Raw genomic sequence first — 57059 nt, forward strand, 5'->3', positions numbered from 1 at the left:
GTACCAGCCAGTAGCTAAAGTGGGTGAGCGCCGCCAGCAACAGCAGTGGTGCGGCCATCGCCAGCTGCGCCAGCCAGTACACCTGACGCATACCGATGCAGCGTGCCAGCGGACCGGTCAGCGCGCCGAGAATGCCGGCCGCGCCGCTAACCAGCCACAGCATACTGGCGTGGCCCTCGTTCAGGTGGCTGTGCTGGCGTAACACATCCGGTCCAAAACACCACCACGCCGCGCTGGCGACACCGCTAAGGAAAGCGATGATGATCACCCGCTGCAGCGCGCAGTTGTGCAACCGATCGCGCCAGCCAACCGGCGATCCCGATGGATCGGCGCGCCCGGCGGGCAGGCAATAGCGTGCCAGCAGCAGGCTGATTAACGCCAGCGCGGCAAAACAGCAGCAGGCCGCGCGCCAGCCGCCGGGCATCAGCATAAAAATGGGCACTGACACAATAATGCCCGCGCCGGTGCCGGCGTTAATGAACGTGTTAGCGGCGGTTTGCCGCGACGCGTCAATTTGCCGGCTCACGGCACTGGCGAGCGCCGGGGAAGCCAGTCCGGCACCGAGACCGGCGATAAACAGCCCACCGGCAATCAGCCATGCGCTACCGGCAGCGGCCAGCAGCAGTAAGCCGAGCATGGCCGTCAGTGCTGCCAGCATGGCGGTGCTGCGCACGCCCCAGCGCGCCAGCAGCAGTGTGGCGCCGGGCGTGGCCAGGCAGTAAGCCAGATAGCTGCAGGCGGCCAGCATGCCCGATGCGCGCGGGCTGAAGCTGATCTGTTGCGCCACCTGCGGCATCATCATTCCCCAGGCAAAACGCGCCAGTCCGTAGGTCACGGCGATCAGCATAAAGCCGCTTAGCGTCAGGCGGAGTGAGGCTTTCATGATGCATTCGCCATCAGTTGCTCAGCCGCCAGACGCGCAGTGACCGCGGCCTGCGGACCGTCAATCAATCCGGCCATAATCGCCCCTTCAAACAGTATCCAGATAGCATCGGCCAGCGCTGACGGCGAATTCCTGTGCGAGTGCGCCAGGCAGGCACGGATATAGCCGCGCTGCCAGTAACGATAATCCAGCGCCTGCGCCGCCAGCTCTGCATCCTGCTCCGCATACTCGCCGTACGCTTTGGCAAAAAAGCAGCCGAGCGAACCTTCCGCCCGCATCCACTGTTCCAGCACCGAAAACAGCTGGCTGATGGCTGCCGGATCGTCTGGCTGTGACAACAAATCAGCAAAGCGCTGCCGGCGCGCGGTCATCACCGCGGCAGTTAACCGCTCGCGCGACGGAAAGTGCTGATAGAGCGTACGCGTGGAGACCTTCGCCTCACGGCAAATGTAATCGGTGCTGGTGGCATGAAAACCGTTGTTGTAGAACAGCCGCTCGGCAGCGTTCAGGATATGTTGTTTTTTACGCATACCTTAAAAAGTAAACCGATCGTTTTACTTTTGCAAAGTGGCGGCGCGAAAATCGGGTGCGAGGCGGTTAATCACCGCCAGTTTCGAGGATGCAGCTTTGAAGGAATTATCAATCAGGAAACGCGCTTAGCCGAGTCGGGCGATGCGTGCTCGGGCCTCATCCAGATGCTGTTGTAACGCGGCGAGGCAGGGCGCAAAACGATCGGAGAAGCCATCGCAACTATTCGTCAGCGACAAAAATTCCTCCGCCAAAGCCAGCGCTTCCCGCCATATATCGCTGCTGACCACTTCCGGCAGGGACGCAGGCCGCAGCGTATTCACGATGGCGCCGCCCGCTCTGGGCGCAAAGCCCATCGGCAGAATGTCGTAAGCTGGCGCGAGGTGATAAGGACGGCCATGGCGACTGATGAATGACAGGTTACCGGCGTGCATGTCGGTATTGCCGATCAGCATGCCGAATGCCCAAAGCCGTGCCGTGCTGCTGGCGGCCTCAGAATGGACACACTTTTTCGCCACAAGCTGGTTGACGAGGACCGGCCAGCTTGCACTGGCATTGCAGACGAACTCCGCATCAAGCGCGCGCAGCGAGAACACGCCGATACGGCCCATTTTGCCCACCCGATCAAAGCGGGAGATTTCGAGGAAGCGCTGCCCTGCAATATCAAACACGTCGGTCTCAACACCCAGCACTTTCAGGGCCAGATGCTCAGCCATCAGCAGATCGCGCCAGCGTTCGCTGACTGGGTTGTCATCTGCCGCCGTGAATTTCACCAGCACATGACCGCGTTCGGTATAGGTGCAGAATTTTGGCTGCTCGCCACCCGCAGATGAGCCTGGCACCTCACCAGCGCCCGCAGCCCGCGCCAGTTCGGGATACGCTGTCGCGCGCTCCACGGGTGTCGGTTCGGGCATTTCCAGGAAAAGGCTGCGCGCCTGCTCGCCGATCAGCAGGTTGCCGATCGCATCATGACCTTGCGCCAGCAGCGCTCTGACGACATCTGCGTCCGCCCATTGTTCGGGATTCGCCGGCAGACCGAGCCCGCTGGCATAAGTTGAGGCATACGCTCTGCCGAGATAGCCCTGTGGTCGCATGTCAAACAGCCACCACGGCAGCCCGTCACTGTGAAAGCTTTTGTGGTCCGCCTGCACCATCACAAATCCCTCTGGACGAACCGGAATCAGCTCGCCGAGAGGTTTGATTTGCCCTTCATCGGTAACACGATAAATCGGGGCCGAGCGGAATCCGCGAAACGTATCCCGCAGGGCATATTAAATAGATGGACCCGCCCCGATTTTGACGATGTCATCACCCAGTTCTCTAATCGCACGGGAAAGCGTAGGCTGGCTTATACCCATTTTTTTAATGAGTTGCCTTCCTGCCATCGGCCCGCTATAGAGAAGCTGATGTATTTTTTTTGAATGTAATGACATGTGTTTGAGTAGCTTTTGAATAGGTTTGTGAATAGATATATGAATAGTTTTTGAGTAGTTACCTTAGCAAGTAAATAGCTGGCAGTCACTGGGATGTGTTGTGCCTGTTGTGCAAATGTGTGGTTCTGTAGGAAGTTGAGGCTGCATGCAGGCTTAACGAGGTAGATTCTCGCGTCGTTGTTTGTAAGAGGCGGTTGTTAACACAATGACAGCGTGAGGCAGTAAGAGCCGGAAAGGCTGGCAAGGCAGGTGATTTCAGGTTGAAAGTGGGAAGGGTGCTGCGCATTGGAGTTTCAACTGTATCAGCTTAAAGCGTCGCCCTTTTATCTCCATCATTGAAATCTGAATAACAAAGCCACCTGTTTAAGGGTGACTTAAGTCAATCAGATGAACAAGTGATTGGCGGCTTTCGCTAAGTTCGAACCACCGAACAAGCGATTATGAGTCCCAATTCGAAGTGAGTCAAATCAGTAACATGCTGATTTTTATATTTTATTTAGGCTGAATAGTGATGAAAAGTGGCACATAGCGTTGAGCTCTGCTGCCACTTTGCTGCCAATTAATTGAAGCCCAGATAAACCTTAAAACCGACTCAACTAAGCGTTCAGAAATGCATTAAGGAGAAATGTGCTTATCTAAATTCTTGTTTATATTGGTTTTATCAGGCTGCGATTCAAGATGATTTAAATTATTGTTAATCTGTTTTACGGGCTAGAGTCTCTAAAATGTGCAACGTATTTTCACAAAATTATCTTCTTACAGAAGTTGCTTTGAATCAAAATTAAGTTTATAAAATTTTTTGTAAAGATAATTTTATCTTTAAGGCATTTTTTCAAAGTATTTTAATTGGAATTAATGTCGGGACAAGGGATTATCCACGATTAATAGCGTGTGTCACCCTTAACTATCTTATTATATATGGGGGTAGGAAAATTGAGTTTTCCATTGGAATTAATAGCGCATATAAATAGTCAAAATGGTAGTTTTCAGCGGGATATTACTTTAAACCGAGGTCTTACTGTAATACTTGGCCCCAATGGTTCAGGAAAAACTCATCTTCTGAGGGGACTAAAACAAAGCCTTTCACAGCACACTAGTGGAAAACATGTACGCTTTCTTTCAGCAGGAAGAATGGGGTTACTGGAGGAGTTTAGATCAGACTATGATGGGCATCGTGGTAGCTCATTACGCTACGATCAAGCGAGATTTGGTAGCAAAAGTGACGCAGTTCGCAGACATCTGATGGAAACTATAAATGGAGATTTTCATACTCTTGCTGAGCGAGCTGATATCCTTATTAAGATCCAAGAGCGATTGAGAAAGTTATTTAAACGTGACATTCTCATTGATTGGGATGGAGGAAGTTTAAAAATATCATTTTCACGAATGGATATTGATTCTCAATCTTATTCTTCTGGTCGTGAAGCATCGGGGTTGATGCATTTAGTTGGCATTCTTGCAGCACTTTATGATGATGACGTTGGAGCTCTTCTCCTAGATGAGCCTGAGGTATCATTGCACCCACAGCTTCAAGCTTTTCTATTAAATGAAATACTAAGTGTTGCTGGATATCCAACATCAAATGGAAATAAGAAGATTGTAGTTATTGCTACACATTCGACAGAAATGCTTCAAATTCAAAAGGCTGAGGATTTATTATCCCTAGTTTTTTGTTACGACCTAATGAGTTCTCCTGTTCAAATTTCTGCTGACGCTGATGAATTAAAAAATAAAAAAATTCAAAGTTTAATCGCTAGATTAGGACAAGAACATAAGCTATCTCTATTTTCAAAAAGTCCTTTATTAGTGGAAGGCCCTTCTGATGTATTAATCTGCAGTGCGCTTGCTAACAAGCTCGATATGCATCTTGAAGCTGCTGGCTCACAATTATTGCCTGTCATTGGTAAGGGGCAGATGCCAACTGTTGCGAAATTGCTCCGACTTCTAGGAAAAAAACCTGTAGTATTAGCGGATGCTGATGGGCTTGCAGATGGCCTTGAACTTATTAATTTTTTCCTTAATGGAAACTCAATGGCTGACGAGCTAGCGAGTGCAATGGGATCTTCTTCGGCAAAACAGTTGGCATCTTTAATCTTTACTGATTTCTGCAAATTAGTGGATGCAAGATGGGGCGAAATTTCGGCTGATGCCGAATTACACCCGTACTGGGTTAATAAAAATCCTGGTGAAGAGACTCAAGCAAAGCGCCGTTCTGCTTTTTGCTCACTTTTTATAATTGATGAAAAAAAATTAGCAAGCTTGGCGGTAGATAATATTTGGATAACTACAAAAAATAGACTAATAGCACTGCTTGAATTACTTGAGAAGTGCGGTCTTTTTATTTTGCGCAAAGGTTCAATAGAGTCTTACTATCAAAGCTCAGATCAATTTACCTCTATTGGAAAACCAAGTGCTGCTGTTAGTGAAATAGACCATATAGGTCAACTCGAAAACGTAGATATTGAAAAAAAATATTCTGACTTAATCCGTTGTGTTAAGTATGCATCAAGCGCTGAATTAATATGTGAGGCTGATGCACTAAGAGATTTACTTTTGTCTGTAGTTGCACCTGCTCATGCGAGAGTGAAAAGTGGTGATACAACTACAAATTTCAATATGCTAGCAAAAACATTGCTTGAAGAAAGATCAAATATTTTTAACCTTGTGATTGATGATGGGAAACTTGTAGTTTCAATTATAAGTAATATTCTCGATATTAAAGGATTTCCAATTAGTCTCGAAAAAGATGATGACTATCTTAAATGCATAAATGATGCGCTCAGAAATAATTAATAATCTTATAACTTGGCTTAAGTATGCGAGGTTGTGAATTGTTATTATAATGGATTTCAAGTAAAGTTTCCTGCATGCAACAGCCCGATTTTTAAATCGGGCTACTCCTGTTTAACCAATTTTGGAGATTACTCTCATTTAATTCATCGATTTAGGTTATCGATTTTATAATAAATTAAATTTATTATTGAATTTCATTCAATGGGTTGAGTAAAAGGGGCTTCTGATAGATGATCAGGGGCAAAGTGGGCATAACGCATCGTCACCTTAATATCCGTGTGTCCCAATATCCTCTGAAGCACCAGAATATTCCCCCGTTCATCATGAAATGAGATGCGAAAGTGTAGCGTAAAACATGCGTTAGCTGCCCAGCAGATGTCTCGATGCCAGCGCGTTGGATGGCCTTTCTAAAGGCTGAATAGCATGGTTTAAAGAGCAACTGCGCTTTTCTGCTTGATGGCAGATCAGCCGGTAATTTTTCAGTTATCGGCACCGCTCGGTTTTTCTTGCCTTTCGTTTTTACGTAGATGATCTGACCGGCGCGGATTTGGTTCCCCTTCAAGCCTTCGGCCTCACTCCATCGTGCGCCAGTTGCCTGGCAAATTTTCACAATGGTCGTCAGATCTTTTTGATCGGCTGTTCTCACATTCGACGAGAAGGGTTCTAATTTCCTAAATGGTGAGATATGCCATCTCCGATTCACTGATTTTATATTCTCGCACGTTCTCTAACGGTAACGGGTTGGGTGTAGTCCATTCATCTAACCGGCGTAGCTCGTTGAAGATCGCCCTGAAATACATCAATTCTAAATTCACCGTGCGAGGCGTAACTGTTTTCACTCGAGTAGAGCGTGTGAACCGCAACGCCTACACCGGCCTTATTGCAAGCTGGGTGCACATCCGAAAGCCAGCGAAAAAGCCGGAAACCACGGTGAAGCGAAAGCGCCGCAAAACTGCCGCTAAGAAGAAGGAGCCGGAAGCAAATCAGGGCGACTATCTGATCGGCACGGATGAAAATGTGCTTGTGTTGAGTCGAACCTATGCCAACCGGGCCAACGCCGAGCGCGCTGCCTAAATGCAGTGGGAGCGGCTACAGCGCGGCGTGGCAACGTTTTCTTTCCAGCTTGCACGCGGGCGTGCAGATCTCTATACGGAAATGCCCGTGAAGGTGAGCGGATTTAAGCAGCAGATTGATGCGGGGGAGTGGATCATCACGACGCTGACGCACAGCCTGAGCTCGGAAAACGGCTATACGACCAGCATTGAACTTGAAGTGAAAATAAATTCACTTGAAATGGAATAGTTCTATCTCAAATGCTTTTATTGAGTAATATTTACCTCAATTGGGTTTTGGAGACAACGTTATGATGAATTGCCCTTTGTGCGGGAATGCCGCACATACACGCAGCAGCTTTCAAGTATCAGCAACAACTAAGGAGCGCTATAACCAGTGTCAGAATATTAATTGCAGCTGTACGTTTAAGTCTCATGAAACGGTTTCTGAGATCATTATGAAGCCGGGTAGCGTAAAGCCGGTGCCGCCTCATCCGGGGCGGAGTCAGCAACAAGCACTGTGGTTATGGCTGTTGGTCTATTTTAATTGTCCATCAATAATGGGCTTTAATTATTTACTATATGAACCTTAAAAGGTTTGCCTACATTTTTTAATGTTGATAATGTTAATGAAGGGTATCAATTGACAGTGATTTAATGTCTGAAGAAAATAAAAAAGTGTATTAAAAACCTATGATTTTTATAATCTAATTATTCACGTCAAATATAAATATTTCAGCATAACATTAACAGTGCCAAGATTATGTTATGCTGAAATAACATTTAATTTTCAATTTTTGGGTGCGTAGTAAATAGAAGAATATTGCAAGTAGGTCTCAATGCTATCACCATGGTTAGTTTTGAGTAATGCATTTATAGTTGTTGAAATAGATGACTGTTTAGAGTTTAAGTCAAAAATGGCGTATTTGGGTAAGTAATTAGGTCTTATTGACATAGAGGCCATTGACAAACAATTGAAGCTGTATATTACTCCGGAGTTTTTATCAATTGCAGTAATCTTATTGTCTGGCAAGCATATTAATTTTAAATCTATGTCGCCATGAAAGATTGGAACCTCATCTTTAAATTCATCAAATGCAACAACATCACGAATGAAGAATGGGGTTGCTCGGAGAAGTATTCCATTAGCATGTGCTACAGCCATGCCAGCTTTAGCACTTCCTCCTGATAATGCTATCCCACTTCCAAGCCAAGAGTAACTAACTCCACTTCCTAGTGTAACAACTGTATTTACACCAAGCTTCCTAAGTCTAGCTCTGTCATTATCTTCAATAATTGGTGAAATATCAGTGACTCTTGTTGTTTTTTTATTTTCGATTAAATGCGGCCAGTTTTTCTCGATTATTTCTAAAGTTTTACTATTTGACCATAGCTGAGATCCGTGTTCATATACGCCTAAACAATAAACTGTGTCGTTTGTTATGTGCGCTATTAAAATCGGGCCGCTTCTCGCAGAGAATAAATTTCCTTTTTTATCTTTTTCAACTCCAACTCCCAAATGTAAATGGTATAGTCCAAACTCCAAATGCATTCCATCATTAAACTTTGGATTGTATATCTGCTTGCTAAGATGTAGGTTTAAATTATATCCATTAGATATTTTGAACTTTAATTGATCGTATCCATTTTTTACATTGACAGGACAGAGAAAATCGCTTGATTCAATAACCATCCTTTTTTTTTGAGGGATGAGGATATGATAGATGTTCATTAAAGTATCTATTGGGCTTACATGCAACTCGGAAACATCAATGCCGTATTCATTACGTAATATTTTTATGCAGATGTCATTTCTATCTTTAAATGGATTAAATTTAATATTATATAATATATGAGAGGTGTTTTTTTTCATAATAATTTACCTGTTTAAATTGGCTGGCTAGCAAGCCATTAATTTGACGGTTTCCATCTTGTTTATTAATTATTTCACACGACACTATTATTTCAACCGAATCATTTAAAAATTGGGATCTTATTCATCTTTGTTTAACCACAGCTGTAAGTGGGTTGAGATTTTGTAACGCGACCTTCCTCTTAGATGTTAACAACTGAAGTTGAATATAGAGATTAACGAGGTTTGTTTACATTCTTGAGTACTCAAAATGGCTGAGGCCTATGTCAGAGAAAAAATCTGCTGCCATTTTGCTGCCAATGGCGGATTCTTAAAACAAAAAAGCCACCATGAAAGGCGGCTTAACTGCATGATTTACATCACTAAATTTGGTGGCCCCTGCTGGGTTTGAACCAGCGACCAAGCGATTATGAGTCGCCTGCTCTAACCACTGAGCTAAGGGGCCAGCGGAGCGGGGATTATAAAGTATCTCGGTGGGGCGATCCAGCGTTGCGCAATCGGTTGGTGAAAATTCCCGCAATCACTGAGTCCTTGATCTGACAGCAAAAAATCCCGCAACCCTGACAGAAGCGGGCAATAAGCGCCCACTGCTGTCGCGTTTTTGAGACAAGGCTTGCTGCTGCCTTGTCTCATGCTGGTCTGACTCAGCGATAACGCGTGGCGGGCTTATTCAGCGAGATAAATGGCAGGATGGCGCCACGCGCCTGCTCAAAGCTGTGCCACAGGCCCATATCTTCCACCGAAGGAATGGTGATCGCTTCGCCGTCATCCAGACCGCGCAGCGCGGCGGCGACTAAGTCGTCGACCTCCATCACCATCTCTGCCGGCAGGTCATCCACCGAACGCCCGGTGCGCTGAAAGATCTCGGTGCGCGTCAGGCCCGGCAGCAGCGCCTGTACGCGTACGTTGTGGCCCGCCAGCTCGCGCTGCATGTTACGCGTCAGCGAGAGCACAAAGGCTTTCGTCGCATTGTAGGCCCCGTTTGCCTGCTCATGGACCAGCGCCAGTACCGACGCCACATTCACGATGGTGCCCGCGTTGCGGCTGCGGAAAACCTGCGCGGCCGTATGAGAAAGCTGCGTCAGCGCCACCACGTTCAGTGCCAGCATGGTTTGCGTCTGGTCGATGCTGGCATCGATAAACTCGCCTTCCACCGTCATGCCCGCATTGTTGATCAGCGTGGTAATACGCGTATTGTCCCGCAGCTCGCTATCAATACGCGCCAGATCCTCATGGCGCGTCAGGTCCGCGGCCAGCACGTTGACTTCCACGCCGTGCGCTTCGTGCAGCGATTGCGCCAGTGCGCTCAGACGTGCAGCATCGCGCGCCACCAGAATCAGGTCGTTGCCGCGTGCGGCCAGCTGTTTAGCGTAAGTTGCGCCGATACCGCTGGAAGCGCCGGTGATTAAAGCCAGTTGGTGTGACATGGGAGAGCCCTCTGTATGATGGTCGTCATATTGGTGTGCTGATAATATGACGACCATCATATCTATCGTCAAGCTGGAATATGACGATCGTAATAATTAAACTGATTGCCATTAACGATGAGCAGGGTAACAACCGATGGAAAAGCTAAGCCATAAGGCGCGCACGCGGCAGCGCATTCTGGAAGAAGCGGCGGTGGTGATGCGCGAATGCGGCACCGAAGGCATTGGCGTGGCAGCGCTGATGAAGCGCGTTGGCCTGACGCACGGTGGGTTTTATGCGCACTTTGCCTCGCGTGAAGCGCTGGTCGAAGCGGTGATTAGCGAGATGTTTGCCGACTCGGCGCAGCGTTTTGCCGCCGTGCTGGCGATTGAGGATCCGGCTGAACGGCTGAATCAGTGGATCGACCGCTATCTGTCGGACCAGCACTGTGGCGCGCCGGGCGAGGGCTGCCCGATACCGGCGCTGGTCAGCGAAGTGGCGCATTTACCGCCGGATGCGCGGGCGCTGTTTTCAGCGAAGCGCGAAGCGGTGCGGCGTCAGCTGGTACAGGCGCTGCAGCAGCTGGGACATGCGCAGGCGGAGAGCATCGCCAGCAGCATGCAGGCCGAAATGGTCGGTGCGCTGGCGCTGGCGCGCGCCTGTACTGACGAGGCGGAAGCGCGCCAGATGCTGGAGGTGACGCGTCAGGCAGTCAAACTGCGCGCCGGGCTGGTGACAGCATGAGCGATCACGACATCCGCGACATCATCGCGCCCGATTTGCAGGTGCTGTTTTGCGGCATCAATCCGGGCAAATCCTCGGCGCATACCGGCTTTCACTTTGCGCATCCCGGCAACCGCTTCTGGAAGGTGATTCATCAGGCCGGATTTACCCGCGAGCAGTTGCTGCCGGAGCAGGAACAGCGGCTGCTGGAGACCGGCTGCGGCATCACCATGCTGGTTGAGCGCCCCACCATTCAGGCCAGCGAGCTGGCGGGCGCGGAGCTGCGTGACGGCGGCGCGCGTCTGCAGGAAAAGGTGCTGCGCTTTCAGCCGCGCGCGCTGGCGGTGCTGGGTAAGGATGCGTTTCAGAAGGCGTTTCGTCAGCGCAACGTGGCATGGGGCGAGCAGCCGCAGTTGCTGGGCGAAACCCGTTTATGGGTGCTGCCCAATCCTAGCGGGTTAAACCGCGCTTCGCTGGAAGAGATGGTCGCCGCTTATCGCCAGCTTCATGATTGGTTACAGAATAAGGCGTGAGCTGGCTCTGTTTCATCAGGTAATAACGTTGTTCATCGTTTTGTTTCTGGCTACACCGGATGCTCCACGCAAAAAAAGGAGCAGGGAGATGAAGCAACGCACCATGGTTCTGGCGGCACTGCTACTGGCGGCGCAACCGGGCGTCCAGGCCGCAACGCTGAAGGTATTCAGTTCCGGCGGTATGTACCCGGTGATTGAAAGCCTGAAGCAGGATTATCAGCAGCAGAGCGGTGACAGCATTGAGCTGGAAGCGGCGCCGTCGATGGGTGATACGCCGCAGGCGATTCCTAATCGCCTTAAACGCCATGAAAGCGCCGATGTGCTGGTAATGGTGGATTACGCCATCAAGCCGCTGGAGCAGGCGAAATGGGTGGATAGCGCCAGCCATCAGGTGCTGGCGCACTCGTACATTGCCATGGCGGTGAAGCAGGGCACCACGCCGCCGGATATCAGTACCGTCGCGAAGTTCAAACAGGTGCTGACCTCCGCCTCAAGTATCGCTGTGTCTGACAGCGCCAGCGGCAAATATATTCAGAGCAAGATGCTGGATAAGCTGCAGCTGGGCCCGAAAACGGCGGCGAAGATCACCGTGATTCCGGCCACGCCGGTGGGTGAGGCGGTCGCGCAGGGCAAAGCCGAGCTGGGCTTCCAGCAGAACAGCGAGCTGAAGGCGGTGAAAGGCATTACTATCGTGGGACTGATTCCGCCGGCGGCACAGCAGGATACGCTGTACGGTGCGGTGATCACGCGCAGCAGCCAGCAGCAGCAGGCCGCGGCGAAGTTCGTGAAATACCTGCAGAGCGACAAGGCGCGCAGCGTGATGCAGGAGAAAGGGCTGACGCCATACTGAAGACAATAAAAAACCCCGGCAAGCCGGGGTTTTTACTGACAGGACGATTAATCATCGAGGAAGCTACGCAGCACTTCCGAGCGGCTCGGATGGCGCAGTTTACGCAGCGCTTTGGCTTCAATCTGACGGATACGCTCACGCGTTACGTCAAACTGTTTACCCACCTCTTCCAGCGTGTGGTCGGTGTTCATATCGATACCGAAACGCATACGCAGGACTTTGGCTTCACGCGCGGTCAGGCCAGCCAGCACGTCGTGTGTGGCAGAACGCAGGCTTTCCGAGGTTGCGGAATCCAGCGGCAGCTCCAGCGTGGTGTCTTCGATAAAGTCGCCCAGATGCGAATCTTCATCATCACCAATCGGCGTCTCCATGGAGATCGGCTCTTTAGCGATTTTCAGCACCTTACGGATTTTATCTTCCGGCATCAGCATGCGCTCGGCCAGCTCTTCCGGCGTTGGCTCGCGGCCCATCTCCTGCAGCATCTGGCGCGAAATACGGTTGAGTTTGTTAATGGTCTCAATCATATGCACCGGAATACGGATGGTACGCGCCTGGTCGGCGATGGAACGGGTGATAGCCTGACGGATCCACCAGGTGGCGTAAGTTGAGAACTTATAGCCACGGCGATATTCAAACTTATCAACCGCTTTCATCAGACCGATGTTGCCTTCCTGAATCAGGTCGAGGAACTGCAGGCCACGGTTGGTGTACTTCTTGGCGATGGAGATCACCAGACGCAGGTTAGCCTCAACCATCTCTTTCTTCGCACGACGCGCTTTGGCTTCGCCGATCGACATACGACGGTTGATGTCTTTCACCTGCTCAATGGTCAGGCCGGTCTCTTCTTCGATCTGCAGCAGTTTCTGCAGCGAACGCATGACATCTTCTTCCACTTCCTGCAGTTTTTCCGACCACGGTTTGTTCATGGCCAGTGCCGCTTTGAACCAGCTCTCACTGGTTTCATTACCGGTAAACAGGGTGATGAAGTTTTTCTTCGGCATTTTGCACAGTTCAACACACAGCTTCATGATCAGGCGCTCTTGCGTGCGCACGCGCTCCATCATTTCACGCATGTTGTTCACCAGGTAATCGAACTGCTTCGGTACCAGGCGGAACTGTTTGAACACTTCAGAGAGATTGTTGATCTCGGCCACGGCGTCCGCATGGCTGCGGCCTTTGGCTTTGATCACGGTGCGCGTAGTTTCGTACTGCGTACGCAGGTCGTTAAACTTCTCGCGCGCCAGTTCCGGATCGATAGAGTTATCGTCGTCGGAGCTGTCGTCGTCGCTCTCTTCGTCTTCCTCTTCGTCGTCGTCGCGGTCTTCTTCCGACAGCTCAGAACCGACGTGGGTCGCGGTTGGCGCCAGATCTTCCTCGGCGTTCGGATCGACGAAACCGGTGATCAGGTCAGACAGGCGTGACTCGCCCGCTTCAACGCGATCGTACTGATCGAGCAGGTAGGTGATTGCTTCCGGGTATTCGGCGACAGAGCATTGCACCTGGTTGATACCGTCTTCGATACGCTTGGCGATGTCGATTTCGCCTTCACGCGTCAGCAGCTCAACGGTACCCATTTCACGCATGTACATGCGAACCGGGTCGGTGGTACGGCCAATTTCAGATTCAACGCTGGATAATACCTGAGCGGCAGCTTCCGCGGCATCTTCGTCAGTATCGGTGCTGTTTTCATTCAGCATCAGATCATCGGCATCCGGGGCTTCTTCCACCACCTGAATACCCATATCGTTGATCATTTGGATGATGTCTTCGATCTGATCGGAGTCGACGATATCTTCCGGCAGATGGTCATTGACCTCAGCATAGGTCAGATAGCCCTGCTCCTTACCACGGGTGACAAGCAGCTTAAGCTGTGACTGCGGGTTTTGCTCCATAAGACGGTATCCACACTTCTGTTAATTAGATTGGTGTCGGTCGGCAGCGAGCCAACTATAACAGTGAAGGCGTTGTATTTTTGCCGCTGCCTTCAACGCGGCCAGGGCTTTGGCCCATCGTAAATCGGCACTTAAGCCGCTTAATATTCTGTCCGGCGCTAACTTACTTGCCATTTTCAATGCTGGCAGTGCTTCCAATCCTCACGTACGCCAGTACGCTCGGGTTGCTGCGCGCTGGCAGCCTTGAAACTGACAGCGACGTTAACGCCTCTGGTATTTATGCATTGCTTCCGGCTTCGCTTACAGCGTCCATAAACCAGAAACATCAGGCAAGAACGGCGGCGTTATCAGCCTTCATCATTCTGACCCGGTAAAATCTTATTTTTTGGCTAATGCCTGGCTTAATGCCCAGAATTCACGGCGTTCGGCGGCGCTCAGGCCTTCAGTCCGATCGCGCGCAATCAGTGCTTCGAGGCGCTGCTCCAGCGCAGCATCATAGATGCTTGCCAGCGAGTCCTGGAACACTTCTTCCGCTTCGTCATCTACGATCATGTGGTTCCAGGTGGCCAGTGTTTCAAGGGGCTGGCTAAATTCTGTCCCGCGATATAACTCTAGTAGCTGTCCGGTGGTCAGGCCAGGATTCTCAGTACAACGGCGGACTAACTCCACAAACAGTGGCAATCCCGCTAATTTAGACTGCTCCAGCCCGTCCAGCGCAGGCACGATGGCGGCAAATTGCGGATTCTGCACCAGCAACGCAATCAGCACGCGCATGGTGGTGCGTTTCATCGGTGGTGCCACCGGTGCGGTACCGCTTTCCGCCTGCTTCGGCATCAGCTTGTCTAACTGGTTATCGTCCAGAATGCCGAGTTTATTACCCAGCGTCTGACGCATATAAATCCGCAGCGTTTCGCCCGGAATCTGGCTAATCAGCGGCAGCGCCAGCGTTGCCAGCTTGGTACGGCCGTCGCGCGTACTCAGATCCACCTGCGGCATCAGGCTGTCGAACAGAAACGTGGAGAGCGGCATAGCCTGCTCCATCCGCGCTTCGAACGCTGCTTTGCCCTCTTTACGCACCAGGGTATCCGGGTCTTCGCCGTCGGGCAAAAACATAAAGCGTAGCTGACGACCGTCATTCATGTAAGGCAATGCGGTTTCCAGTGCACGCCATGCAGCTTCACGACCGGCGCGGTCGCCGTCGTAGCAGCAGATCACGTTATCGGTCGAGCGGAACAAAAGCTGGATATGTTCCGCTGTGGTCGAGGTGCCCAGCGAGGCGACAGCATAATCAATGCCGAACTGCGCCAGCGCCACTACGTCCATATAGCCTTCCACCACCAGCAGACGCGCCGGTTGCGGATGATTTTTTTGCGCTTCATACAGGCCGTATAACTGGCGGCCTTTATGGAAAATCGGTGTTTCCGGTGAGTTCAGGTACTTGGGCGTATCGTTGCCCAGCACACGGCCACCAAAACCAATCACGCGTCCGCGCTTGTCGCGAATCGGAAACATCACGCGATCGCGGAAACGATCGTAGGTGCGGCCGCTGTCATTGCTGACCAGCATGCCCGCTTCCATCAGCGATTCACGATCTTCTTTCTGCTGACCAAAGCGCTTCAGTACGTTGTCCCAGCCGGCTGGCGCATAGCCAATAGCAAAGTGATCGATCACCTGCTGGCTCAGACCGCGTGTGGCGAGATACTGTTGTGCTGATTTCGCCTGCGGATTGCGCAGGCTCTGCTGATAAAAGCTGTCTAAACCTTCCAGCAGCTGATACAGGCTCTGGCGCTGATGGCGCTCCATCGGGCTCGGCCCATTGCCCGCTTCGTACGGCACTTCTAAGCCGTGCTGCGTGGCAAGTTCCTCTACGCTCTCGACGAAATCCAGACGATCGTGATTCATCAGGAAGTCGATGGCGTTGCCTTTGGCACCACAGCCAAAGCAGTAGTAGAACTGCTTTTCACCGCTTACGGTGAAAGAGGGGGTTTTTTCGTTATGGAACGGACAGCACGCGTGATAGTTCTTACCCTGCTTTTTCAGCTTAACGCGGGCATCGATAAGATCCACGATGTCCGTGCGGGCAAGTAAATCATTGATAAATACGCGTGGAATTCGTCCAGCCATAAGCCCCGGTTTTTCAGCTCATAAACGGCAACAAGCCGCGCTTCCTTTCGGAAAGCACGGCCTCTTACTTGACTCTGTCTGCGTTTAACACGCGGCGGAAGCGAACTTCCGAAAAGAAATTAGTACAGACGAGTGCGGCGTGCGTTTTCGCGAGCCAGTTTCTTGGCGTGACGCTTAACAGCAGACGCTTTAGCGCGCTTACGTTCAGTCGTTGGTTTTTCATAGAACTCACGACGACGAACTTCAGCCAGAACGCCTGCTTTCTCGCAGGAACGCTTGAAGCGACGCAGTGCTACGTCGAATGGCTCGTTTTCACGTACTTTAATTACCGGCATGTAACTCTCACCTCGATAAAATTCGGTTTTTGCTGCTGACTGCGGCGCCAGCACTTTTCAAAATGGTGCAGCATTTTACTCCAGGCGCGGCTGGCTTGTAAAGCACCATGGACAATTTAGAACCAACAGGAGCGTTTGCCTGTGCGGCTGCCGGTTTTTTCAGGCCGTGGAGTATAGCGCACTCTTTGCGCGACAGAAAAACACTTTTTCGCGTGCGGAAGGGGGCAGGCGTCAGCCGGCCTGTGCTACACTGCGCGCCGCAAGAAGAGGGTGATAAAGCTATGCGAGTTCTGGGTATTGAAACGTCCTGCGATGAAACCGGCATCGCGATTTATGACGATGCGTCCGGTCTGCTGGCGAATCAATTATATAGCCAGGTGAAATTACATGCCGATTACGGTGGCGTGGTGCCGGAACTGGCCTCGCGCGATCACGTGCGGAAAACCGTGCCGCTGATCCAGGCCGCGCTGAAACAGGCGGGCTTGCAGGCCGGAGAGATTGACGCCGTGGCGTACACCGCCGGTCCCGGCCTGGTCGGTGCGCTGCTGGTTGGCGCCACCATTGGCCGCGCGCTGGCGTTCGCCTGGAACGTGCCAGCGGTGCCGGTTCATCACATGGAAGGCCATCTGCTGGCGCCGATGCTGGAAGACAACCCACCGGCATTCCCGTTCGTGGCACTGCTGGTCTCCGGCGGCCACACGCAGCTGATCAGCGTCACCGGCATTGGTGAATATACGCTGCTGGGCGAATCGATTGACGATGCCGCCGGGGAAGCGTTCGATAAAACCGCCAAGCTGCTGGGGCTGGATTATCCGGGCGGCCCGATGCTGTCGCGCATGGCACAGCAGGGCACGCCGGATCGCTTTAAGTTCCCGCGTCCGATGACCGATCGTCCGGGACTGGACTTCAGCTTCTCCGGCCTGAAAACCTTCGCAGCGAATACCATTCGCGAACATGACGGTGACGAACAGGCGCGTGCCGATATCGCCCGCGCCTTTGAAGATGCGGTAGTGGATACGCTGATGATCAAATGCAAGCGTGCGCTGGAGCAGACCGGCTTTAAACGCCTGGTGATTGCCGGCGGCGTGAGCGCCAACCGCACGCTGCGTGAACGCATGGCAACCATGATGAGCGCGCGCGGCGGCGAGGTGTTTTATGCCCGTCCGGAGTTCTGCACCGACAACGGCGCGATGATTGCCTATGCCGGCATGGTGCGGCTGAAAGGCGGCACGCGCGGTGAGCTGGGTGTCAGCGTGCGGCCACGCTGGCCGCTGGCGGAATTACCGGCCATCTGATGATAAAAAAACCGGCTGCGCGCCGGTTTTTTTATTTCTTCTTTTTACGCTTCCACACGCGGTTTTCCTGACCGCGCCACAGGCGCTGAATATTGTCGTGATGGCGCAGCAAAATCAGGCATGACAGCATCGACACCGGAAAGGTGAACTGCGGCTTAAACCACCAGACATAAAACGGGGCAATTAACGCGCTGACGATCGCGCCCAGCGATGAGTAACCGCTGAGCAGCACCGTCAGTAGCCAGGTGCCGGTCATCAGGCCGGTCAGGTCCCAGCCAATCGGCGCGATGGCCCCAAACGCGGTGGCCACACCTTTGCCGCCGCGAAAGCGGAAAAATACCGGATAGATATGGCCAAGGCAGGCGGCGATGGCCGTGAGACCAAGATACATCGGCGTGACGTGCAGCCACCAGGCGATCCATACCGGCACCATTCCCTTCGCCACGTCGAAAATCAGTACCGCGGCAGCGGCGGCTTTACCGCCAATACGTAACACGTTGGTGGCGCCTGGATTGCCAGAGCCTGCGCTGCGGGGATCGGGTAAACCAGCGAGTTTACAAACCAGGATCGCACTGGAAATCGAGCCGCAAAGATACGCGAAAATAATCATACCAAGCGCGATAGCACTCATAGCTTCGTACCGTTCCTTTTGGGTCGTTTTGTTCTCGATAAGCGTGGATAATACGCATAATCCGCCGGAAGTGGTATCCGGCTAAGCCAAAAACAGAGAGTGACATCATGGATATCGTATTTATAGAACAACTCACCGTGTTCACCACCATTGGCGTTTACGACTGGGAACAGGGCATGCAGCAGAAGCTGGTGCTCGATGTCGAAATGGCGTGGGACAACCGTCAGGCGGCGGTGAGCGACGATGTGAACCACTGTCTGAGCTACGCCGATGTCACCGAAGCGATCCTCAGTCATCTGCAGGGACAGCGTTTTGCGCTGGTCGAACGGGTGGCAGAAGAAATCGCCGATCTGTTGATGAATCGTTTCAAAACGCCCGGAGTACGCGTGAAGGTAGGTAAACCGGGGGCTGTCGCCCAGGCGGCGAGCGTGGGCGTGAGAATTGAGCGCGGGACTATTCCTAAATAAATCCTGCGTGATTGCCATCACAATGAAACCAAACCAAATTATGGTGTGTCTCAGTGGAGGCCGCTGCGCTGATGAAGGGGAAGTGACCGAAATCGTTAAGGTTTCCTTCAGCAAGGTGCAGGCATAATTTCAGGCGGTAGCGGTGCGCGACCGCCTTTTTACTGTTTAAAACGGATAGAGGGTAAAATTTGATGGCAGACATTCATCAGCTATGGGTAGCTGCAATCCTGGGGGTTGTGGAAGGCCTTACGGAGTTCCTGCCGGTCTCATCCACAGGCCACATGATTATTGTTGGCCATTTGCTGGGGTTCGAGGGTGAGAAGGCGGAAACCTTTGAAGTGGTGATCCAGCTGGGCTCAATCCTCGCCGTAGTCGTGATGTTCTGGCGCCGGCTGTTTGGCCTGATCGGCATTCACTTCGGCCAGGAGCGCCACGAAGGCGTCGGCAGCGGAAAACTGACGCTGATTCACATTCTGCTGGGTATGGTACCGGCGGTGGTGATTGGCCTGGTGCTGCATGACCAGATTAAAACCCTGTTTAACCCGATCAACGTGATGTACGCGCTGGTGGTGGGCGGTGTGCTGCTGCTGGCGGCGGAATATCTCAAGCCAAAGCAGCCGAAAGCGGTGGGCATTGATGACATCACCTATCGCCAGGCGTTTATGATTGGCTGCTTCCAGTGTCTGGCGCTGTGGCCGGGCTTCTCGCGTTCCGGTGCCACCATCTCCGGCGGTATGCTGATGGGCGTCAGCCGCTATGCGGCGTCCGAGTTTTCCTTCATCCTCGCGGTACCGATGATGATCGGTGCTACCGGACTCGATCTCTACAAGAGCATGGGCTTCCTGACGATGCAGGATTTCCCGATGTTTGCCGTGGGCTTCGTGACCGCCTTTATTGTCGCGCTGCTGGCGATCAAAGTGTTCCTTGAGCTGATCAAACGTATCTCGTTTGTGTCGTTTGCCATCTACCGCTTTATCGTCGCGGCAGCGGTTTACGCCATCTTTATGTAATACGCGAGGCGCGGCCGGTTACGCTGGCCGCGCGTCGATTAACCCTTCCTGCAACGCCAGCACGCGCCGACGCGTCAGCTCTTCCCGCACCGCCGCGCCTGTGAAACCGGCCTCGACCACCGCTTTGGTGGGCACCGCCTGCGCCAGCGCAAACGCGCGCCGCAGATAATCGCCCTGCGGATAAGCCATGCTCTCCAGCGTCGTGCGCCCGCGAGCGTCGGCTTCGCTGGTCAGTGCCATCTTTTCCACGCGATCGGGCTTGCGCCAGGCGTCGATGCGGTCAAACAGCGCCACCAGCGCGTCAGCCGGCTGGCGTTCAATGGTGTGCACCACATCGTGAAACTCCGTCACTACCAGGGCCAGATCGCGCACCTGGTTCGGCACACGCAGCCGCTGGCACAGCGCTTCAACAATCGGTACGCCGGCCGGGCCGTGACCATGATGGCTCGGCCACTTCTCTGGCGGCGTCAGCGCTTTACCCACATCGTGGAACAGCGTGGCGAAACGCACGTCAAGCTGGTCGGAGAGCGCTGCGGCCATGGTCAGCGTCATCAGCGCGTGGACGCCGGTATCGATCTCCGGATGCCACTTAACGGGGGCCGGAATGCCGTACAGGTTGTCGATTTCCGGGAACAGCACCTGTAATGCATCGCAGTCGCGCAGCAGCTGGAAATAGACCTGAGGATTGCGCGTCAGCAGCGCTTTTTCCGTCTCTTTCCACACCCGCTCTGCGGTGAGGTGCGCCAGTTCACCGCTGTGCGCCATCTCGCGCATCAGCGCCTGGGTTTCAGGGGCCACACGGAAATTGAGGTGGGCGAAACGGGCAGCAAAACGCGCCACGCGCAGCACGCGCAGCGGATCTTCATTAAAAGCTGCCGACACGTGACGCAGGGTGCGCTGCTGCAAATCCTGCTGGCCGTGATAAGGGTCGATCAGCGTGCCGTCAGCGGCCTGCGCGATGGCATTGATGGTCAGATCGCGACGCTGTAAATCCTGCTCCAGCGTCACGTCCGGCGCGAACTGGGTCACGAAGCCAGTATAACCGTTGCCGCTTTTGCGCTCGGTGCGCGCCAGCGCATACTCTTCACGGCTTTCAGGGTGTAAAAAAACCGGAAAATCCCGGCCCACCTGCTGATAGCCCTGCGCCAGCATGCTGTCGGGCGTTGCGCCCACCACCACCCAATCTCTATCTTTTACCGGCAAACGCAGTAAGGCGTCACGCACTGCGCCACCGACCAGAAACGTCTTCACTCAACCACTCCAGAGGCAATCCACTTTTGCGTGCCGCGCACGCTTGTTACGTTATTGTTGCATACTTTGGCGAAAAAGCGGGCATGCCAAAAGGGGCATCTTACGATCCCCTCCAGGCAAACCACAAATGGCGTGGCGGCTTTAATTCATCCAGCGATCGTTTTTCTTGCGGCGCGGCACCATGTGCGGCAGCAGCAGACCGAGCAGCAGACCCACACCGAGCACGCCGCCGCCATACATAAACCACTGCATGATGATGGTGCGCTGTTTGTCATCCAGCTGAACGTTAGCGGCGCTGACCTTCTTCTGCGCCACAATCAGCTCGTTGCGCAGCTTCTGATTCTCTTCTTTCAGGCCGTTGATGGTGCCGTCGCTGTTGGCCACCTTGTTCTGCATCTCTGACGTACGCTGATTCCAGCTGTTATCAATGTTCGCCAGTTTGTCGGTCAGCTCTTTGACCTGCTGCTCCAGCTGCGGCACGCGAGTGCGCAGGCTGGGGGAGGCGCTGAGCTGCGACAGCGGGATCCAGTTAGTTTTGCCTTCTGCATCGCGGATTTGCGCGTACTGCGAGTCATTATTGGTTTGCAGCAGCGTGACTTCCTCCCCGGCATTCAGCTTGCCAACCAGGCGATACTGATCGCCAGGGCCGCTGCGTACCCAGGTGGATAATTCGTCGGAGATGTAACGTTTTTCATCGGCCGCGTGGGCCGGTGCGATGGCGCTGAAAGCCAGCAAAGAGAGGGCGGCAAGTGTGATTTTTTTCATTCGATATCGTTTTTTCATGATGGGCGTAAATTTACCGGCACAGTCTGGAGTCGCTTCGCATAAATCTGAATGAGAACTATCCTGGTCTCAATGCGGTGCGAAAAGGGTCGTAAAAGCACAAGAAAGCAGAGACAGCAGGCTTGCGGTGCATTACTCTTCGCCAGATTAAACTCGTAAGTGCCAGCAGCGTATTGAATAAAAAATTATGACCATCGAAATCGAATTAAAGTTCATTGCCACCCCGCAAGCCGCCGAAAAACTGGCGCAGACGCTTGCCGCCTGGCCACATCAGCACCACGCCGCGCGTGAGCTGACCAACATCTATTACGAAACCGATGACAACCAGCTGCGCCGCTGGGATATGGGCCTGCGGATTCGCGGCGTGGATCAGCGCTATGAAATGACGCTGAAAACCGCCGGCAAAACGCTGGGCGGTCTGCATCAGCGTCCGGAATACAACGTCGACCTCAGCGAGCCGCAGCTGGACATTGCCCGCCTGCCGGCAGAGATCTGGCCGCAGGGGACCGATGTTGCCGCGCTGCAGTCGCGTTTGCAGCCGCTGTTCAGCACCCATTTCCAGCGTGAAACCTGGCTGGTGAGCGTTGGCGACAGCGAAATTGAAGTGGCTTTCGATTGCGGCAGCGTTGCCGCAGGGGAGCTGAGCGAGCCGCTGTATGAAGTGGAGCTGGAGCTTAAGCGTGGAGCGCGCAGCGATATGCTGACCTTCGCCAGTGCGCTGATCGCCACGGGCGGCCTGCGCCTCGGCAGCCTGAGCAAAGCGGCACGCGGTTATCAGCTGGCGCAGGGCAACGCGCCGCGACCATTGCGCGCGCTGCCGCTGCAGAAAATTGCCCCTAAAGCCACGGTGGAGCAGGGCATGGTTCACGCCATGAGCGCGGCGCTCGGCCACTGGCAATACCATGAAGAGGTCTGGCTGCGCGGTAACGAAGACGCCCGGGCACGGGTAATTGAAGCGCTGGAAACGCTGCGTCAGGCGTTTTCCCTGTTTGGCACGCTGGTGCCGCGCAAGGCCAACAGCGAACTGCGTCAGAAGCTGACCCGGCTGGAAGAGCTGCTGGCGGACAGCGAGGCCAGCGCAGAAACCGTCTGCTTCTCAACGACCTCAGTTGAAGCCCAGTTAGCACTTACTCACTGGCTGGTGGAGTCGCAGTGGCAGCCGTGGCTGGACGAGAAGAGCAAAAGTAAGCTGCAGGGATCGTTTAAACGCTTCAGCGACATCATGCTGGGGCGCATCGGCGCGGATCTGCGTGAAACCTTCGTCGACGTGCAGCTGTTTAATGAATTTCAGGACAAAGCTACGCGCCTGAACCGCCAGTTGCTGGCGGTGCATCTGCTGGCGGGGGCGTATCCGGCTGAAGAGGTCAGCCAGTGGCTGGCGGGCTGGCAGGAGTTGCAGCACGCCATTCGTGAAAAACAGGAGCGCGGTCTGATTCAACTGGTCAATCTGGCGATCCGTCAACCGCCGTTCTGGCTGAATAACGGTGCGAAACGCTAAGGCTACGGCACCATCAATCATCAGGGAGGGAAGATGTCGTTACCGTTACCGACGCTGATGCAGGCGCAGCTCGCCAGCGTGGCAGAACGTCTGGGCCTGCCGCTGACGGCGATCACACCGCAGCAGGCTGGCGCACTGACCTTTAGTGACTTTATCGTGGACAACCTGCAGCAGCATCCGGCGTGGTGGCAACAGCTGCAGCAGCAACCGCCGCAGCCCGAAGAGTGGCAGCACTATGCGGCCTGGCTGGCAGCGGCGCTGCAGCCGGTAGATAACGAAGCCTCCCTGATGCGCGAACTGCGCCTGTTCCGCCGCCATATGCTGGTGCGCATCGCGTGGATGCAGGCGCTGGAGCAGGCCAGCACCGGGCAGAGCCTGACGCAGCTCAGCACGCTGGCGGAAGTGCTGATTACCGCCGCGCGCGACTGGGTGTGGCAGGATTGCTGTCGCGATTTCGGCACGCCGTGCAACGCCGCCGGCGAAGCGCAGCCGATGCTGATTCTGGGTATGGGCAAGCTGGGCGGCGGTGAACTCAACTTCTCTTCCGATATTGACCTGATCTTTGCCTGGCCGGAAAACGGCGTCACCCGCGGCGGCCGGCGCGAGCTCGACAACGCGCAGTTCTTTACCCGCATGGGGCAGCGCCTGATCAAGGTGCTGGATCAACCTACCGTCGATGGCTTTGTTTATCGCGTGGATATGCGCCTGCGCCCGTTCGGCGACAGCGGTCCGCTGGTGCTGAGCTTTGCCGCCCTGGAGGATTACTACCAGGAGCAGGGTCGTGACTGGGAGCGCTACGCGATGGTGAAAGCGCGCCTGATGGGCGACGACGGCGGCCACTGGAGCCAGGAGCTGCAGCAGATGTTGCGCCCGTTCGTCTATCGCCGCTACATCGATTTCAGTGTGATCCAGTCGCTGCGTAACATGAAAGGCATGATTGCCCGCGAAGTACGGCGGCGCGGCCTGAAGGACAACATCAAACTCGGCGCCGGCGGCATTCGCGAAACCGAATTCATTGTCCAGGTGTTTCAACTGATTCGAGGTGGACGTGAGGGCTCACTTCAGCTGCGTTCGCTGCTGCCGACGCTGCAGGCCATCGGTGAGCTGGCACTGTTAATGCCGGAGCAGGTTGACCATCTGCGTGACGCCTACCTGTTTTTACGCCGGCTGGAGAATCTGCTGCAGAGCATCAACGATGAGCAGACGCAGACGCTGCCGGAAAATCCGCTCGATCGCCAGCGCCTGGCCTGGGCGATGGGCATGGCGGACTGGGCGACGCTGCTGGCACAGCTGGAACAGCACATGGCCGGCGTGCGCCACATTTTCGACGAGCTGATAGGCGATGATGCGCCGGATATCGACGATCAGCCGCAGCTGGCGGAGTTCGCCAGCCTGTGGCAGGACGCGCTGGAAGAGAGCGATTTGCTGCCGGTGGTACCGCAGCTGCAGGCGGAACAGCGCCATGCGCTGTATCGGGCGCTGAATGATTTCCGTCAGGATGTCAGTCGCCGCACCATCGGCCCGCGCGGCCGGCTGGCGCTCGATCAATTAATGCCGCGCCTGCTAAGCGAAGTGTGCGCGCGTGACGATGCCGATGTGGTGCTGGCGCGCCTGACACCGCTGCTGCTTGGCGTATTAACGCGCAGCACCTATCTCGAGTTATTGACCGAGTATCACGGCGCGCTGCGTCATCTGATTCGCCTGTGTGGCGCTTCGCCGATGATTGCCAGCCAGCTGGCGCGCTATCCGCTGCTGCTGGATGAACTGCTCGATCCGGCCACGTTGTATCAGCCCACTGCCACCGATGCCTATCGTGATGAACTGCGCCAGTATCTGCTGCGCATTCCCACCGATGATGAAGAGCAGCAGCTGGAAGCGCTGCGCCAGTTCAAGCAGGCACAGCATCTGCGTATCGCCGCCGCCGACATCGCCGGAACCCTGCCGGTGATGAAAGTGAGCGATCACTTAACCTGGCTGGCGGAAGCGATCATTGAATCGGTGGTGCAGCAGGCGTGGCAGATGATGGTGCAGCGCTATGGTCGCCCTTCGCACCTCACCAGCGACAGCGAGCGCGGCTTCGCCGTGGTCGGCTACGGCAAACTGGGCGGCTGGGAACTGGGTTACAGCTCGGATCTCGATCTGGTGTTTCTGCATGACTGTCCGGACGATGCCGAAACCGACGGTGAACGCGTTATCGACGGGCGTCAGTTTTACCTGCGTCTCGCCCAGCGCGTCATGCATCTGTTCAGCACCCGCACCTCGTCCGGCATTTTGTATGAGGTGGACGCGCGCCTGCGCCCCTCTGGCGCGGCCGGCATGCTGGTCAGCACCTTTGCTGCCTTTGACGACTATCAGCGCCATGAAGCCTGGACGTGGGAACATCAGGCGCTGGTGCGCGCGCGCATCGTGTTTGGCGAACCGGCGCTGTGTGAGCGCTTCGATGCGATCCGGCGCGGTATTCTGTGCCTGCCGCGTGAAGGCGCGAAGCTGCAAACCGAAGTGCGTGAGATGCGTGAGAAAATGCGCGCGCACCTCAGTAACAAGCACAAAGGCCGCTGGGAGATTAAAACCGATGAGGGCGGTATCACCGATATTGAATTCATTGCGCAGTATCTGGTCTTAGGTTACGCCGCCAGCCAGCCGGCGCTGACGCGCTGGTCGGATAACGTGCGCATTTTTGAACTGATGGCGCGCCACGGCATCATGGCTGATGAGGAAGCGCAGGCGCTGACGCACGCTTACGTCACGCTGCGCGATGCGCTGCACCATCTGGCGCTGCAGGAACTGCCGGGTCATGTCGATCCGGCATCGTTCGCTGACGAACGCGCCGTGGTGCACGCCAGCTGGCAGCGCTGGCTGGCCGCGAGCGACGCGGATGACACGGAGCAGTGAGCCTGGCGGCTTCTATGCTATTATCCGCGCATTATTTTGACTGAACGTTGAAGTCTGGAGTCTCTGCATGAAAGTAACACTGCCCGCGTTTGGCAAGGCCGCTGTGCTGGTTGTCGGCGATGTGATGTTAGACCGCTACTGGTACGGCCCGACCAGCCGGATCTCACCGGAAGCCCCGGTGCCGGTGGTTAAAGTGGATACCATTGAAGAGCGTCCGGGCGGCGCGGCCAACGTGGCGATGAATATCGCTGCACTCGGTGCGGACTCGCGCCTTATCGGCCTGACCGGTGCAGATGACGCTGCGCGCGTGCTGCGCGAAACGCTGGCGCAGGTGAAGGTTGAGTGCGATTTCGTCGCCCTTGATAGCCATCCGACCATCACCAAGCTGCGCGTGCTGTCGCGCAACCAGCAGCTGATTCGCCTCGACTTTGAAGAGGGCTTTGAGCAGGTCGACCCGCAGCCGATTCACGATCGCCTGCGTCAGTCGCTGGCACAGGCGGGCGCGCTGGTGCTGTCTGATTATGCCAAAGGCGCGCTGAGCAGCGTGCAGACCATGATTCAGCTGGCGCGTGCGGCGCAGGTGCCTGTACTGATCGACCCGAAAGGCACCGATTTTGAACGCTATCGCGGCGCGACGCTGCTGACGCCCAATCTGTCCGAGTTCGAAGCGGTGGTGGGCAAGTGCAAAAGCGAAGAGGAGATTGTCAGCCGCGGTATGCAGCTGATTGCCGATTACGATCTCTCCGCGCTGCTGGTGACGCGTTCGGAAAACGGGATGACGCTGCTGCAGCCGGGCAAAGCGCCGCTGCATCTGCCCACTCAGGCGCAGGAAGTGTATGACGTCACCGGTGCCGGCGATACGGTGATCGGCGTGCTGGCCGCAGTGCTGGCTGCCGGTGAAAGTCTGGAGGATGCCTGCTTCCTCGCCAATGCTGCGGCTGGCGTGGTGGTCGGCAAGCTCGGGACTTCAACCGTCAGTACCGTGGAGCTGGAGAATGCGATTCACGCGCGGCCGGACAGCGGCTTTGGCGTGATGACCGAAGCCGAGCTGAAAGTGGCGGTGGCGCAGGCGCGCCAGCGCGGTGAGAAAGTAGTGATGACCAACGGCGTGTTCGACATTTTACACGCCGGCCATGTCTCTTACCTGGCCAACGCGCGCAAACTGGGCGATCGCCTGATCGTGGCGGTCAACAGCGATGCTTCCACCAAACGTCTTAAGGGCGAAACCCGCCCGGTGAACCCGCAGGAAAACCGCATGATCGTGCTGGGTGCGCTGGAAGCCGTAGACTGGGTGGTGCTGTTTGAAGAGGATACGCCACAGCGGCTGATTGCCGAAGTGCTGCCGGATCTGCTGGTGAAAGGCGGTGATTATAAGCCGGAAGATATCGCGGGCAGTAAAGAGGTGTGGGCCAACGGCGGTGACGTGCGGGTGCTCAACTTTGAAGACGGTATCTCCACCACCAACATCATCAAAACCATTCGCAATCAGTAAACACGTAGCCGGCGGGAGCGAACTCCCGCCGCGTAAACCTTATTGAGGCGTATCGATTTTGCCTGCCGGATCTGGCGTGATCACCGCCGGAGCCGGGGCCGCCGGACTTTCACTTTCCAGCTTCGCCAGACGCTGCTCCAGCGCCGCCAGTTTTTCACGCGTGCGCAGCAAAACCTGGGTCTGCACGTCAAACTCTTCACGATTAACCAGATCCATGCGGGTTAACTGCGCCTGCAATACCTGACGAATTTTCTTTTCCACATCGTCGCCAAAGTCGCGAATACCTTTTGGCATCGCTTCGTGCACCTGGCGCGCCAGTTGTTCAATTTTTTTCGTGTCGATCATGGTTGTTTCCTGGTTACGGTGGCTGATAACAGCGCGTGTTCCGACTCATCAAACATTAAGTGTAATGCCAGAAACGAAAAGGTTAAACCCGAAATCCGCAACGCATGAAGTGCAAAAGCATTTGCACTTTTGTTGATTGCCCGACCAGGTGATTGGCGCTATAGTAATTTCGCTTATTCTCAGGGCGGGGCGAAATTCCCCACCGGCGGTAAATCAGCTTCGGCTGAAAGCCCGCGAGCGCTTTCGCTGTAAAGTGAAAGGTCAGCAGATCCGGTGTAATTCCGGGGCCGACGGTTAAAGTCCGGATGGGAGAGGGTAACGACATCAGCCGGGCTGCGCCCGCGTCACGTTATTGCCATGTGTTTTCTACGCACTCCTAAGCTCGCCCTGGTTCTGGTAACTCATATTTTATTAATAAGGTTTTTTTACCATGAATCAGACGCTTCTTTCTGAATTTGGCACGCCGGAACAGCGTGTAGAACGCGCCATCGATGCGCTGCGCAACGGGCGCGGCGTGATGGTGCTGGACGATGAAAATCGCGAAAACGAAGGCGATATGATCTTCGCCGCCGAAACCATGACCGTGGAACAGATGGCGCTGAGCATTCGTCACGGCAGCGGCATTGTCTGCCTGTGCATTAACGAAGCGCGCCGCCAGCAGCTGGATCTGCCGATGATGGTAGAGAACAACACCAGCTCTTACGGCACCGGTTTTACCGTGACCATTGAAGCGGCCAGCGGCGTGACGACCGGCGTATCGGCCTCCGACCGTATTACCACCATCCGCGCGGCGATTGCCGATGACGCTAAACCGTCCGATCTGAATCGTCCCGGCCACGTATTCCCGCTGCGCGCGCGCGACGGCGGCGTGCTGGCGCGCGGCGGCCACACCGAAGCGACGCTCGATCTGGTGACGCTGGCGGGCTTCAAACCTGCGGGTGTGCTGTGCGAACTGACCAATGATGACGGCAGCATGGCGCACGCGCCGGAAGTAATTGCGTTTGCGAAGCAGCACGCCATGCCGGTGGTGACCATTGAAGACCTGGTGGCCTGGCGCCGCCAGCATGAAACCCGTCAGGCCAGTTAAGCCGACGTGAAATAAATAAGGCCGGATGTGATGCATCCGGCCTTATTTTATGATTAACGGCTGGCGTAAAAAACGTGATTGCCTATCACCACGGTACGCTGGAAGGCGTGGCGCCACGCCGGTCTGGCGCTGTGCGCATGAAAGAAGGTCGCGCCCTTTGTCACATCCGCCAGCTTACCCTCGACAATCCGCTGGGCCAGGCGCTGCGCGCGCTGCCAGCTTTTGTCATGCTGCGGCGGATGGCGATGGGGATGTTTGTGCAGAGACGTCCAGGAGAACTGTTTGGGTGCGTACACCACCGGACAGATCTCTTTGACGTCCCAGTTAGCCCGGTTCATGGTGACAGTGCCGACGGCAATCTGTCCCTTTACCGGTTCGCCGCGCGCTTCATGATAGATATTCATCGCCAGGCATAAAATGGCTCCCTGAATTAACATAACACTCCACTGCTTTCTAAGAGTCGCGTGGAGTGTAATGAGCCCGCCGTCGGGTGTTAACAAGACCCGTCTCGACTACGCCTTAACAAGACTAAGTCGTTGAGAGTTAAGGCCGAAGTGGTGATGAATAAGACGAATCTCGCGTCAGCCTACCCCGCTGGTTTGCAGCAACGTCAGGCTCAGACCCATCACCGTCATGCCGCACAGCACGCCGTAGCTGGGATTGTTATGCGGATCGATTTCGCGCGCCAGCGGCATCAGTTCATCCACGGACAGCGCCACCATAATGCCCGCCACCGCCGCCATAATCGCCGCAATCATCACCGGTGAGACCGCCGGCCCCAGCAGCAGAAAGGCGATGATGCCACCAAGAATCTCCGCCATGCCGGACAGGCAGGCCCAGAACAGCGCTTTGGCTTTCGAGCCGGTGGCGGCGTACATCGGTCCGGCCACCGCCAGCCCTTCCGGAATATTGTGGATCGCGACGGCCAGTGCGATGCCCAGCCCCAGCTCCATATCGCTGCTGGCAGTGACAAAGGTGGCAATGCCTTCGGGAAAGTTATGCAGGCTGATACCGAGCGTCAGCAGGATCGCGGTACGTTTCAGGTTGGTGGGGCGGCGATTGACCGCCATCAGATCCTGCGGATGCTGGTGCGGCAGCAGGCGATCCATGGCGAAATAACCCAGTAAGCCGAGCATGAACATGCCGTAGCCAAGCACCGGCGACATTCCTTCCGCATGCAGCGCGGCGGGCAGCATTTCCATCAGGGAAATCAGCAGCATGATGCCGGCGGCAAAGCCGAGCGCAAAGGCCAGTACGCGGTTCGACGGCTTTTGACCGAGCACGCCAAAAATCGCGCCGACGAAAGTGGCACCGCCAGCCAGGATGGTTAGCAGCAAAGGTACTGACATGATGGGCTCCTTAATGATAATGATTACCAGTTACAATATAGTTAACCCCATAAAATATCGAGTTATTTAGCGTAAAGTTATGTCGGCAAAATCTTGTTCAAATTTGCTGATAAACATCATCACGCTTATCAGCGTTTTTCCCCTGGCGAAAGCGCGTATCGTGACAGTCATTAACGCGATCCCGACGCCAGAGGATGAATAATGACCCGCATGCCCGCTCTGTTTCTCGGCCACGGCAGCCCGATGAACGTATTAGAAGACAACCGTTATACCCGCGTATGGCAGCAGCTGGGCGAAACCCTGCCGCGTCCGCGCGCTATTCTCGCCATCTCGGCGCACTGGTACACGCGCGGTACGGCGGTGACGGCGATGAGCAATCCGCGCACCATCCATGATTTTGGAGGCTTCCCGCAGGCGCTGTTCGACGTGCGCTATCCGGCGCCGGGTTCGCCAGCGCTGGCACAGCGCGTTATCGATCTGCTGGCGCCGGTGGCGGTGCAGGCCGATCAGCAGTGGGGCTTTGATCACGGCTCGTGGGGCGTGCTGGCGAAGATGTATCCACAGGCAGACATTCCGCTGATTCAGCTCAGTATTGATGGCACCCAGCCGGCGGCGTGGCATTTTGCGCTGGGACGTAAACTGGCGGCGCTGCGTGACGAAGGCGTGATGCTGGTGGCCAGTGGCAACGTGGTGCATAACCTGCGCATGATTCGCTGGCAGGGCGCGGAAAGCGCTTATCCGTGGGCGGAGAGCTTCAACCAGTTTGTGCGCGATAATCTGGACTACGAAGGCGAGGCGGTGCAGCATCCGCTGGTGAATTATCAGCAGCATGAAGGCGCGCAGCTGGCTAACCCGACGCCGGAGCACTATCTGCCGCTGCTGTATATTCTCGGCGCGCGTGCTGAAGGTGAGGCGGTGAGCATCCCGGTGGAAGGCATGGAGATGGGTTCGATCAGTATGCTGTCAGTGCAGGTTGGCTGACACCTGTGCCGCCCGCAGACCGGGCGGCACGTGCATTACTCAATAAATGTGTGCGGATAGAAACGCGACAGATCCTGGGTGATCAGCGCACGATCTTCGCGCAGACCGATACCGGCAGGCTGATCGTCAATCAGCCAGCTGCCAATCAGCGTATAGCTGTCACCAAACTTCGGCAGCTGCCAGAACTGCTGGACGATCATGCCCTCTTCGCCATAGGGGCCGTCGGCGCGCGCGATTTCCTGACCGTTTTCCACGATAGTGATATTGGCACCTTCGCGGGAAAACAGCGGTTTCACCACATATTTTTCCATCTGCGGCGCGCTGGCATCATCGGCAAACCAGGCGGGCAGCAGGTTAGGATGATTGGGGAACATCTCCCACAACAGCGGTAACAGCGCTTTGTTGGAGAGAATGCTTTTCCACGCCGGCTCCAGCCAGCGCACGCCGGCATCGGCCAGCTTGGTCGAGAACATCTCGCGCAGCATGAATTCCCACGGATAGAGCTTGAACAGGTTGCTGATCACCTGATCGTGCTGATCGGTAAACTGACCTTTTTCGCCCAGCCCGATCTCATCAATGTAGAGAAATTCACTCGGCAGACCGGCTTCAGTGGCGCAATCCTGCAGATACTGTACCGTGGCGCGATCCTCTTCCGTATCGCGGCAGCAGGCAAAGTGCAGCCAGTTAAAACCGTGCTGCTGGTGCAGCGTGGCGAAGCGCTCAATCAACTGCTCCTGCAGGCTGTTGAATTGATCGCTGCCCTGCGGCAGGTTGCCGGCGTTGAGCTGATCCTCCAGCCAGATCCACTGGAAAAACGCCGCTTCGTACAGCGAGGTTGGCGTATCGGCGTTGTTCTCCAGCAGCTTGATCTCGCCTGTGCCATCCCACGCCAGATCGAGGCGTGAATAGAGCGAGGGCTGACGCTGCTGCCAGGATTCGCGCACGAAATCCCAGGTGTGTTTCGGAATGCAGAAACGGGTGAGCAGCGCTTCGCTGTTCACCACTTTTTCTACCGCCTGCAGGCACATCTGGTGCAGTTCAGCGGTGGCCGCTTCCAGCTGTTCAATCTGCGCCAGCGTAAACTGGTAATAAGCGTCTTCGCACCAGTAGGGTTCGCCATACATGGTGTGAAACTGAAAGCCGTACTCGGTCGCCTTTTCGCGCCAGTTCGGACGTTCGCTGATAGCAATACGTTGCATGCGCGGGCTTAGCCTCCCAGCGAGCGGCTGCCGGTGCTGGTGGCACTGCTGCGCTGCATGGTGTTCTGTTTGGCTACCGTCTCACCAAAGCCGCCACGGGTGATGGTGGACGTAGTGGCCGGTTTTGGCGCCAGCGCGGTTTTCGGCACGTTTACCGTCCGGCCCGAGGTGCCCGCACCGTAGTTCTTGCCGGAAGCATCAACAAACTGGCCGTTAGCCGGGCTGTTAGGGGTTTTTGGCGAGAACAGTGGCTGCTGCGCAAAGCCAGCGCCGCCGCCCATCAGGCGACCCATCATGTAGCCGGCCATCAGAGGCATCCAGAAGCTGCCGCTCTGCTGCGCTTCAGCGTTGTTCGCCGTGGTACCGACGCCCGCCTGTGCCGGGGTTTGCTGACACTGGTTTTCGCCGAATTCCGCGACACAATCTTCACGCGTGGCGTATTTTGGCGCGGTGCGCTCAGCCTCTTTCAGCGCGTTGTTGTAAGCGGTGGTGCACTGGGCGCTCTGGCCCGGATTGGCTTTCGCACAATCATCGGCGTTCTGGTACATCGAAACCGTTTCATCGCTCTGTTCGCAGCCTGCCAGCATAAACACGGCGGTGACCGCCAGTGCGACCGGCGTTAAATGGCGTGCCTGCCAGCTTTTACGGAAAGCGGCATGACGAATATTTTTTGTCCGTTTCATTATCTTCATCCTGTGCCCAAAGGTGGGGCTTAGGATAGGTGATGAGTGGTGGAAAATGAAGCGGGAAGCCGGGTGGCAAGGGGATCTTTACGTTGTTATACGTTTGAATGCGAAAGGGGCCGCAAGCGGCCCCTTGAAGGCTTAATTAGCGAAAGGATTGGCGCTGTTACGTGCCGCGGCCGGACGGGCCTGAGCGGCGGCGGACGCGGAGGTCGCTTTCGGGCCGTTATCCACGCGCGCGGCCTGCTGGCTGTTTTCCGGCGCGACCACTTCTGGCGAGGTCGTCACTTCTTTGCCCAGCGTGCTGTTCAGCTGCTGCAGATCCTGCTCGTTCAGCGTGCCCAGCGCATATTTGATGTTCAGCTGGTTGATCAGGTAGCTGTAACGCGCATTCGACAGCTGCTGTTTAGCGTTAAACAGCGTAGTTGTCGCGTCTAACACGTCAACGATGGTACGCGTACCCACCTGATAACCGGCTTCTGAGGCATCTAATGAGCTCTGCGCCGAGATTACCGACTGTTTGTAAGCGTCGATGCTGCTGATCGAAGCGTTCACGTTATTGAACGAAGAACGGACGGTCTGGATCGCGCTACGATGCGCGCCTTCCAGCTGCTCGCTGGCGGCGACAAAGTTATACTGCGCCTGTTTCACCTGCGAGGTCACTGAACCGCCGCTGTACAGAGGCAGTGAGAAGCTCAGGCCAACCTGGTTGGAGCCGGTGATTGAATCAGTGGTACCGGCGCTCTGATTAGCGCGACTGCCGCCGTATTTGCTGTTCGACAGACCGGTAGAGGCGGTCAGATCCAGCGTCGGCATGTGGCCGGACTCGGCGGAGCGAATCTGCTCACGCGCCAGATCCTGGCTCAGGCGGGCAGACAGCAGGTTGAGGTTACGGCTCTCAGCCTGTTTCAGCAAATTGGATACCGCTTCCGGACGCGCCGTTTTGAAACGATCGATATTCAGTGACGCCAGCGACAGATAATCCATGCCGGTGATCTGACGCAGCGATTCCACCGCGTTATCCAGGTCGTTACGCGCGGTCACTTCGTTAGCCAGCACGCTGTCGTATTGAGCACGGGCGTTCTGCACATCGGTGATGGCTACCAGACCGACATTAAAACGCTGGGTGGTCTGATCCAGCTCGCGGTAGATCGACTGTTTCTGCGCTTCAGTGTAAGAAAGCGTATCAATGGCCTTCAGCACGTTGAAATAGGCGGTTGCGGTGTTCAGGATCAGATCCTGCTGCGCTACCTGATAAGTAACGTCCTGAATGCCGGCCGTTTTTTCCTGCAGCGTCAGCGCACGCCATTTCGACATGTCGAAAATCGTCTGCGTTAATTGCAGCGAGGCGCTGGTCGTGTTGGAATGGAGACCGCTGTTGTCGCGATAGCCGCTGTTATAGGTATAATCTGCACCCAGACCCAGCTGCGGCAGCAACGGGCTACGCGCTTCGTTAATTTTCTCAAAAGCAGCGTCGCGATCGGCGGCTGAAGCACGCAGATCCGGGTTGCTGAGGCGCGCCTGCTGGTAGACCTGCAACAGGTTTTCTGCCTGGCTGGCAAGGCTGAAACCGCCCAGGCTCAGTCCAATAAAAAGTGGGAGCAGTTTTTTCATTTGCATTCCTTGTGTTGCAGCAAATGCACAGAGAGTGTGCTGCAGGTAAGCCAAAAAATAATCGCCGATTCTACAGAGGCGGCGTCAGAGATAAGTTGGCTGAACGTGCCTTCTCCCCCTAATTTACGTAAATAATTCAGAAAGAACCACTCGGACGGAGCACAAGGGTTGGCTTTTCTTCGCTCCATCCCAATCTGCATAAGGAACCAGATGATGGCGGGTGAAAAAAAATCCCCTGTGACTTTCACAAAAAACGATGTAGAAATTATTGCACGCGATACTCGCTACGACGGTTTTTTTTCCATCGTCAGTTACCGCTTCCGCCACCGCCGTTTCAATGGCGACATGAGCGGTGAAGTGGTGCGCGAAGTTTTTGAGCGCGGACACGCTGCCGTGCTGCTACCCTATGATCCCCTGCGCGACGAAGTAGTGCTGATCGAACAGATCCGCATTCCGGCCTATGATTCCAGCGCCACGCCCTGGCTGCTGGAGATGGTGGCCGGCATTATTGAACCGGGCGAAACGCCGGAAGATGTGGTGCGTCGTGAAGCGGTCGAAGAGGCTGGCCTCAAGGTTGGCCGCGTCAAACCGATAGTGAATTACTTAGCCAGCCCCGGCGGAACCTCAGAGCGTTTGTCGGTGCTGGTGGGCGAAGTGGATGCCAGCCAGGCAGAGGGAAATCACGGGCTGGAGGAAGAGAATGAGGATATTCTTGTGCATGTGGTAAGCCGCGAACAGGCTTATCGCTGGGTGGAAGAGGGGATTATTGATAACGCGGCATCTGTCATCGCTCTGCAATGGCTGGCGTTGCACCATGAGAAACTAAGAGAAGAGTGGAAGCCAACATGAAACAGCGCTATACCCCTGATTTCCCCGAAATGATGCGTCTGTGCGAAACCAATTTCGCTCAGCTGCGCCGCCTGCTGCCGCGCAGTGACGAGGCAGGTGCGTCGGTGATGTATCAGGTGAACGGCGCCAGTTATCAGCTGACTATTGAAGAGTCGACGCGCTATACCACGCTGGTGGAGATCCGCCAGGTGGCACCCGCAGTGAGCTACTGGAGCCTGCCGTCCATGTCGGTGCGGCTCTACCATGATGCGATGGTGGCTGAAGTGTGTTCCACTCAGCAGATCTATCGCTTCAAAGCGCGCTATGATTATCCTAATAAAAAATTGCATCAGCGCGATGAAAAACATCAGATTAACCAGTTCCTTGCCGACTGGTTGCGGTACTGCCTGGCGCACGGCGCGATGGCCGTGCCGGTGTGCTGATAGCGATACCCTGAATCCGCACGGGTATATAACGCAACGATAGCGTGGAGAGAAAGGAAACGCTTTGGATAGCCTGCTAACTCTTCCTGCGGCAAATGGGTCCGATATCAGGATTTTACAAATTACGGATACCCATCTTTTCGCGGGAAAACATCAATCGCTGCTTGGAGTGAATACCTGGTCGAGTTTTGATGCGGTGCTGGACGCCATCGCGGCGCAACAGCGCGATTACGATCTGATTATCGCCACTGGCGATCTCGCCCAGGATCACACCGTCGAAGCTTATCAGCATTTTGTTGCGGGCATTGCGCGTCTGCCGAAGCCGTGCGTCTGGCTGCCGGGCAATCACGATTTTCAGCCAGCGATGGTGGATACGCTGGCACAGGCCGGCATCGCCGCGGACAAGCATGTGCTGCTCGGCGAGCACTGGCAGCTGGTGCTGCTGGACAGCCAGGTTTTTGGCGTGCCGCACGGCATGCTGAGCGACTATCAGCTGGAGTGGCTGGACCGCACGCTGCGTCAGTTCCCCGATCGCTACACGCTGGTGCTGCTGCACCATCATCCGCTGGCCTGCGGCTGTACCTGGCTTGACCAGCACAGCCTGCGCAATCCGCATCAGCTGGATGCGGTGCTGCAAAACTTCCCGCTGGCGCGCCACCTGGTGTGCGGCCACATTCATCAGGAGCTGGATCTCGACTGGCACGGCCGCCGCGTACTGGCATCGCCTTCGACCTGCGTCCAGTTTAAACCGCACTGCACCAACTTCACCATTGATACCGTGGCGCCCGGCTGGCGCTGGCTGACGCTGCAGGCGGATGGCACGCTGCACACCGAAGTGAATCGTCTGCAGAGCGATCTATTCCGTCCGGATCTGGATTCCGAGGGCTACTAAACCATGGCGGCGCTGATTTATCTGCACGGATTCAACAGCTCACCGCAGTCGGCTAAAGCGACGCAGTTACAGCAGTGGTGTCAGGCGCAGCACCCGCACATTGAGGTGCTGGTGCCGCAGCTGCCGACTTTTCCCGCTGAGGCTGCTGCGCTGCTGGAAGAGTTGGTGATGCAGTATGCCGGGGAACCGCTCGGGCTGGTGGGGTCATCGCTCGGTGGCTATTTTGCCACCTGGCTGTCGCAGTGTTTCATGCTGCCGGCGGTGGTGGTGAATCCGGCGGTGCGGCCGTTTGAACTGCTGGTGGATTATCTGGGTGAAAACCGGAATCCCTACACCGGCCAGCAATATGTGTTAGAGTCTCGCCACATTTACGATCTGAAAGTGATGCAGATTGACCCTCTGGAAGCGCCCGATCTACTCTGGCTGCTGCAACAAACCGGCGATGAAGTGCTCGACTATCGCCAGGCGCTGGATTACTACAGCGCGTGCCGTCAGACGGTAGAAGAGGGCGGCAATCATGCCTATATCGGATTCGAACGCCATTTTGCGCAGATGATTGATTTTCTGGGACTGAATACTCCCTGATGCTGCGGGATGGGCCCATTTTCCTATTGCTAATCAGACTGTTACGATGAGCCAATCTAGCTATAATGCTGACGCCATTGAGGTTTTAACCGGCCTCGAACCGGTACGTCGCCGTCCGGGCATGTACACCGATACCACACGCCCTAACCATCTGGGCCAGGAAGTGATCGATAACAGCGTCGATGAGGCGCTGGCCGGTCACGCCAAACGCGTGGAAGTCATCCTGCACGCCGATCAGTCGCTGGAAGTGATCGATGATGGCCGTGGTATGCCCGTCGATATCCACCCGGAAGAGGGCGTGCCAGCGGTCGAACTGATTCTCTGTCGCCTGCACGCCGGCGGTAAATTCTCCAACAAAAACTACCAGTTCTCCGGCGGCCTGCACGGCGTGGGGATTTCGGTGGTCAATGCCCTGTCGAAGCGTGTGGAAGTCACGGTGCGCCGCAACGGTGAGATTTACCAGATCGCCTTCGAAAACGGCGATAAAGTGCAGGATCTGGCGGTGATTGGTACGGTAGGCAAGCGTAACACCGGCACCAGCGTTCACTTCTGGCCAGACGAAAGCTTCTTCGATAGCCCGCGCTTCTCGGTCTCCCGCCTCAAGCATCTGCTGAAAGCCAAAGCGGTACTGTGCCCGGGCGTCGAAATTGTCTTTAAAGACAAGGTGAACGATACCGAGCAAACCTGGCTGTATCAGGATGGCCTGACGGATTACCTGAGCGAAGCGGTGAACGGCCTGCCAACGCTGCCGGAAAAACCGTTTGTCGGCAGCTTTGCCGGTGATGTGGAGGCGGTCGACTGGGCACTGCTGTGGCTGCCGGAGGGCGGCGAGCTGCTGACCGAAAGCTACGTCAACCTGATCCCAACCATGCAGGGCGGAACGCACGTTAACGGCCTGCGTCAGGGCTTGCTCGACGCGATGCGCGAATTCTGTGAATACCGCAATATTCTGCCGCGCGGCGTGAAGCTGTCGGCGGAGGATATCTGGGATCGCTGCGCCTACGTGCTGTCGGTCAAAATGCAGGATCCGCAGTTTGCCGGACAGACCAAAGAGCGTCTCTCCTCACGCCAGTGCGCGGCGTTTGTCTCGGCGGTAGTGAAAGATGCCTTCAGCCTGTGGCTCAACCAGAACGTGCAGGCCGCCGAAATGCTGGCCGAGCTGGCGATCTCCAGCGCACAGCGCCGTATGCGCGCGGCGAAAAAGGTGGTGCGTAAAAAGCTGACCAGCGGACCGGCGCTGCCGGGCAAGCTGGCCGATTGTACCGCGCAGGATCTGAATAAAACCGAGCTGTTCCTGGTGGAAGGGGATTCTGCGGGCGGCTCCGCCAAACAGGCGCGCGACCGTGAATATCAGGCGATCATGCCGCTGAAAGGCAAGATCCTCAACACCTGGGAAGTGTCGTCGGACGAAGTGCTGGCGTCGCAGGAAGTGCATGATATTTCGGTGGCGATCGGTATCGATCCGGACAGTGAAGATCTCAGCCAGCTGCGCTACGGCAAAATCTGTATCCTCGCGGATGCCGACTCCGACGGCCTGCACATTGCCACGCTGCTGTGCGCGCTGTTTGTAAGGCACTTCCGCTCGCTGGTGCAGCAGGGCCACGTCTATGTGGCGATGCCGCCGCTGTACCGCATCGACCTCGGTAAAGAGGTGTATTACGCGCTCGATGAAGACGAAAAAGAGGGCGTGCTGGAGCAGCTGAAGCGGAAAAAAGGCAAGCCGAACGTGCAGCGCTTTAAAGGTCTGGGTGAGATGAACCCGCTGCAGCTGCGCGAAACCACGCTCGATCCCAACACCCGTCGTCTGGTGCAACTGACGGTCGACGAAGAAGACGTCGAGCAGACGTTACGGATGATGGACATGCTGCTGGCGAAGAAACGCTCGGAAGACCGCCGCAACTGGCTACAGGAAAAAGGCGACCTCGCCGACCTCGAAGTGTGATGCAAACGGGACGCTGCGGCGTCCCTTTTTTATGCCTGTAACTGCTGCTTCACGCGTGCAATCACCGCATCCCAACCTTCATCCTGGCCGCGGATAAACAGCCGCATCTGTGGATACCATGGCGAATCCTGCCGTCCCGCCAGCCAGCGCCAGTCGCGCGCCCACGCTGGCAGTAGTACCCAGCACGGAACGCCCAGCGCCCCCGCCAGATGAATTACCGACGTGTCCACGCCAATCACCAGATCCAGCTGGGCGATCACCGCAGCCGTATCCTGATAATTATTAAAGCGCGCACCTAACGGCAGCAGCTGCGGAAAATCGTCAGTTTCATCTTCGCCCGCGCCTTTCTGCAGGCTGATCCAGCACGTGTTTGGCAGGGAAAACAGTGGGGCCAGTTGCGCCAGATGCGCCAGCGAACGCTGGCTGTCATTCTTGTGCGCGCTGGAACCCTTCCACACAATACCAATTTTGCGTCCGCCAGCGCTGAGCGGCCACTGCGCCTGCTGCGCCGGATCGCTGAAGAGATAAGGAGGCTGCATGCCGAATGGCTGCGGTGAGTCGAGAAAATGCTGCGGTAAATCCAGCAGTGAGCACCAGTAATCTGCGCCTGGCAGTTCGCCATCTTCGCGCGTCAGATAGCGATCAACGCCAGCCAGCGAGGCCATCAGTGGCTGCATTGCATTGCTCCCCAGCATGATCACCTGCGCCGCCTGCTTTTCAGCTTTCACTCGTGCTAAAAAACGACAAAACTGAATTTCATCACCCATGCCCTGTTCAGTACGAACCAGCAAGGTTTTGCCACGCAAATCTTCGCCCTGCCAGTACGGCATCGGCATTGAGGGGAGACTGAAAAAACGGTCCGGATTAGTGGCAACATAGCGTGACTGGTAGTGGCGCCAGCCAGCGGCAAACTTGCCCTGCTGTAGCTCGACCATTGCCAGCGCATTACGGCAGCGATGATCGTCAGGGCGCTGCTGTAAAACCTGTAACATCTGGCGCTCAGCCTCCGCCAGCTCGCCCATGTGCGCCAACACCGTGCTCATACCGTAACGTGCCTCGAGATAATCGGGCTGGATGTGCAGCGCTTGCTGGTACTGTTCCAGCGCCGCATGGTAACAGTGCAGCCGATGCAACAGAATTGCGTAGTTATTATGACAGGCTGCGTAATGTTGATGAGCACGCAGCGCGGCCTGATAACACATTTCCGCCTCAGCATAACGTCCCGCGTCAAAGTGTGTCAGGCCGAGACCATTAAGCAGACCGGCATCCTCTGGCGTCAGCCTGAGGGCGCGCTGATAATAGCGCTGCGCCAGCACCAAATCGCCGCCGCGTCGCGCCAGCCGGGCTGCTTCGTGCAAAAACCAGATATCGTTCGGTACCAGCGTCAGACGGGCGCGAATTTTACGCCAGGCTTCATCCCGTTTGCCCTGCTGCAGTAGCTGGCTTAGTGCCCGCTGCTGACGTATGTCAGCGATAATCCATGGTTTTTGCTGCATTGTGCTATCCTGCCGCTGTTGAAAGTGGAGTAATCTACGACAGCAGCGGTGGGGGCGACGCTAAGACAGGTCTCGAAGTGGCAATACGCTAAGGCAGGAAGAGTGAAAATCACACTGGAAGAGTTACGTGCCTGGGTCGCGGTGGTGGACACCGGTTCCATTACCGCCGCAGCGGAACAGCTGGATCAAACCAGCTCCGGCATCAGCCGGGCGCTGAGCCGCCTCGAAAGCAAACTGCAAACCACGCTGCTGCACCGCACCACGCGTCGCCTGGCGCTGACCGAAGAGGGGCTGATTTTTCTCGATCACGCGCGGCAAATCCTCGCATCGGTGGAGCAGGCCGAAGAGCATATCGCGCAGCGGCGCGACATTCCCTCCGGACGGCTGCGCGTCAACGCCAATACACCGTTTACCCTGCATGTCATCGTGCCGCTGGTTGCTGAATTTTGTGCGCGCTATCCGCAAATTCAGCTGGAGCTGAACACCGATGACATTGTCATCGACCTGCTTGAGCAGCAAACCGATATCGCTATTCGCATTGGTGAACTGCGCGATTCGACGCTGCGTGCCCGCGTGCTGGGCAGCAGCGCGATTCGTCTGCTGGCCAGTCCGGCCTATCTGGAAAAAGCCGGCGCGCCGCAGAGCGTGGAAGATCTGCTGACGCACCAGCTGCTGGGATTCAGCCAGCTGGACGCGCACAATGTCTGGCCGGTATGGCAGCGTGAAGGCGAGTTTTTGCGCATCAAACCCACGCTTTGCGCGTCGAGTGGCGAAACCCTGCGCCAGCTGGCGCTGGCCGGGCAGGGCATTGTGCGGCTATCGGATTTTGTCAGCCGCGAGGATCGCGCCAGCGGTCGGCTGGTACAGGTACTGGAAAATGACACGCGGGAGATGCGCCTGCCGATTCACGCGGTCTATTATCGCAACCAGGCGCTGAGTTCGCGGATTACTTGCTTTCTGGAATTTTTACGCGAACAGATTCTAAAAAACCATTTATTATAGTCCTGTTATAGTTGAAAAACGCCCTCAATCGCTACTGGAGTAACCCAATAAAAATTCATTAATTCAAAAGGTTAGTTGTTTTCTTATCTTCCCCACATATAGTTAAGAATTTTTTGTCTAACGGGACATTTCTTATGTCTCGAAATGATCTCTTTCCGGATTATGTCGCCACTTTGAGCCCACCTGATGTGCAGAGCCAGGGAGATTGCGGCGCTTGCCTGCAAACGCGCAGTCAAATTTAATCGATGGAAGGAAAAATCATGAACGTTTCACCCGTTAGTGTGGCGGTAATCGATAAGAAAACCATAACCAAAGCGGAAGTGCTGCGCGCCGGTAAAGACGGTAAAGCAGTGAAGATTCAGGCAATTACCAATGGTAAATATCTGCTGACGCAGAACCAGGACGGCACCGCGCCTGAAAACATCACTGTTAAACGCGTGGGGAAAAACCTGTTGGTGATGCTGGAAGGCTCAGACGCCAGCAAACCGGATCTGATTATCGAAGATTTCTTCGCTAAATCCGGCATCTTAGCGGGTAAAGCCGAAGACGGCGAAATGCATGCTTACGTTGCAACTGACGGTAATGCCGATCATGAAGCAGCCGCGCTGGCAGACGGCGAAACCACTGCACTGGCGCTGGGTGAAGCCAGCGTTGATGATAATTCCGGCTACGCACTGGCCAGCGGCTTTGAATGGTCGCCCGCGCTGATTGCGCTGGGTGGTCTGGCGGCTATCGCAGCAGCGGCTGGGCTCGGCTATGTTGCGGCGAAGCACCATTACGACAATAACAACGGCAACAACAGCGGCAAAGGTGAAGGCGGCGGCGGTAGCGGCGGCGGCGATATCGGCAAGCCGGTGATCAGCGATATGATTGACGATATTGGTGACGTGACCGGTTCGATTGAGAACGGCGGGCGCACCGATGACACCATGCCTACCTTCAACGGTACTGGTACACCGGGCAACACTATTGAAGTGTGGGATGGTGAGACGCTGCTGGGGAATGTGCTGGTAGATAAATCCGGTAACTGGACTTTTACACCGGAAAAACCGCTGGCGGCAGGCAATCACAGTATTGTCACCGTTGAGCGCAACGCTGAGGGCGTGGTGGGTGAAGAGAGCGATCCGTGGGAATTTATCATCGATCTGACGGCACCGGCCAAAGGTACCATTGGCAGCCTGATGGATGACTCGCAGGATCCGCCAGTACTGATCGAAAAAGGCGGCGTGACAAAAGACAACACGCCAACCCTGACCGGTAAAGCTGAAGCGGGCTCGACGGTAGAAATCTGGAACGACGGCGTTAAGCTGGGCACCGCAAAGGTGGACGCAGAAGGCAACTGGACCTTTACTGCACCGGTGCTGCAGGATGGGCAACACGAATTGAGTATCGTGGTGGTCGATCAGGTGGGTAACAAATCACTGCCATCCGATCCGTTCATCATTGATGTGGATACCGTAGCGCCGGAAAATCCGGGCATTGGCGTCATCAAAGATAGCGAAGGTAATCCGCTGGAAGACGGTTCCACCACAAAAGATCTGCGTCCGACGCTGGAAGGTACCGGTGAAGATGGCGATATCGTGGTCATTATCGACAATGGCAAGCCAATCGGTTCGGTGATTGTAGAAGACGGCAAGTGGACCTTCACGCCGGAAAACAATCTGAAACCGGGTGAGCACGAGCTGGAAATCGTGGTGCGCGATCCGGCCGGTAACGAATCGCCGGCCTCAGAAAAGGTCACCATCGGCTTTGAAGGCGATACGCAAGAGCCGGGCGATCCTGATCCTGTTGAAGGACTGCCCGATCCGGACGTTCCGGTTTCCGGCGTGATTGAGCATATTTTTAAAGACAATAACGACGCTGGCGTGCGTACGCCGATTGAAAACGGTGGTGCGATTAACGATCCGAGCATCATTGTGGCCGGTAAAGGCGTGCCGGGTGAGCTGGTTACCATCTACATCGTCGGTCTGGAAAATCAGTATACGTTCACCACCACCATCGGTGCTGACGGTAAGTGGGAACTGACCACGACGGATCTGGCGGATGATGTCTACCAGCTGCGCGGCGTGTTCTCGAGTGATGGTGAAGTGACCGGTAAAACGGATATTTATGAAGTGGAAGTCGACACCCTTCCACCGCCGCCGCCGGATATTAGTGCGCTTGAACTGGCCAGTCTCGATCTTTCCGTTCTGCTCTCTCTGGACAATCATGAACTGTTCAATGAGGCCGACGATCAGCAGCAGCCAATTAATGCTGAATTACTGCAGCTTAATAATGATGCGCTCAATGACTGGAATAATCAGGAAAGCCAGAGTGGTGTGATGGCTGAAAATAATTCCCAATCAGACGTCCTGCTTTTCCAGAACGAAATGGAACAATTTTAATTTATTTGGAGCATACAGGTGCAATTTATTGCACCTGTGAAACTTAAATGAAGATTGCAAAAAAATTAATTTTAGCTTCACTGGTGTGTGCACCAGTATTCACAACTTTTTCATCCCAGGCGCAAAATACTTTTGGCGCCGCATGGCGTAGTCTATCCCCTGTATCAGCGGAACAGGCGCGTGTGGTTTATTATCGTCCGGCTTCATTGACCGGAGCGGAACCAGCGAATATCTATATCGACGGTGAATTTCAGACATCGTTACTGGCTGGTGGTTATACGGTGTTCTGTGTTGCGCCGGGCCTGCATTCGCTTGGCAGTTATGTTAATGATGCGCCAGATTATCAGGGTAAAAGCGCGCAATCGTGGAGTGATAAACTGGCTGCCGGTAAAACCTACTACATTCGGGCAAACCTCGATGGCAGCGGCCGTCCGCTGGTGGTCAGCCAGGAGCAGGCACAGCAGGAGTTGCTGAGCACCAAACGTCAGGCTCATCTGCTGTCGCGCGCATCGTCAGTGCAGCGCTGTCAGGAAGGGACGACTGAAGCTTATGATAACTATGCGTTTTCATCCGACCTGCTGTTCCGTTTTGGCAGCGCCAACAGCAACGACATTTCCGCACAGGGGCGCGAGGCGCTTGGCAGCTTTGCCAGCATGCTGAAAACGGCAAATGCCGCTCAACGCCACATCATTGTTACCGGCTTTACCGATCCGATTGGCAGCGACAGCAGCAATATGGCGCTCGGCCAGCGTCGCGCTGAGGCGGTGAAAGCGCTGCTGATTGCCCAGGGAATAAATGCAGCAAATATTACCGCACAGAGCATGGGTGAATCTCAGGTCAAAACTAACTGTTCAGGCAGTCTGCAGGAGCTGAAAGCCTGCTATGCCAGCGAGCGCCGGGTTATTGTAAGCGTTGAAAATTAATGATCTGATTTGATTTATTTAACGGATGTTCTCACACCTCATATTGATGAGGTGTGAGAGACTGTGCCTCGATGAATTAATTAAGGGTTTATATAACCTAATCGATTAAGACGTTTCTCGTATTGTCTGAAAGCATAAGCTACGAAATTATCACTGTCTTCGGCTGGAAATCCCGAAACATTATTCAACGTAAAAGGAATATACAACATGGCTAACAACCAAATTAACGCGACTAACGCGCTAGTTGTTTCGACAAAAAACGATTTATATCAATGGATCGATCGTAATGTTAAAGACGCTAACGGCGGCAACCTGGAGCTGATCATCGACGGCAAAGTCCATATGATCCCTATTGATGATAAAGGCAACTGGTCATTCGATCCGAAAGATTCGTGGATGGACGGTAAGCATGTCATTCAGATGGTTACCATCGATAAAGCCACCAACCGCAGCCCTGCATCGCTGTACATTCTTGATGTGGATACCCAGCCACCGGCAAAACCGGAAATCTGGCGCGTGATTGATGACGCAGCGGGTGAGGATCAATACCTGAGCCCAGGTCAGGGTACCGCAGACAAAAGCCCGGCGCTGTCGGGCGTAGCTGAGCCTGGCTCAATTGTTACCCTTTACGACAACGGTAAAGAGATCGGTTCCGTCGTGACAGACAAAATGGGCGCATGGAGCATCACGCCGGAACTGGCCGATGGTGAGCACAAGCTGACCGTGATGGCGAAAGACAGCCTTGGTCATGAGAGTCCAGTTTCTGATGCCTTTAACCTGACCGTGAGTGATGGTGTCGTGACGCGTGCGGTGAATGAAGCTGCGGCAGAAAAGACGGAAGCAGATGCGGAGCCGACAGTTGTCGAAACCACTGAGCTGGTAGGTAAAGATGTTATTTATCGCAATAAAAATGTCATCTCATATAAGGATGCAACGGCAGAAGCTAATTCGCTGGTAATGATCGTTATTGACGGTATTCCTTACAGCGCACGCGCAAATGCCGAGGGTAAGTTCAATTTTGAATCACCTGAGCTGGCAGATGGTTTACATGTTGTACAAGTGCGTTCTGTGGATCGCGCGGGCAACTGGGGGACACCAGTCCAGGTTATTTACAATATCGACACCTCCGCACCGGAAGCGCCGCAGATTATGCGCGTGATCGATAATGAAGGCAGCGCGGATACCTATCTGACGCCAGGCAACTACACCAACGACACAACCCCAACCCTGTACGGTGTTGCCCAGCCGGACAGCGTAGTAAAAATCTACGATATTCGCTCCAACGTGATTGGCAGTGTAAAAGCCGGTGCCGATGGCCGCTGGAGCTTCACGCCGGAACTGACCACCGACGGCACCCACGTGTTTAGCGCCAGCTACACTGACCGCTTCGGCGCCGAGAGCCCACGTTCTGACAACTTTACGCTGTCGCTGGATACCTCCGTACCGGGTACGCCAGAGCTGGCTCAGGTTTACGATGATGAAGGACGCGTTACCGGTCCGCTGAAGTCAGGCGACATTACTGATGACAAAACCCCAACCCTGTCGGGCGTGGCGGATGCGGGCGTGATCGTGCGCGTATGGGACGGCGACAAACTGATTGGCTCTACTGTGGCGAACAATCGCGGCCAGTGGAAACTGGACGTTGAGCTGGATGACGGTGAGCACTCGCTGGTCGTGGATTCCATCAGCAAAGGCGGCACCGTTTCTGAGAAAACCGATCCGTTCAAACTGGTTATCGACAGCAACATCCTGCCGGCACCGGTGGTGGATGAGATGGTCGCCAACAACGGTGATGAAGAGCGTGTGCTGCAGCCAGGCGATTCCACTAACGACACCACGCCAGTCCTGCGCGGTGAAGGCAACGACGGCGACATCATCTACGTGATTGTAGACGGTGAAAAAGAGCCGGTGGCTTCAACTGTCGTTAAAGATGGTAAATGGGAAATTGAATTGCCAGAGCTGGCGGAAGGTTCACACGATATTGAACTGATCGCTAAAGATCCAGTTAGCGGCAAAGAGTCACCGACCTCAGATCCAATCAACGTGATTATCGATATTACGCCACCGGATCAGCCAAAACCACCAACGATTGTCGATAACGAAGGTGACAACACCGGTCCGGTTGAACCAGGTAAGCCCATTGATGACAACCGTCCAGGTTTCGGCGGCGAAGGCGGTACCCCTGGCGACAAAGTGGAAGTCATCATTGATGACGGTAAAGGTAATCCGGTGGTGATTGGTACCGGTATCGTGGGCGAAGACGGCAAGTGGGAAGTGAAACCTGAGAACCCAATCGATGACGGTAACTATCAGGTTATCATCGAGATCACCGATCCGGCCGGCAACGAATCGCAGCCATCCGATCCAATCGATCTGATCATCGACACCAAAAAGCCTGGCTCAATGGAAGGTTCGTACATACTGGAGGATAACGTCGGTCCTATCCAGGGTGAGATCAAAGATGGCACGGTCACCGATGACAAACAGCCAACCCTGAAAGGCACGTCACCGGATCTGTCGCAGGTCATCATCTACATCGACGATCGGGAACCTGTCGTGGTTGATGTTAAGGATGGCAAGTGGAGCTATGAGCTGCCAGAACTGGGCGAGGGCAACCATAAAGTTGAAGTACAGCCAGTGAGCCAGTCCGGTGTGAAAGGCGATAAAGAAGCCGCCATCAACTTTGACGTTGATACCACTAAGCCGGAGCCAGTAGAAGGCGGCGGCAAGGCTAACTTCGAAGGCGTCTTCGCGGATAAAACCGGCAGTGAAATTCCCGTGCGGCCGGACACCAACGATGACACCCTGATCTTCAAAGGTAAGGGCTCAGAAGACGGTACTATCGTGATGATTTGGGGCGATGAAGCGCGTACCCAGCTGATCGGTTCTACCGTGGTAGAAAATGGCGTGTGGCGCTATGAGTCAGACAAACTGGCAGAAGGTGATTATGCCTTTAACGTCACGGTTCGCGATACAGCCGGAAACGAACTGGTCATCGACCATACCGTTAAGACCAACGTCGACGTCACCCCGCCGCCGCCGCCAGAGATCAACTCGATCTTCGCTGCGGGTGCCACTGATGTTGAAGGGCTGATGAGCATGTCGCTCAACGACATCATTGCGCAGGGCCAGGACACTCTGTTCATCGACAACGGCAAGTCACAGCTGGTAGTGAACGCTAAACAGGGCGAGGCGCTGACGCTGGAAGACATCCTGCCAGCCGGTGAAGATGCCAGCTCCTGGCAGCAGGCGACCGGTACCGTCACCGTCGGCGGCACCGAGTACAACGTCTACAGCAACGGTGATGCGGAACTGCTGGTGCAGAACCTGCATAACGAACAGCACTGATCATTGATTAGCTGCTAAACAAAAGCCCCGGTCGCAAAACCGGGGCTTTTTTTATGCCTGCAGCGGAAAAATCAGGCGGTCGGTTCCAGCACCAGAATTTTCACGTCCACCACGTCATCTTTGATGGTGGCGCGGTGCGCATCCATGTGCGGCATCTGCTGATGCTGCTCCAGATGGCGCAGCGATTCCCACTGCTCAAGCATAAAGATCGAGTCTGGCGAGTTCTGCTTCCACGGCACCTGTGCCTGGTGATCGACCAGCGCATCGTACTGATGGCAACCCTCTTCTTCCAGAACGACAGGGATCAGTTTATTAATCGCCTCCAGTACCTGCTGACGGCGGCCCGGCTTAACGCAAATTTCTGCAACCACAGTTAACATAACGCTTCCTTCTGTTTTTTCCCGGTGTGCTTACAGTTAAGCAAAGATCTGGCTGAGATGAGTCCGATAACGTGCGATATCACGCGGCACGTCAGGCTGTTTAATCACGTCGTTACAGATAAAGGTCGGCAGACTTTCCATACCGAGGAACTGATTGGCTTTATGGAAGTGCAGGTACAGGCCGTCCACACCGACGCCTTCAAAGAACTGGTCGGGATCGGTAAAGGCTTCCAGCGGCGCGTTCCAGGTCAGCGACAGCATGTATTTTTTGCCCTGAATCAGGCCGCCGGAACCGTATTTTTTGCTGGCATCGCTGCGCGAACGGCCATCGCTGGCGTACAGTGCGCCGTGGCCCTGAGTAAACACCTCATCGATGTACTTTTTCACCGTCCACGGCTCGCCCATCCACCAGCCCGGCATCTGATAAATCACCACGTCGCTGTCGAGGTATTTCTGTACTTCGTCTGCCACGTTGTAGTCGCTATCGGCAACGGTCACCTGAACCTCATGGCCCAGATCGCGCAGCTGGCTGGCCGCCACCTCGGTCAGGGTATGGTTCAGTTCGCCTTTGGAATGGGCAAAGGTCTTGCCGCCGTCAATAATCAAAATCTTGCTCATGGATAATTCGCTCCGTTTCTCGTAGATGCCGCCCACTCTACGCGCGCGCGCGGGGCAAAAAAATGCGTGATTGATCACAAGACTTTTGCTCTTAAAGCAATAATGCCGTCACTTATGCAACAATCCGCACGCAAACCAACATCCACTTAAAAAGAACACACCATGAAAACTGTGATACTGAGTGCTTTACTTCTGGTGGCCGGCGCGGCTCAGGCGCAATCCCACCTTGATGATGTTCGCCAGAGCAAAATCCTGAAGGTCTGCACCACCGGCGATTACAAGCCTTACACCTTTTTGCGCAGCGACGGCCAGTATGAAGGGCTGGACATCAGCATGGCGCAGTCGCTGGCCGCCAGCCTCGGCGCAAAAGTAGAGTGGGTGCCAACCACGTGGAAAACCCTGAGTGAGGATTTCGTGGCGAAACAGTGTGATATCGCGCTGGGCGGTGTCTCCGTGACGCTAAAACGGCAGCAGATCGCCTGGTTCGCGCAGCCGCTGGGCGTCGATGGCAAGATTCCGCTGGTGCGCTGTGCGGATAAAGCGAAGTACCAGACGGTTGAGCAGATCAACCAGCCGCAGGTGCGGGTAATCGAGCCGGCTGGTGGCACCAACGAAGCGTTTGTGCACAGTCATCTGCCGCAGGCCAGCCTGCAGCTGGCGGAAAACACCGGGATTTTCCAGCAGCTGGTAGATAACAAAGCCGACGTGATGATCACCGATGCTTCCGAAGCGCTGTTCCAGCAGCAGCACTATCCGTCGCTGTGCGCCATTAATCCACAGCAGCCGATGCAGTATGGCGAGAAGGCTTACATGATTCCGCGTGATGACATGAGCTGGAAGCTGTATGTTGATCAGTGGCTGCACCTCAGCACCGCCACCGGCGAATATGCGCAGATCGCCAGACAGTGGCTGGGGGTGGTGAAGTAATCGTTAGCGATAAATCGTATTGCGACAGGCGTTACCGTCCCGTAGCGGCGCAATTTATTGCGCAATCAGCAGCAGTGCGGCGGGTGAATACGTGTGATCAATCGCGCCGCTACGGCATGTGCAACTGACATCCTGCACTTGCGTAGCGGCCCTATTTATTATTTTGAAATCAACGATACAACCCGGCTTTACCCAGCCCGCCAAACAGATTCATCTTGTAGCGAATCACCGCTTTCGCGGCGGCGATGGCGTCCGGATAAATCACATTCGGATCCCACCAGCTCTCCCGCGCGAGGATCTCGCGCAGTCTGGCGAAATAGGCAAACTTCATGTCGCTGGAGATATTGATCTTGCCCACGCCCAGCGTCACCGCCTCGGCAATCTCCGCGTCCGGATTGGCCGAACCGCCGTGCAGCACCAGCGGAATATCTACGCGCTGGGAGATATCCTTCAGAATGTGCATCTGCAGCTCCGGTTTCATATCTTTGGGATAGATACCGTGCGCGGTGCCAATCGCCACCGCCAGCGTATCGACGCCGGTGCGCTGCACAAAATCTTCCGCCTGCGCCGGTTCGGTGTAAATCACCTTGCTCACGCCGCCTTCCACCGTAGTGCCGGTATCGCCGATGGTGCCGAGTTCGCCTTCCACCGACACACCAACCGCGTGCGCCAGCTTCACCACCTCTTTGGTCAGCGCCACATTCTCTTCGTACGGCAGCAGCGAGCCGTCAATCATCACCGAGGTAAAGCCGCACTGAATAGCGCGCAGCACCTGCGCAATTGAAGCGCCGTGATCGAGGTGAATGGTAAACGGCACGCGGCTTTTTAAGGTGCGTTCGCGCACGTAACCAAAAAATTCATCGGTGACAAATTCCAGTTCGCTCGGATGGATAGAAATAATGGCGGGCGTGTTGGTGGCTTCGGCTTCTTCCACCACGGCACGGATAAAGCAGCTGTCAGCGACGTTAAATGCGCCGATGGCGAAGCGATGTTCACGGGTCGGGGCCAGCATCTCTTTCATTGAAATCAACATGTTTATGTTTCCTTAGCGTGAGTTTTACCAGAGCCGGCGCACGCGCCGGCCCGATGAGGGATAAAAAGAAACAGTTGGAAATTGCGCCGCGATCGGAGCGTGCGCGCCGTCAGTAGCGGTTTGCCGACCCTGACCAGCTCAGATATTCAATAACCACTTCGCGACAGGCGGACTCCATCAGCGCCAGAACATCGGCCAGCTCGGCCTGCGGATGCTGGCGCAGCACCTGCTGCACCGCGTGCTTACCGGCGTCGAACACCGCAGCGCCGACGTTGATCTTGGCGACGCCACAGGCGCTGACGCGGCGTATATCCTCGGCCGGGGTGCCCGAGCCGCCGTGCAGTGCCAGCGGCCGCGTCGTCACCGCGTGCAGCTGCTGCAGCCGTTCGAAGTCGATCTTCGGCTTTACGCCTGGCGGATAAAGCCCGTGCGCGGTACCGACCGAAATCGCCAGCAGGTCGATGCCGGTCTGCTCAATAAACGGCAGCACGTCTTCCACCCGGGTCATTTTCACGGCGGCATCGGCCAGTTCATATTTGGGCGCATCGGCGATATGCCCCAGTTCGCCTTCAACGCACACGTCAGCGGTATGCGCCATCTTCACTACCGCTGCGGTCTGACGAATATTGTCCGCCAGCGGCTCGGCCGATGCGTCAATCATCAGACCGGTAAAGCCGGCGCGAAACGCCTGACCAATCAGCGGAAAAGCTTTGCCGTGGTCGAGCGCCAGCGCTACCGGCACCGCGGCCTGAGCCGCCAGCGCCTGTACCAGCGCCACCGCCACCGCCGGCGGAAAATGCGCGCTGTGTCCCTGATACACGTTGAGAATCAGCGGCGCGCGTTGCTGTTCAGCCGCCTGAATCGCCGCGCGGGCGGTTTCGAGGTTGAAGCAGTTGATCGCCAGCACCGCGTACTTGTGCTGGAAGGCGGCCTGAATCAGGTCATTCATCATGGCAAACATGCGGGCTCCTTATTCCAGAGTGAATTTGATCTCTTCATCGCGGACGCCGGGTGCTTCCACGTCATCGAACTCTTCATCCTGCTGCGTGACCGGTTTTTTCATCACCGACAGCATCACGCCGCACACCACGGTGCCGATGCCGAGCGCCAGGCAGAACAGCCACGGTTTGGTGAACAGCGGCACCACGAACATGCCACCGTGCGGCACCGGCGCTTCCACGCCCCACACCATAATCAGTCCGCCGGCCAGTGCTGAGGCCACCACGCAGCTGGCCACCACGCGCAGCAGGTCGCGTGCCGCCATCGGAATCACACCTTCGGTAATCATGCAGATGCCCATCGGGAAAGCGGCTTTCAGCGCTTCTTTCTCCGCTTTGGTGTACTTGTGGCGCGTCAGCAGATACGAGAGGGTGATGCCGAACGGCGGAATGATGGAGCCGACAAACTTCACCGCTTCCGGACCGTAAATGCCATCGACCAGCATGCCGTCGGCGAACAGCGACATGGTTTTATTGATCGGCCCGCCAAAGTCGAAGGTAGCCATCGCGCCGAGGATGGCGCCCATCACGAATTTGGAACCGCCCTGCATGGACTCCAGCAGATGAATCAGCGTCTTTTGCAGCCAGACGATGGGCTGGCCGATAAAGGTCATCATCAGCAGCCCGGCGATGATGGTGCTGAGCAGCGGCAGCACCATGATCGGCATCAGCCCCTGCATCGACTGCGGCAGCCTGATCACCCGGCGCAGCAGCAGCACGGTGTAGCCAACGAGGAAACCGCCCAGAATGCCGCCGATAAAGCCGGTGCCAATCTGGCCGCAGATGAAGCCGACGATCAGGCCGGGCGCAAAGCCGGGACGATCGGCAATGGAGTAGGCGATGGCGGCGCTGATCAGCGGCACAATCAGCCCCATGCCCCAGCCGCCGATCTGGTTCAGCATCCACGCAATGCTGCCGGTCTGCTTGCCGACGTCCGACCCGCCAATCACCTGGCCGAGCGCGATGCAGATGCCGGCGGCGACGATCAGCGGGATCATCCATGAGATGCCGGTGAGCAGATGGCCTTTGATCTCCTGGCCGTACTGACGTTTGTGATCGCTCATGATCGATCTCCTCAGGCGCGCGCCAGTGAATCCGCCACTTTTTCGAGGAATTTCACCGGTGACTTGATCACCACTTCGGTTTTCACTCGCACGATGGGTTTGCCCTGAAAGCGCTCTTCGCCGTTGATCTTGACGTCAACCGCAAGGATCACCACGTCAGCGGCGTCGATCTGCTCGCGCGTCAGCGGCGTTTCAGTGCCGATGGTGCCCTGGGTTTCAACGTGGATGGTGTGGCCCAGCGCGTGAGCCCCCTTAATCAGTTTTTCGCGCGCAATGTAGGTATGCGCGATGCCTGCGGTGCAGGCCGCTACACAGACGATATTCATGTGGCACCTCAAGGTGTTGGGTGTTAACAGAGGTCGGTTTCGGCGTACTGACTAAACAGCCGGATGATATTGCCGGGGTCATTCTCCGCCAGCAGTCGGGCTATCACCTCATCATCGGCCAGCGCGCTGGCCACCTGCGACAACAGGCGAATATGGGTGGTGTTCTGATCTTCCAGCCGCACGGCGAACAGGATGATGCAGCGCACCTGGCTGCCATCCAGCGTTTCCCACGGAATGTCCTGCTGGGTGCGGCCAATGGCGAGCGTGGTTTGCTTTACCGCCGACGATTTGCCGTGCGGAATCGCGATATGGTTTTCGAAGCCGGTCGAGCCTTCCGCTTCACGCAGCCAGACATCGGCAATAAACGCGGCGCGATCGCTGATGGCGCCGTCGCTCACCAGCAGATCGGTGAGTTCGTTGATCGCCTCTTCTTTAGTGGTGGCGCTAAGCGCCAGGTTAACGCGGCGCGGCGTCAGAATGCGGGAAATGTCCATGGTTGCTCCTCATTCAATCAGTGTGCGGCCAACGCGCAGGGCGTGCCGTTGGGCAGCTGGCTGCCAATCATGGCGTCAGTGACCCGCCGGATATCGTCATCATTAAAAAAGGCGCTGACATACACGGCCGGAATGGCACCGGCGTCGAGGTGGATGGTGGTAATCACCAAATCCACCGCGTGGTGCTGACAAAACGCCGCCTGATTGCTGGCTGACACCACGCCGGCAATTTCCCAGTCCGGAAAGGCGCGTAATATGCGGCTCTTGAGCAGGTGCGAGGTACCCACGCCGCTGGAGCACACCACCAGGATGCGTTTGTGGGCGATCTGCCGCTCCAGTGCCGCCTGGAAATGAACGCACAGATAACCAATTTCATCCTCAGCCACCGGCGACAGGGCGAAGATGCGCGCGGTCAGTTGCATTGCCTGCTGAGTCAGCGAAAATATCTCTTTCATTTCCTGTTTAATATCATCCAGTAGCGGATTGCGAATATGAATGTGATATTTAAGCCGGTTTAATAATGGCTTTATATGCACCAGTAAACCGTCAAATAATAAACGGTCCTGAGATAAGTCCTGCTGAATAAACGCCGAGAAACGATCAATTAATTCGCAGGTTATTTTAACCGACTCGGCAGTGGAAAATTGATTATGCAGCGTCACCTGATCGCCACGCTCTTCCACCACAATGCCGGAGGAGACGATATATTGATAAATAAAACCGACTTCATCGGCCGGCAATGCACAGCCGATGCGCTGCTCAATGCGCGCCACCATCTGCCGGGCAATGGTGAGAATCGACTGATCCAGATCGTGCGCGGTGGTGAGAATGTCCAGCGCCAGCGCGTTGCCCTGCGCCATGCGGTGCATCATGATCAGGATGTGCGTGCACAGATTGAGATACCAGGCATCGCCCAGCGGATAACTCAGCTGCTGCTCCATCTGTTGCAGCAGCGTCTGCACAAAGGCCACATCCTCTTCGCCAAAATAGTGCACCAGCGCCTGCTGGCTGCCGGGATCGAGCCGCGGCAGCAACGGCGTACCGGCGACCTGTTGCTGCATCACATCGTTGATCAGCGACACCATCGCCTGACGCAGCGCCTGCTCATGGCCCTCTATGTGCGTGCCGCCCGGACCGCGCTGCAGCGTTAATCCCAGCGGCTGCAACCACTCTTCAATCACCTTCAGGTCGTTCACAATCGAGGCGTGGCTGATAAAGTAGCGCTCGGACAGCTTGCTGATTGACGTAGCACGCGGCGCATCGCTCAGTAGCTGGGAGGCGATTTTTATCCGCCGGCTGTTATGACTGAGCGCGTCGCCGGCCTCGTCGCCGTTCAGCTGCTGCTCCAGCTGCAAACGCTGCTGCATATCCTCAACCCGCAGCCGCACACCGCGGCCAGGGGTTTTCTCCAGCGTCAGCGCCCAGTTGCTGAGCCAGCTCTCCAGCCACTGCAGGTCGCGCTGAATGGTCTTTCCGGAGACACCGAGCTGTAACGCCAGCTGACCAATCGGCTGCGGCGCCGCCTGTTGCAACAGCAATTTCACTAACCGGTGTTGTCGCGAAGTCAGTATTTGCATTCGGTCACCCTTTATTTTGGTAAAACCTAATGGGATTTTTCCTTGTGGCATTTATTTCATTGCCAGCAAGCCGTCGCGAAAAAGGTGTGTCGTATGGAGTATGAATTTAGGAAAGGATGGCGGCAGCAACAATACTAAATGTTGTCCCGTCAGGCGGACAGCATTAATACACCGGGAACCAAAGAGCTAAAGTGATCACACTAAGATGCGGAGGTAAGGTTATTTACGTGATGCTGTTCACACTCTTTGGCTATTTTAAATTACAAACAATGTTAAACCAGTCGTTATCTTTCTGCGGTTTGTTCGCTGACTGATTTAAGTTTTTTCGGATTATAGCCGCCACATAAGGCAATCATCGTTATCAGGGGCTGGCATCTATGGTGCTTAACTGGGATCTTATCGACAAAATCGTTTACATCAATCTCAAAGAACGTACCGTTCGCAGAAGCAGTATTGAGCAGCAACTCAGAAAACTTGCGGTGCCGGAAAACAAGATCTTCAGGTTTGAAGCGAAGCGCCACCTGCTGGGTCACGTTGGTTGTGCGCAATCTCATCTGGCGGTACTGGAGCATGCTATCACTCAGAATTGGGGCCATGTGCTGATTTTAGAAGATGACATGTATTTTAATCATGATGCTGCAAGCAAGGCTGCCCTGGCATACACCTTCGATGTGTTGCCCTCCCTGCAATGGGATGTCACCTTACTGAGCGCGAATTATTCCCGTGTTATTCCTTTTAAAAGCACAACCAGTCTGATTAAGCCGCTGCAAGCCTGGTGCGCCTGTGCTTATCTGGT

Annotated in this window: 49 protein-coding genes, 1 tRNA gene, 3 pseudogenes and 1 riboswitch (1 of these 54 cut by a window edge); of the genes and pseudogenes, 25 read left to right on the forward strand and 28 right to left on the reverse strand. The window is 55.4% G+C overall.

The window, feature by feature from the left end:
* The 3 genes from H7K56_RS15630 to yjjJ all read right to left on the reverse strand — a co-directional run.
* On the reverse strand, positions 1-883 hold an 883-nt coding region (locus tag H7K56_RS15630; RefSeq protein ID WP_259395451.1), incomplete at its 3' end, for an MFS transporter.
* Complete coding sequence (locus H7K56_RS15635; protein WP_150360387.1) at positions 880-1413, reverse strand: TetR/AcrR family transcriptional regulator; 534 nt, start codon at positions 1411-1413, stop codon at positions 880-882. The genes H7K56_RS15635 and H7K56_RS15630, both read right to left, overlap by 4 nt.
* Positions 1414-1539: 126 nt before the next feature.
* A complete protein-coding gene (yjjJ, locus tag H7K56_RS15640; RefSeq protein WP_249042708.1) occupies positions 1540-2676 on the reverse strand; it encodes a type II toxin-antitoxin system HipA family toxin YjjJ in 1137 nt (378 codons plus the stop codon).
* 1059 nt (positions 2677-3735) lie between these two features.
* Here yjjJ and H7K56_RS15645 point away from each other — a divergent pair.
* Entirely contained in the window at positions 3736-5637 is a 1902-nt protein-coding gene (locus H7K56_RS15645; protein ID WP_249042707.1) for an ATP-dependent nuclease, read from the forward strand.
* A 194-nt stretch (positions 5638-5831) separates the two neighbouring features.
* Here the strand turns inward: H7K56_RS15645 and H7K56_RS23410 are convergent.
* Positions 5832-6497, reverse strand: a pseudogene (locus tag H7K56_RS23410) (phage integrase); the annotation flags it as partial.
* On the opposite strand from H7K56_RS23410, the pseudogene H7K56_RS15650 reads away from it, so the two are divergent.
* Both H7K56_RS15650 and H7K56_RS15655 read left to right on the forward strand, forming a co-directional pair.
* Positions 6496-6939 (forward strand): annotated as a pseudogene (locus H7K56_RS15650) (contractile injection system protein, VgrG/Pvc8 family); the annotation flags it as partial. The pseudogenes H7K56_RS23410 and H7K56_RS15650 overlap by 2 nt on opposite strands.
* A 61-nt stretch (positions 6940-7000) precedes the next feature.
* Positions 7001-7216 (forward strand): annotated as a pseudogene (locus tag H7K56_RS15655) (ogr/Delta-like zinc finger family protein); the annotation flags it as partial.
* A 263-nt stretch (positions 7217-7479) separates the two neighbouring features.
* Here H7K56_RS15655 and H7K56_RS15660 read toward each other — a convergent pair.
* The 3 genes from H7K56_RS15660 to H7K56_RS15670 all read right to left on the reverse strand — a co-directional run bounded on the left by H7K56_RS15660 (position 7480) and on the right by H7K56_RS15670 (position 9989).
* The gene (locus H7K56_RS15660; RefSeq protein ID WP_150360388.1) at positions 7480-8562 is read right to left on the reverse strand and encodes a hypothetical protein; all 1083 of its coding nucleotides are present in this window, start codon (positions 8560-8562) and stop codon (positions 7480-7482) included.
* 369 nt (positions 8563-8931) lie between these two features.
* A tRNA-Ile gene (locus H7K56_RS15665) sits at positions 8932-9007 on the reverse strand.
* Positions 9008-9206: 199 nt separating this feature from the next.
* Positions 9207-9989: an SDR family NAD(P)-dependent oxidoreductase gene (locus H7K56_RS15670; protein WP_150360389.1), complete on the reverse strand. Its 783-nt coding sequence runs from the start codon at positions 9987-9989 to the stop codon at positions 9207-9209.
* Positions 9990-10125: 136 nt separating this feature from the next.
* On the opposite strand from H7K56_RS15670, the gene H7K56_RS15675 reads away from it, so the two are divergent.
* The 3 genes from H7K56_RS15675 to H7K56_RS15685 all read left to right on the forward strand — a co-directional run bounded on the left by H7K56_RS15675 (position 10126) and on the right by H7K56_RS15685 (position 12075).
* A complete protein-coding gene (locus H7K56_RS15675; RefSeq protein ID WP_021509633.1) occupies positions 10126-10713 on the forward strand; it encodes a TetR/AcrR family transcriptional regulator in 588 nt (195 codons plus the stop codon).
* The gene (gene mug / locus H7K56_RS15680) at positions 10710-11225 is read left to right on the forward strand and encodes a G/U mismatch-specific DNA glycosylase (RefSeq protein ID WP_058771358.1); all 516 of its coding nucleotides are present in this window, start codon (positions 10710-10712) and stop codon (positions 11223-11225) included. Before H7K56_RS15675 ends, mug begins: the two co-directional genes overlap by 4 nt.
* 88 nt (positions 11226-11313) lie before the next feature.
* On the forward strand, positions 11314-12075 hold the full coding sequence (locus H7K56_RS15685) for a substrate-binding domain-containing protein (protein WP_058759768.1): 762 nt from the start codon (positions 11314-11316) through the stop codon (positions 12073-12075).
* A 47-nt stretch (positions 12076-12122) separates the two neighbouring features.
* On the opposite strand, the gene rpoD is transcribed toward H7K56_RS15685, so the two are convergent.
* The 3 genes from rpoD to rpsU form a co-directional block, all read right to left on the reverse strand.
* The gene (gene rpoD, locus H7K56_RS15690; RefSeq protein ID WP_021509630.1) at positions 12123-13967 is read right to left on the reverse strand and encodes an RNA polymerase sigma factor RpoD; all 1845 of its coding nucleotides are present in this window, start codon (positions 13965-13967) and stop codon (positions 12123-12125) included.
* 378 nt (positions 13968-14345) lie between these two features.
* Positions 14346-16091: a DNA primase gene (gene dnaG / locus H7K56_RS15695; RefSeq protein ID WP_021509629.1), complete on the reverse strand. Its 1746-nt coding sequence runs from the start codon at positions 16089-16091 to the stop codon at positions 14346-14348.
* Between the two features lie 119 nt (positions 16092-16210).
* Positions 16211-16426 carry a 30S ribosomal protein S21 gene (gene rpsU, locus H7K56_RS15700; protein ID WP_001144069.1) on the reverse strand — a complete coding sequence of 72 codons (216 nt, stop codon included), beginning with the start codon at positions 16424-16426 and terminating at the stop codon, positions 16211-16213.
* A gap of 281 nt (positions 16427-16707) precedes the next feature.
* On the opposite strand from rpsU, the gene tsaD reads away from it, so the two are divergent.
* Complete coding sequence (tsaD, locus tag H7K56_RS15705; protein ID WP_031280133.1) at positions 16708-17721, forward strand: tRNA (adenosine(37)-N6)-threonylcarbamoyltransferase complex transferase subunit TsaD; 1014 nt, start codon at positions 16708-16710, stop codon at positions 17719-17721.
* 31 nt (positions 17722-17752) lie between these two features.
* On the opposite strand, the gene plsY is transcribed toward tsaD, so the two are convergent.
* The gene (plsY, locus tag H7K56_RS15710) at positions 17753-18352 is read right to left on the reverse strand and encodes a glycerol-3-phosphate 1-O-acyltransferase PlsY (RefSeq protein WP_021509626.1); all 600 of its coding nucleotides are present in this window, start codon (positions 18350-18352) and stop codon (positions 17753-17755) included.
* Positions 18353-18459: 107 nt separating this feature from the next.
* On the opposite strand from plsY, the gene folB reads away from it, so the two are divergent.
* Positions 18460-18819 carry a bifunctional dihydroneopterin aldolase/7,8-dihydroneopterin epimerase gene (folB, locus tag H7K56_RS15715; protein ID WP_021509625.1) on the forward strand — a complete coding sequence of 120 codons (360 nt, stop codon included), beginning with the start codon at positions 18460-18462 and terminating at the stop codon, positions 18817-18819.
* 191 nt (positions 18820-19010) lie between these two features.
* A complete protein-coding gene (bacA, locus tag H7K56_RS15720) occupies positions 19011-19829 on the forward strand; it encodes an undecaprenyl-diphosphate phosphatase (protein ID WP_031280132.1) in 819 nt (272 codons plus the stop codon).
* Positions 19830-19847: 18 nt separating this feature from the next.
* Here the strand turns inward: bacA and H7K56_RS15725 are convergent, their stop codons facing one another.
* Both H7K56_RS15725 and H7K56_RS15730 read right to left on the reverse strand, forming a co-directional pair.
* Entirely contained in the window at positions 19848-21080 is a 1233-nt protein-coding gene (locus tag H7K56_RS15725; RefSeq protein ID WP_021509623.1) for a multifunctional CCA addition/repair protein, read from the reverse strand.
* Between the two features lie 141 nt (positions 21081-21221).
* Entirely contained in the window at positions 21222-21845 is a 624-nt protein-coding gene (locus H7K56_RS15730; protein WP_010618709.1) for a TIGR04211 family SH3 domain-containing protein, read from the reverse strand.
* A gap of 205 nt (positions 21846-22050) precedes the next feature.
* On the opposite strand from H7K56_RS15730, the gene H7K56_RS15735 reads away from it, so the two are divergent.
* From H7K56_RS15735 to hldE, 3 genes are all read left to right on the forward strand, one after another.
* Positions 22051-23361 carry a CYTH domain-containing protein gene (locus tag H7K56_RS15735; RefSeq protein WP_150360391.1) on the forward strand — a complete coding sequence of 437 codons (1311 nt, stop codon included), beginning with the start codon at positions 22051-22053 and terminating at the stop codon, positions 23359-23361.
* A gap of 33 nt (positions 23362-23394) precedes the next feature.
* Positions 23395-26253, forward strand: coding sequence for a bifunctional [glutamate--ammonia ligase]-adenylyl-L-tyrosine phosphorylase/[glutamate--ammonia-ligase] adenylyltransferase (gene glnE, locus H7K56_RS15740; protein WP_150360392.1), 2859 nt, complete (start codon positions 23395-23397; stop codon positions 26251-26253).
* Positions 26254-26320: 67 nt separating this feature from the next.
* Positions 26321-27745, forward strand: a complete 1425-nt coding sequence (gene hldE, locus H7K56_RS15745; RefSeq protein WP_021509620.1) for a bifunctional D-glycero-beta-D-manno-heptose-7-phosphate kinase/D-glycero-beta-D-manno-heptose 1-phosphate adenylyltransferase HldE — start codon at positions 26321-26323, stop codon at positions 27743-27745.
* Between the two features lie 39 nt (positions 27746-27784).
* Here hldE and ubiK read toward each other — a convergent pair whose 3' ends face one another.
* On the reverse strand, positions 27785-28090 hold the full coding sequence (ubiK, locus tag H7K56_RS15750) for a ubiquinone biosynthesis accessory factor UbiK (RefSeq protein WP_010618705.1): 306 nt from the start codon (positions 28088-28090) through the stop codon (positions 27785-27787).
* Positions 28091-28261: 171 nt separating this feature from the next.
* Positions 28262-28411, forward strand: a riboswitch (FMN riboswitch).
* 109 nt (positions 28412-28520) lie between these two features.
* On the opposite strand from ubiK, the gene ribB reads away from it, so the two are divergent.
* Positions 28521-29177 (forward strand): 3,4-dihydroxy-2-butanone-4-phosphate synthase, encoded by a 657-nt coding sequence (gene ribB / locus H7K56_RS15755; RefSeq protein WP_010618704.1) that lies wholly within the window; start codon positions 28521-28523, stop codon positions 29175-29177.
* Positions 29178-29230: 53 nt separating this feature from the next.
* Here the strand turns inward: ribB and H7K56_RS15760 are convergent, their stop codons facing one another.
* Positions 29231-29614 (reverse strand): cell wall hydrolase, encoded by a 384-nt coding sequence (locus tag H7K56_RS15760; RefSeq protein WP_021509619.1) that lies wholly within the window; start codon positions 29612-29614, stop codon positions 29231-29233.
* Positions 29615-29758: 144 nt separating this feature from the next.
* On the reverse strand, positions 29759-30526 hold the full coding sequence (zupT, locus tag H7K56_RS15765; protein WP_021509618.1) for a zinc transporter ZupT: 768 nt from the start codon (positions 30524-30526) through the stop codon (positions 29759-29761).
* 201 nt (positions 30527-30727) lie between these two features.
* Between zupT and ygiD the strand changes: the two genes are divergently transcribed.
* Entirely contained in the window at positions 30728-31507 is a 780-nt protein-coding gene (gene ygiD / locus H7K56_RS15770) for a 4,5-DOPA-extradiol-dioxygenase (RefSeq protein ID WP_104188257.1), read from the forward strand.
* 35 nt (positions 31508-31542) lie between these two features.
* On the opposite strand, the gene H7K56_RS15775 is transcribed toward ygiD, so the two are convergent.
* The 3 genes from H7K56_RS15775 to tolC all read right to left on the reverse strand — a co-directional run bounded on the left by H7K56_RS15775 (position 31543) and on the right by tolC (position 35003).
* Entirely contained in the window at positions 31543-32706 is a 1164-nt protein-coding gene (locus H7K56_RS15775; protein WP_150360393.1) for a glutathionylspermidine synthase family protein, read from the reverse strand.
* A gap of 8 nt (positions 32707-32714) precedes the next feature.
* On the reverse strand, positions 32715-33389 hold the full coding sequence (locus H7K56_RS15780; protein ID WP_182689030.1) for a DUF1190 family protein: 675 nt from the start codon (positions 33387-33389) through the stop codon (positions 32715-32717).
* A gap of 141 nt (positions 33390-33530) precedes the next feature.
* A complete protein-coding gene (gene tolC, locus H7K56_RS15785; RefSeq protein ID WP_021509613.1) occupies positions 33531-35003 on the reverse strand; it encodes an outer membrane channel protein TolC in 1473 nt (490 codons plus the stop codon).
* Between the two features lie 213 nt (positions 35004-35216).
* Here tolC and nudF point away from each other — a divergent pair, with 213 nt between their 5' ends.
* The 5 genes from nudF to parE all read left to right on the forward strand — a co-directional run bounded on the left by nudF (position 35217) and on the right by parE (position 39693).
* Positions 35217-35852 (forward strand): ADP-ribose diphosphatase, encoded by a 636-nt coding sequence (nudF, locus tag H7K56_RS15790; protein WP_021509612.1) that lies wholly within the window; start codon positions 35217-35219, stop codon positions 35850-35852.
* The gene (locus tag H7K56_RS15795; protein ID WP_021509611.1) at positions 35849-36274 is read left to right on the forward strand and encodes a DUF1249 family protein; all 426 of its coding nucleotides are present in this window, start codon (positions 35849-35851) and stop codon (positions 36272-36274) included. The genes nudF and H7K56_RS15795 overlap by 4 nt, the downstream gene beginning before the upstream one ends.
* 64 nt (positions 36275-36338) lie before the next feature.
* Complete coding sequence (gene cpdA / locus H7K56_RS15800; protein ID WP_150360394.1) at positions 36339-37166, forward strand: 3',5'-cyclic-AMP phosphodiesterase; 828 nt, start codon at positions 36339-36341, stop codon at positions 37164-37166.
* Positions 37167-37169: 3 nt separating this feature from the next.
* Complete coding sequence (gene yqiA, locus H7K56_RS15805; protein ID WP_058771368.1) at positions 37170-37751, forward strand: esterase YqiA; 582 nt, start codon at positions 37170-37172, stop codon at positions 37749-37751.
* Positions 37752-37797: 46 nt separating this feature from the next.
* Positions 37798-39693 (forward strand): DNA topoisomerase IV subunit B, encoded by a 1896-nt coding sequence (gene parE / locus H7K56_RS15810; RefSeq protein WP_021509608.1) that lies wholly within the window; start codon positions 37798-37800, stop codon positions 39691-39693.
* A gap of 29 nt (positions 39694-39722) precedes the next feature.
* Here parE and H7K56_RS15815 read toward each other — a convergent pair whose 3' ends face one another.
* Positions 39723-41189 carry a tetratricopeptide repeat-containing glycosyltransferase family protein gene (locus H7K56_RS15815; protein WP_150360395.1) on the reverse strand — a complete coding sequence of 489 codons (1467 nt, stop codon included), beginning with the start codon at positions 41187-41189 and terminating at the stop codon, positions 39723-39725.
* 102 nt (positions 41190-41291) lie between these two features.
* On the opposite strand from H7K56_RS15815, the gene H7K56_RS15820 reads away from it, so the two are divergent.
* The 4 genes from H7K56_RS15820 (at position 41292) to H7K56_RS15835 (ending at position 48846) form a co-directional block, all read left to right on the forward strand.
* Positions 41292-42191, forward strand: a complete 900-nt coding sequence (locus H7K56_RS15820) for a LysR substrate-binding domain-containing protein (RefSeq protein WP_150360396.1) — start codon at positions 41292-41294, stop codon at positions 42189-42191.
* Positions 42192-42451: 260 nt separating this feature from the next.
* Positions 42452-44575, forward strand: coding sequence for an Ig-like domain-containing protein (locus tag H7K56_RS15825; RefSeq protein ID WP_150360397.1), 2124 nt, complete (start codon positions 42452-42454; stop codon positions 44573-44575).
* Positions 44576-44757: 182 nt separating this feature from the next.
* Positions 44758-45498: an OmpA family protein gene (locus H7K56_RS15830; RefSeq protein WP_182689031.1), complete on the forward strand. Its 741-nt coding sequence runs from the start codon at positions 44758-44760 to the stop codon at positions 45496-45498.
* A 207-nt stretch (positions 45499-45705) separates the two neighbouring features.
* Complete coding sequence (locus tag H7K56_RS15835; RefSeq protein ID WP_150360399.1) at positions 45706-48846, forward strand: Ig-like domain-containing protein; 3141 nt, start codon at positions 45706-45708, stop codon at positions 48844-48846.
* A gap of 71 nt (positions 48847-48917) precedes the next feature.
* Here the strand turns inward: H7K56_RS15835 and H7K56_RS15840 are convergent, their stop codons facing one another.
* Positions 48918-49226: a putative quinol monooxygenase gene (locus H7K56_RS15840; RefSeq protein ID WP_021509602.1), complete on the reverse strand. Its 309-nt coding sequence runs from the start codon at positions 49224-49226 to the stop codon at positions 48918-48920.
* 36 nt (positions 49227-49262) lie between these two features.
* Positions 49263-49844 carry an NAD(P)H-dependent oxidoreductase gene (locus tag H7K56_RS15845; protein WP_150360400.1) on the reverse strand — a complete coding sequence of 194 codons (582 nt, stop codon included), beginning with the start codon at positions 49842-49844 and terminating at the stop codon, positions 49263-49265.
* Between the two features lie 162 nt (positions 49845-50006).
* On the opposite strand from H7K56_RS15845, the gene H7K56_RS15850 reads away from it, so the two are divergent.
* Positions 50007-50771 (forward strand): transporter substrate-binding domain-containing protein, encoded by a 765-nt coding sequence (locus H7K56_RS15850; RefSeq protein WP_150360401.1) that lies wholly within the window; start codon positions 50007-50009, stop codon positions 50769-50771.
* Between the two features lie 169 nt (positions 50772-50940).
* Here the strand turns inward: H7K56_RS15850 and H7K56_RS15855 are convergent, their stop codons facing one another.
* The 6 genes from H7K56_RS15855 to H7K56_RS15880 form a co-directional block, all read right to left on the reverse strand.
* The gene (locus H7K56_RS15855) at positions 50941-51804 is read right to left on the reverse strand and encodes a ketose-bisphosphate aldolase (protein WP_021509600.1); all 864 of its coding nucleotides are present in this window, start codon (positions 51802-51804) and stop codon (positions 50941-50943) included.
* A 109-nt stretch (positions 51805-51913) separates the two neighbouring features.
* Entirely contained in the window at positions 51914-52765 is an 852-nt protein-coding gene (locus H7K56_RS15860) for a class II fructose-bisphosphate aldolase (protein WP_150360402.1), read from the reverse strand.
* A gap of 9 nt (positions 52766-52774) precedes the next feature.
* Positions 52775-53866 (reverse strand): PTS fructose transporter subunit IIC, encoded by a 1092-nt coding sequence (locus H7K56_RS15865; RefSeq protein ID WP_150360403.1) that lies wholly within the window; start codon positions 53864-53866, stop codon positions 52775-52777.
* A gap of 11 nt (positions 53867-53877) precedes the next feature.
* Positions 53878-54192 carry a PTS fructose transporter subunit IIB gene (locus H7K56_RS15870; protein WP_021313325.1) on the reverse strand — a complete coding sequence of 105 codons (315 nt, stop codon included), beginning with the start codon at positions 54190-54192 and terminating at the stop codon, positions 53878-53880.
* Between the two features lie 23 nt (positions 54193-54215).
* Positions 54216-54686, reverse strand: coding sequence for a PTS sugar transporter subunit IIA (locus H7K56_RS15875; RefSeq protein ID WP_150360404.1), 471 nt, complete (start codon positions 54684-54686; stop codon positions 54216-54218).
* A 17-nt stretch (positions 54687-54703) separates the two neighbouring features.
* Positions 54704-56263: a BglG family transcription antiterminator gene (locus tag H7K56_RS15880; protein WP_150360405.1), complete on the reverse strand. Its 1560-nt coding sequence runs from the start codon at positions 56261-56263 to the stop codon at positions 54704-54706.
* Positions 56264-56640: 377 nt separating this feature from the next.
* On the opposite strand from H7K56_RS15880, the gene H7K56_RS15885 reads away from it, so the two are divergent.
* A protein-coding gene (locus tag H7K56_RS15885; RefSeq protein ID WP_150360406.1) for a glycosyltransferase family 25 protein crosses the window boundary here: on the forward strand, positions 56641-57059 show its 5' portion. The gene runs 256 nt beyond the window's last position; only the first 419 of its 675 coding nucleotides appear in the window; it begins with the start codon at positions 56641-56643; its stop codon lies off the right edge, out of view.

The sequence above is a fragment of the Pantoea dispersa genome, assembly GCF_014155765.1.
Taxonomy (GTDB): domain Bacteria; phylum Pseudomonadota; class Gammaproteobacteria; order Enterobacterales; family Enterobacteriaceae; genus Pantoea; species Pantoea dispersa.

What these genes read in the sequence shown, in the direction of transcription:
- rpoD (WP_021509630.1), bottom strand. Translation starts at nt 13,967, where the DNA reads ATGGAGCAAAACCCGCAGTCACAGCTTAAGCTGCTTGTCACCCGTGGT.
- hldE (WP_021509620.1), top strand. Translation starts at nt 26,321, where the DNA reads ATGAAAGTAACACTGCCCGCGTTTGGCAAGGCCGCTGTGCTGGTTGTC.
- H7K56_RS15780 (WP_182689030.1), bottom strand. Translation starts at nt 33,389, where the DNA reads ATGAAACGGACAAAAAATATTCGTCATGCCGCTTTCCGTAAAAGCTGG.
- folB (WP_021509625.1), top strand. Translation starts at nt 18,460, where the DNA reads ATGGATATCGTATTTATAGAACAACTCACCGTGTTCACCACCATTGGC.
- glnE (WP_150360392.1), top strand. Translation starts at nt 23,395, where the DNA reads ATGTCGTTACCGTTACCGACGCTGATGCAGGCGCAGCTCGCCAGCGTG.
- ubiK (WP_010618705.1), bottom strand. Translation starts at nt 28,090, where the DNA reads ATGATCGACACGAAAAAAATTGAACAACTGGCGCGCCAGGTGCACGAA.
- nudF (WP_021509612.1), top strand. Translation starts at nt 35,217, where the DNA reads ATGGCGGGTGAAAAAAAATCCCCTGTGACTTTCACAAAAAACGATGTA.
- H7K56_RS15730 (WP_010618709.1), bottom strand. Translation starts at nt 21,845, where the DNA reads ATGAAAAAAATCACACTTGCCGCCCTCTCTTTGCTGGCTTTCAGCGCC.
- H7K56_RS15870 (WP_021313325.1), bottom strand. Translation starts at nt 54,192, where the DNA reads ATGAATATCGTCTGTGTAGCGGCCTGCACCGCAGGCATCGCGCATACC.
- tolC (WP_021509613.1), bottom strand. Translation starts at nt 35,003, where the DNA reads ATGAAAAAACTGCTCCCACTTTTTATTGGACTGAGCCTGGGCGGTTTC.
- ygiD (WP_104188257.1), top strand. Translation starts at nt 30,728, where the DNA reads ATGACCCGCATGCCCGCTCTGTTTCTCGGCCACGGCAGCCCGATGAAC.
- H7K56_RS15860 (WP_150360402.1), bottom strand. Translation starts at nt 52,765, where the DNA reads ATGTTTGCCATGATGAATGACCTGATTCAGGCCGCCTTCCAGCACAAG.
- H7K56_RS15685 (WP_058759768.1), top strand. Translation starts at nt 11,314, where the DNA reads ATGAAGCAACGCACCATGGTTCTGGCGGCACTGCTACTGGCGGCGCAA.
- H7K56_RS15660 (WP_150360388.1), bottom strand. Translation starts at nt 8,562, where the DNA reads ATGAAAAAAAACACCTCTCATATATTATATAATATTAAATTTAATCCA.
- H7K56_RS15775 (WP_150360393.1), bottom strand. Translation starts at nt 32,706, where the DNA reads ATGCAACGTATTGCTATCAGCGAACGTCCGAACTGGCGCGAAAAGGCG.
- dnaG (WP_021509629.1), bottom strand. Translation starts at nt 16,091, where the DNA reads ATGGCTGGACGAATTCCACGCGTATTTATCAATGATTTACTTGCCCGC.
- mug (WP_058771358.1), top strand. Translation starts at nt 10,710, where the DNA reads ATGAGCGATCACGACATCCGCGACATCATCGCGCCCGATTTGCAGGTG.
- H7K56_RS15675 (WP_021509633.1), top strand. Translation starts at nt 10,126, where the DNA reads ATGGAAAAGCTAAGCCATAAGGCGCGCACGCGGCAGCGCATTCTGGAA.
- H7K56_RS15880 (WP_150360405.1), bottom strand. Translation starts at nt 56,263, where the DNA reads ATGCAAATACTGACTTCGCGACAACACCGGTTAGTGAAATTGCTGTTG.
- H7K56_RS15795 (WP_021509611.1), top strand. Translation starts at nt 35,849, where the DNA reads ATGAAACAGCGCTATACCCCTGATTTCCCCGAAATGATGCGTCTGTGC.
- H7K56_RS15840 (WP_021509602.1), bottom strand. Translation starts at nt 49,226, where the DNA reads ATGTTAACTGTGGTTGCAGAAATTTGCGTTAAGCCGGGCCGCCGTCAG.
- ribB (WP_010618704.1), top strand. Translation starts at nt 28,521, where the DNA reads ATGAATCAGACGCTTCTTTCTGAATTTGGCACGCCGGAACAGCGTGTA.
- H7K56_RS15760 (WP_021509619.1), bottom strand. Translation starts at nt 29,614, where the DNA reads ATGTTAATTCAGGGAGCCATTTTATGCCTGGCGATGAATATCTATCAT.
- H7K56_RS15815 (WP_150360395.1), bottom strand. Translation starts at nt 41,189, where the DNA reads ATGCAGCAAAAACCATGGATTATCGCTGACATACGTCAGCAGCGGGCA.
- H7K56_RS15875 (WP_150360404.1), bottom strand. Translation starts at nt 54,686, where the DNA reads ATGGACATTTCCCGCATTCTGACGCCGCGCCGCGTTAACCTGGCGCTT.
- rpsU (WP_001144069.1), bottom strand. Translation starts at nt 16,426, where the DNA reads ATGCCGGTAATTAAAGTACGTGAAAACGAGCCATTCGACGTAGCACTG.
- H7K56_RS15670 (WP_150360389.1), bottom strand. Translation starts at nt 9,989, where the DNA reads ATGTCACACCAACTGGCTTTAATCACCGGCGCTTCCAGCGGTATCGGC.
- H7K56_RS15835 (WP_150360399.1), top strand. Translation starts at nt 45,706, where the DNA reads ATGGCTAACAACCAAATTAACGCGACTAACGCGCTAGTTGTTTCGACA.
- H7K56_RS15825 (WP_150360397.1), top strand. Translation starts at nt 42,452, where the DNA reads ATGAACGTTTCACCCGTTAGTGTGGCGGTAATCGATAAGAAAACCATA.
- H7K56_RS15865 (WP_150360403.1), bottom strand. Translation starts at nt 53,866, where the DNA reads ATGAGCGATCACAAACGTCAGTACGGCCAGGAGATCAAAGGCCATCTG.
- tsaD (WP_031280133.1), top strand. Translation starts at nt 16,708, where the DNA reads ATGCGAGTTCTGGGTATTGAAACGTCCTGCGATGAAACCGGCATCGCG.
- H7K56_RS15845 (WP_150360400.1), bottom strand. Translation starts at nt 49,844, where the DNA reads ATGAGCAAGATTTTGATTATTGACGGCGGCAAGACCTTTGCCCATTCC.
- H7K56_RS15735 (WP_150360391.1), top strand. Translation starts at nt 22,051, where the DNA reads ATGACCATCGAAATCGAATTAAAGTTCATTGCCACCCCGCAAGCCGCC.
- zupT (WP_021509618.1), bottom strand. Translation starts at nt 30,526, where the DNA reads ATGTCAGTACCTTTGCTGCTAACCATCCTGGCTGGCGGTGCCACTTTC.
- H7K56_RS15635 (WP_150360387.1), bottom strand. Translation starts at nt 1,413, where the DNA reads ATGCGTAAAAAACAACATATCCTGAACGCTGCCGAGCGGCTGTTCTAC.
- bacA (WP_031280132.1), top strand. Translation starts at nt 19,011, where the DNA reads ATGGCAGACATTCATCAGCTATGGGTAGCTGCAATCCTGGGGGTTGTG.
- H7K56_RS15855 (WP_021509600.1), bottom strand. Translation starts at nt 51,804, where the DNA reads ATGTTGATTTCAATGAAAGAGATGCTGGCCCCGACCCGTGAACATCGC.
- H7K56_RS15850 (WP_150360401.1), top strand. Translation starts at nt 50,007, where the DNA reads ATGAAAACTGTGATACTGAGTGCTTTACTTCTGGTGGCCGGCGCGGCT.
- plsY (WP_021509626.1), bottom strand. Translation starts at nt 18,352, where the DNA reads ATGAGTGCTATCGCGCTTGGTATGATTATTTTCGCGTATCTTTGCGGC.
- yqiA (WP_058771368.1), top strand. Translation starts at nt 37,170, where the DNA reads ATGGCGGCGCTGATTTATCTGCACGGATTCAACAGCTCACCGCAGTCG.
- parE (WP_021509608.1), top strand. Translation starts at nt 37,798, where the DNA reads ATGAGCCAATCTAGCTATAATGCTGACGCCATTGAGGTTTTAACCGGC.